Origin of the sequence: Streptomyces cupreus (assembly GCF_014257025.1) — a bacterium.
In the GTDB taxonomy this organism is placed as follows: domain Bacteria; phylum Actinomycetota; class Actinomycetes; order Streptomycetales; family Streptomycetaceae; genus Streptomyces; species Streptomyces cupreus.
On sequence record NZ_JACMSF010000057.1, the window covers coordinates 1 to 53174 of the forward strand.

Here is a 53174-nt window from a genome sequence, read left to right on the forward strand (position 1 = left end):
ACCCCACATCACCGAGCTGACCGCCAACATCTTCGACTCCGGCATGAGCCTGTGGGACCGCGAGGTCGCCCTGCTCCTGCGCGACCACACCATGGTCCGCGACATGACCGAACGGATCCTCGGCAACGCCGTCATGTACGTGATGGGCTCCATCGAGAACCCCGACCAGCACCTCGGCGTGGGCAAGCTCGTCGACATCGGCGTCCACCAGCTCATCCTCGACACACCCGTCTGGTGGGGCATCTGCCGCCTCTACAACGGCGGCCGGTTCAAGCACCACGCCCCGTTCATCGACCGCCGCCGCGACGGCCTGTGCCTGCGCACCGGCGACTTCCTCCGCACCCAGGGCTGGGCGATCGACGAGGAACTGTGGGCCATCGACGGCGCGGACTGCTCCCCGTGCGACGACAAGGTCCCCGACAGCCACTGACCCCGCTACAGTCGCCCCCGCCCTCACGGCTCCCCGAGGGCGGGGGCTCCCGCATCCCGACGACCAGAGGAACACGCTGTGCCCGTACCGCACGACATCGCCGCCGAGACCGAACTGTGGGACGCATTCGCCGAGTCGGCGTTCAAGGAGGACGCAGAGCCGTCGTTCTGCTGGACCCAGTACGCCGGCCACGGCCCCGGACCCGAACTCCTCGACAGCCCGGAAACCGTCCTTGAGGTCGGATGCGGCACCGGGCGGGCCCTCGCCCATCTGGCGCAGCAAGGTGTCAAGGCCACCGGCGTCGACCTCTCGCCGCGCATGGTGCAGCGGGCAGGCGAGAAGTGGGCGCCCCTCGGTGTACGGATCGAGCAGGGCGAGATCCTCGACTGGCTCGCCGCCGATGAAGGCCGATATGACGCCGTCTATTCCATCTTCGGCGCGGCCTGGTTCACCGACCCGTCCCGCCTCTTCCCCCTCGTCCGCGAGCACCTGGCCCCGGGCGGGGTCTTCGTGTTCTCCCAGCCGCCCGCCATCCCCGGCGCCTATGGGCCGCAGGGCATGTACAAGGGCGGATTCGCGGGGAGGGCGATGTTCACCTACCGCTACAGCTACAAGCCCGCGGTGTGGGAGCGGCATCTGCTGCGAGCGGGGTTCGCCACGGCCAAGGCAGAGGTCCTGGAGGCGCCCAAGCCTGACCACATCGGCACGCTCATCGTGACCGCGCACGCCTGATAAGACCGCGGCCCCAGCTGAGACCCCCGACTCGGCTGGGGCCGCTTCATGTCTTGATCGTCTGCAATTCGGTTGAGCATCGACTGAGCTAACAATCATCAGGGACGACGAAAGCCCCTCCGTGAGAGAAGCGGACACTGCGCCCCAGGTGAAAACGTTCCTGCTCCGAGGCGCCTTGGTGGGGCGGGTGGGACTCGATCCCACGGCCGACGGATGATGAGACGGCTGCTCCCAGGCTTCCAGGCGGGCCTCTCCGAATCTAGGCCCCCTCCCACCCCACCGGCCGCAAAATCGCCAACAGTTGCCGCACCAGCTCCTCCACCACCTCGTCCAGCGTCGCGTCCACCCAGCCCGCGTTCCAGTCGTGGAGGAGGCCGTTGACGCTGCCGATGAAGGCCGTCGCGGCGAGGCGGTAGTCGCGGGGGGCCGCCTCTCCGCGGGCGGCGGCTGCCTGCGCCTCGGCGCAGATGAGGTCGACCCAGCGGGAGCGGCGGGACAGGCGTTGTTCTTCCAGGCGGGGGCTGACGCCGATGATCTCGACGAAGGTGATGCGGACCCGGCGTGGGTCGGCGGTGACGTTGGCCGCGTATGCGCGGAAGATCGCGGCTGCGCGTTCGGCGATCGGGGCGTCTCCCACGGCCTCGGCGCCCGCCAGGACGGCCTGTTCGGCCCAGTCGTTGACCTGGAGGTGGAGGGCCGCGAGGACGTCCTCCAGGGTGCGGAACTCCTCGTAGAACTGGCGGGTCGACAGGCCCGCCGCCTCGCTCAGCGCCACGACCGTGGTGCCGCGGTAGCCGGGGGTGTCGCCGAAGAGTTGGAGCGCGGCGTCCAGGAAGCGGCGGCGGCGCTCGGCCTTGCGTTCCTCCGCCGACCTCCCGCCGTAACGGCCCGTCGGCGCCCTGAGCCTGCCCGCCAATGCGCTTCCTCTCCTCAGCCGTTCGCCATTTTGTCGTGTACGCAGTCTTGTGGAGAAGGCCCCCCGCTCCTTACTTTCCAGTAAGTCAAACTCTGAACGATCCCGTATTCAGATTTCCCCTTGGCATGCGCACGCCACCCGCCGTCTCCAGAGGAGAGCACTCATGCCTGCCATCAGAACCAGACACCTTCGCGCCGTCGCCGCCGCCCTCGTCCTGTCCGTCACCGCCCCCGCGACCGCCGCCTCGGCGGCCCCGGACGCCGCCGCCCTGCGCGAGGTGCTGTTCGTCGGCAACAACTGGGACGGCACCGCCGATGTGATCAAGTCCTCCGGTGACTTCGGGAAGATCGGGCGTATCAACGTCATCCCCGACAAGGACCAGCGGATGGCGGAGATCAACGCCGATCCCATCAAGTGGATCTACTTCATGGCGATCCGCAACAGCGTCGGCGAGGGCCACGACCAGTTCGTCGACGACATGTACTCCACGCCGGACGGGAGTTCGGTGGTCGTCTCCCGGCCCAGCTTCGCCGACGTCGTCTCCATCGACCTGGCCACCGGTGACATCAACTGGCGCTTCCCCGTGTCGGGTTACCGCTCCGACCACATGGCCGTCTCCCCCGACGGAACCCGGGTCGCGGTGTCGGCCTCGACCTCCAACACCGTGCACGTGCTCGACGTCAACTCCGGTAAGGAACTGGGCAAGTTCGGCACCGGCGACAAGCCGCACGAGAACATCTTCACGCAGGACGGCAAGTACATCTACAACATGGCGATCGGCGATGTGAACACGCAGACCGACGCGCCCTGGCTGGACTGGACGAAGGGCAACCGGTACATCACGGTCGTCGACGCGAGCACGTACCAGCGGGTCAAGGTCATCGACATGCGGCAGCGGCTCGACGCGATCGGGCTGACCGACTACTCGGATGCGGTCCGGCCCGCCGTGTTCTCGCCGGACAAGTCGAAGCTGTACTTCCAGGTGTCGTTCTTCAACGGCTTCTTCGAGTACGACCTCGCGACCGACAAGATCACCCGCACCAAGACCCTGCCCAAGAACCCGGCGACCAGCGACGACCGGACCACGTTCGTCAACGACTCGCGCCACCACGGCATTTCGATGAGCCCCGACGGCCGCAAGCTGTGCGTCGCGGGCACGATGGACGACTACGCGACCGTCGTCGACCGCACCACCCTCCAGGAGGGCCCGCTGGTCACCGCGTCCAAGCCGTACTGGGCGACGGTCAGCGGCGACGGCAAGTCCTGCGTCGTCTCCGAGAGCGGCACCGACCAGGTCACGGCCATCGACTTCGCCACCGGCCAGAAGCAGGTGTCGGTCCCGGTCGGCGACCACCCCCAGCGCGTCCGGCTCGGCCATGTCCAGTCCGACTGGACCTCCCGGGCGGCCGGTTGATCAGCACAGGGCCTTCACGGCCGCGCCCACGCCGTCCTCGGTCGCCATGTGCCGCGCGGCGACCGAGGCGGCTCCGGCGTACGTCTGCCGGCGCACGACTTCACGCAACGCCTCCACCAGCCGTTCCTCGGTGAGCGACGCGAAGGGGATCGGCGCGGTGGCGGCACCGAGCGCGGCAAGACGGGCGGCCCAGAAGGGCTGGTCCACCGGCACCGGGACCGTGGGCACTCCGGCGCGCAGAGCGGCGGCCGCGGTGCGCAGCCCGGCCCGCCGCCTCAGCGCCCCCGCCGCGGGTCACTGTGCGGCGACCCACGCCGACAGCTCGGACCGGGCCGCGGCGAGCAGATCCGCGGAGGGTGCCGACGCGCCGTTGGTCACCAGCGCGTAGTGCAGGACGCCGGAGTCCGTGTCGGTCAGGAGCAGGCGGCGGCTGCCGGTGCCGCCGGGTTCCGGGGCCACGGCGACGGGGGTCGTCGAGGTGTACGACGGCGGGGCGTACGCCGTGCCGAGGTCGGAGACGACCGTGGTGGAGGCGGTCGGGAAGGATGCGGGCAGGTGCAGTTCCGTCGGTGCCGAGCCGCTGTTGGAGCGCCACAGCAGCAGGCCGTACTGGCCCGTGCCGACCAGCCGGGAGACGTTGGGCAGGGTGCTGGGCACCGGGTTCCAGGTCAGGGTCGTGGAGCCGTCGCGGGAGCGGTCCTCGTAGGTGAAGGCGATGGTCGTGCCCGAGGTGGCGCTCGGGTAGACGCGGTCCAGGAGGCGGGCGTCCTGGCGCAGGACGGGAGTGCCGGAGTCGTCGAGGCGTACGGCGGAGAGGTCCTCGTCGTTCCAGGCGTCTCCGGTGGTGAGCACCTTGTCGGGGTTGCCGTTCATCGGCTCGTGATGGCGGCCGTTGTAGATGTCCCACTGCCACTGGCTGCCGGACAGGACCGGGCCGGAGGCGGTCGGGTTCGACCACCAACTCGCGCCCCTCACCCGGGAGTCGAGGGCCTGGTACATGGCCTTCAGCACGGTCGGGGCCTTGTCGGAGACCGAGCCGGCCAGTGGATGCCCGAACTCGCTGACGATCGCGGGCGTCCCGGTCGCCGCGGCCAGGTCACGGACCGTGCCGAAGTCGCCCGTGTACTGGCCGTCCTGGGCCTTGCCCCACATGAAGATCCCGGAGATGGCCTTCTGGTCGTAGAAGTGGGTGTTGAAGACGTAGCGTGGTCCGAGCCGGCCGGCGTCCAGCAGGCCGCCCTCCTGCTTCTGGAAGTCGAGGTTGGCGTTCCAGAAGAGGTTCGGTTCCACGAAGGCGGGCTTGTCCTGCCAGCCGGCCGCGTCCATGCGCGCCCGGAACCGCTCGTAGAACGGCCACAGCACGTCCCGTTCCCAAGTGCGGCTGGTCTGGCCGGAGTCGTAGACCCCCGCGTGCGGTTCGTTGTAGGGGTCGAAGCCGACGATGCCGGTGAACTGCGCGGCGCTGACGTTCTGCCGGATGTACGTCATCGTCGCCTGCGCCGTGGTGAGGAAGGCGTCCTGGAGACCGTACGCGTTGTGCCAGAAGTCGTACGACGCCTGCTTGACGGCCTCGTTCTGAGTGATGTTCTGGCCCCAGAACAGGCAGATGCCGCAGGACTCGTCCGGGTAATTCCCGGCGTCCACCGCCCACTTGGGGGCGCCGTCGCCGGTGTACCAGCTGTCCGCCTCGAAGAGGTGGCGGGAGTAGAGGTCCTGGTGGAAGTCGGGGTAGACGCGGATGCCGGCGTCGAGGAAGGCGCGGATCTGGGCGGTGGCGGCGGACAGGTAGGCGGTGTCCACCTGGCCGCGCACCGGTTCGGCGTAGGCCCAGGAGAGCAGGAAGCGGACCGTGTTGCCGCCGCCGAGGGCGCGCAGCGCGGTCGCGGACTTCCTCGCGTCGGCGACCGAGGCGAAGGGCAGGCCGCCGTTCTCGGCGAGCTTGGTCTCGCCGGAGACGTTGTAGCCGCGCAGCACGACCTCGCGGCCGTGGCCGTCGGTGAAGCGGCCGTTCTGCACCGTCAGAGGCGTTTCGTCGAACCAGAGGGAGCCGGGAAGAGTTGCGGCGGTGGCGGTCGGAGTTCCCGCCACCGTCAGGGATCCGAAGAGGACAACCAGAACAGCGAGCAGACGCGCCCGAGTATTCGGCATGTCCACCACAGTCCGGCGATTTCAGGACACCGTCAACACTCCTGACTCTCAAGTAAGTTCATCGTCGGCCACCACGCCGGTCTCACTCCTCCCACGGCTTCGTCCCGCCGGTCCTGCTCGGCGGCGAGATGGGCGAGCCCGAGTTCCGCCTCGACCTCGCGAGCCGTCCGGTCGGCGGTCAACTCCCCACCCTGCGCGTCACGTTCAGCAGGTACTCCTTCCGGTTCAGCGGGTTGTGATCGGTGCGCGCCCGCTCGGGGAGCGTGCCCCGGGTCACCGGCGCATAGTGGTCGAAGGCGCTCTCCAACTCGCCCTCGCCCCGGGTGAGTCCGGGCAGCCGCTGCTCCAGCTCGTGCACCCGCGCCGCCGGCACCGCGCCGTCCAGGACACAGACGGACCCGCGCGTCTCGGTGGACCCCGGTACCGCCCCGAGCCCGGCCAGCACCGGCAGCAGGGCGCCGAGGGTGTCCGCCGGGGCCTCGATGGAGAAGCGGTGCATCGGCTCGTGCACCTGGGTGCCCGCCCGCCGCAGCGCCTCCATCAGGACCAGCGGGGTCAGGCCGCGGAAGTCGTAGCCGGTGCTGGACATGCTCTTGTCGAAGCCCTGGTGGGCGTGGCTCTGCCGGGGGCAGTAGCCGGAGTGGGTCATGGTGACCGTGCAGTCGGGGACCCGCCAGCCGTGCAGGCCCTGGCCGAGGGTCTCGCGGACGGTGTCCTCGACGGCCTTGAAGAACGCGTACGGCATGGCGCCCAGCTCCACCTCAAGACGGAAGTCCACACCCGCGCCGGCCGGCGCCGGTTCGACGCGCAGGCCGACCGTGGCGAGGAAGGGGTGGCCCTTCTTGATGAACTCGGCCGCGACGCCCGTCCCGGCCGGCCGCTCGATGCACAGCGGGGTCGTCTCACGGAAGGTGACGTCCAGACCGTACTCGTCGGCGAGCGTGGCCTGGACGACCTCCTTCTGCACCTCGCCGTAGAGCGAGACGGAGGTCTCCCCGCGCACCTCGTCGTGGCGCAGGCCGATCAGCGGGTCCTGTTCGGCGAGCTGGGTGAGCGCGACATGCAGCGCCCGGGGCTCCGTGCCCGGCGCGGGGACGACGACCGTCTCCAGGGTGGGCGGGGCGAAGCAGTGGCTCTCCGCCTTGCGGGGCCGGCCGAGCGCGTCGCCGATCCTGATGTCGGCGAGGCCCCACAGCTTGGCGATCCGGCCCGCCGGGACCTCGTCGCACCGGACGTCGGTGCCGTGCTCGAAGACGCTGACGGCCGTGACCTTGCCCTCCTGGCGGGCGTCGCCGAACACGACGGGGACGCGGACGCCGAGGGTGCCGGAGAACATCCGCGCGTAGGCGATCTTCTCCCCCGCCGGGCCCCGCTCGACCTTGAAGACGGTGCCCGAGACCGGGCCCCCGGGGTTCCCGTCGGCGGTGGGCAGCAGCTCCTTGATGCCGCTGACCAGCGCATCCATGCCTGCGCCGGTCACGGCCGAGCCGAAGTACACCGGATGGACGAGGCTCTGCCGGGTCTGGTCGACGAGGGCGGTGCGCAGTCGGTCGTAGGAGACGGTGTTCTCGACGTACGCGGTGAGCAGGTGGTCGTCGTGGTCGGCGAGCACGTCGAGCGCGGACGGGCCGAGCCCCGGGGTGAACGCGGCCTCGCGGGTGCCGAGCCCGGCGGTGCGGCCCATGGGCACGACGGCGACGTTCAGGCGCCGGGTGAGCGCCCGCAGGAGATCCTGCTCCCGTGCCCCGCGCCGGTCGATCTTGTTGACGAAGATCAGGGTGGGGATGCGCAGCCTGCGCAGGGTCCGCATCAGGACCCGGGTCTGCGCCTGCACCCCCTCGACGGCGGAGACCACGAGGACGGCCCCGTCGAGGACGCCGAGCACCCGCTCCACCTCGGCGATGAAGTCCGGGTGACCGGGGGTGTCGATGAGGTTGACCGTCACGTCGTCGACCGGGAAGGAGACGACGGCAGACTTGATGGTGATCCCGCGCCGGCGCTCCAGCGCGAGGGTGTCGGTCCGGGTGGTCCCGGCGTCGACGCTGCCGATCTCGTCGATCACCCCGACCGAGTGCAGCAGCCGCTCGGTCAGGCTGGTCTTACCGGCGTCGACATGGGCGAGAATTCCGAGGTTGAGCAACGGCACGAAGCGTCATGTCCTTCGATGAGGGGGGTCATTCCTTCCTGGCGGGACATGGACGCAGTGCGCATCGAAACTCCTCTTTGCGTGACGACTTTGCCTGACGACTTTGCGTGACAACGGCTCCCGAGCAGTGCAGCAGCATCGCCCCCGCACCGGCAATGGATTAACGCTCAACGAACCCGTGCCGTAGCACTCGCCGCCTCCCCGGCCCCGCCCTAGAGTGACGTACATCACGATCCGACAGGGTTTTGACGTTTCCCCTCTCCTCCGCCCAAAACGGCCTCTGGAGGGCCCATGACCCACATCACGGTGAAGGTGGACGGCACGACGTACGAGGACGAGGTGGAACCCCGTCTCCTTCTGATCCACTACCTGCGCGACCGGCTCGGTCTGACCGGCACCCCGATCGGCTGCGACACCTCGAACTGCGGGGCCTGCACGGTCGAACTCGACGGCGAGAGCGTCAAGAGCTGCTCGGTGCTCGCCGTCCAGGCGGACGGCGGCGAGGTCACCACGGTGCAGGGGCTCGCCCGTGACGGGGAGTGGACCGGGCTCCAGCGCGCCTTCCACGAGCGGCACGCCCTGCAGTGCGGCTACTGCACCCCGGGCATGATCATGGCGGCGCGCGATCTGCTGCGCGAGAACCCGCATCCCACCGCCGACGAGGTACGGCAGGGCCTGGAAGGCAACCTGTGCCGCTGCACCGGCTACCAGAACATCGTGCGGGCCGTCCTGGCCGCCTCCGAAGAGGGGGTAACGGCATGACCGAGACGGTGGAACGCGAGGTCGGCCGCGCCCGGCCGCGCAAGGAGGACGCCCACCTGATCACCGGGCAGACCACCTGGACCGACAACATCTCCGTGAACGGACTGCTGCACTTCGCACTTCTGCGCAGCCCGATGGCCCACGCCCGCATCGAGCGCGTCGACGTCTCGGCCGCCCTCGAACGTCCCGGCATCGTCGCCGCGTTCAGCGGACGGGACCTCGCCGAGGGCCTTGCCTCCATGCCCTGTGTCTGGCCGGTGACCGAGGACATCGTGATGCCCGACCACCCGCCGATCGCCGTCGACGAGGTACGCCACGCGGGCGACCCGGTCGCCGTCGTCGTGGCCCGCGACCGCTACACGGCCGCCGACGCCCTGGAGGCCATCGAGGTCGACTACGACCCCCTGCCCCCAGTCCTCGACCTGGAGGCCGCCCTCGCCGAGGGCGCCCCGCTGGTCCACGCCGACAAGGGCACCAACCGCTGCTACACCTGGCCGCTGAAGACGGGCGAGGACTTCGACGCCGTACGACAGCGCGCCGAGGTGACCCTCAAGCGCCGCTACCACCAGCAGCGGCTGATCCCCAACGCCATGGAGCCGCGCGCGGTCGTGGTCACCCCGATCGCCGCCTCCGGCGAGTACACGCTGTACTCCTCGACCCAGATCCCGCACATCCTGCGCGTCCTGATGGCCATGGTCACCGGCATCCCCGAGAACAAGCTCCGGGTGATCGCCCCGGACGTCGGCGGCGGCTTCGGCTCCAAGCTCCAGGTCTACGGCGAGGAGGCCATCGCCCTCGCCGTCGCGCGCCGCCTCGGCCGGCCGGTGAAGTGGACCGAGTCCCGCTCCGAGGGCTATCTGGCCACCCACCACGGCCGCGGCATGATCCAGGACATCGAGATCGCCGCGAACCGCGACGGCACGCTCCTCGGTCTGAAGGTCGACCTGCTGGTCGACATGGGCGCCTACCTGATGCTGATCACTCCGGGCACCCCGCTCCTCGGCGCGTTCATGTACCCGGGGATCTACAAGATGGACGCCTACGACTTCACCTGCACCGGCGTCTTCACCACCCGGACCCCCACCGACGCCTACCGCGGCGCCGGACGCCCCGAGGCGACCTTCGCCATCGAACGGACCATGGACGAACTCGCCGCCGAACTCGGCCTGGACCCGGTGGAGTTGCGCCGCCGGAACTGGATCCGGCACGAGGAGTTCCCGTACACCGCCATCGCGGGCCTGACCTACGACAGCGGCAACTACGAGGCGGCGACGGCGAAGGCGCTCGAGCTGTTCGACTACGACAAACTCCGCGCCGAGCAGTCAGACCGCAACGAACGCGCGGACACCGTACGCCTCGGCATCGGTGTGTCGACGTTCACCGAGATGTGCGGCCTCGCCCCGAGCCGGATCCTGAGGGATCTGCGCTATGTGGCCGGCGGCTGGGAGGCGGCGAGCGTCCGTATGCTGCCCACCGGCAAGGTCGAGGTGGTCACCGGCACCAGCCCGCACGGCCAGGGACACGCGACCTGCTGGAGCCAGATCGCCGCCGATGTGCTGGGCGTGCCCTTCGAGGACGTCGAAGTGGTGCACGGCGACACCAAGGCGGCCCCGCAGGGCATGGACACCTACGGATCGCGCTCGCTGGTGGTCGGCGGCATGGCCGTGCACCACGCGGCCCGGAAGGTCGTGGACAAGGCCCGCAAGGTGGCCGCACATCTGCTCGAAGCGAGCGAGAACGACCTGGAGTTCACCAGTGGCGTGTTCTCCGTGAAGGGCTCCCCCGAAGCGCGCAGGACGATCCAGGAGGTCGCCTTCGAGACCTTCTCCTCGCACGACCTGCCCGACGGCATGGAACCCACCATCAACGCCGAGCACCTGCTCGACCCGGACACCTTCTCCTACCCGCACGGCACCCACCTGTGCGCGGTCGAGGTCGACACCGAGACCGGACAGACCCGGATCCGCTCGTACGTCTGCGTCGACGACATCGGCAAGGTGATCAACCCGATGATCGTCGAGGGCCAGGTGCACGGCGGACTCGCCCAGGGCATCGCGCAGGCGCTGTACGAGGAGGCCGTGTACGACGAGGACGGCAACCTGATCTCCGGCACGATGGCCGACTACCTCGTCCCGTCGGCGGCGGACCTCCCCGACTTCGTCACCGACCGCACGGAGACACCGGCGACCTCGAACGCCCTGGGCGTCAAGGGAGTCGGCGAGGCCGGGACGATCGCCTCGACCCCGGCCGTGGTGAACGCGATCGTGGACGCGCTGCGACCGCTCGGCGTCCGCGACATCCGTATGCCCTGTACCCCCGAGCGGGTGTGGCAGGCGATCGAGGAGGCCCGGTCGTGATTCCTCCGGCATTCGACTACACCCGTCCGACGACCGTCGACGAGGCGGTGCGCGCGCTCGCCGACGGCGGCGAGGACGCCAAGGTGCTGGCCGGCGGGCAGAGCCTGCTGCCCCTGCTGCGGATGCGCCTCGCCTTCCCCGAACTGGTCGTGGACGTCGGCCGCGTCCCCGGCCTGAGCGGGGTCCGCGAGGACGGCGACGCCCTGGTCATCGGCGCCATGACCACCCATCACGACGTGATCGGGGCCCCGCTGGTCCGCCGCCACGCCGGTCTGCTCGCCGCCGCCACGGCAACCGTCGCCGATCCCGCCGTACGCCATCGCGGCACCCTCGGCGGCTCCCTCGCGCACGCCGATCCGGCCGGGGACCTGCCCGCCGTAGTCCTCGCGATGGACGCCGAGTTGGTGGCCCGGGGTCCCGGCGGCACGCGCACGATCCCGGCGCGGGAGTTCTTCGTCGACTACCTTCAATCCGCGCTGGCACCCGACGAACTGCTCACCGAGGTGCGGGTGCCGAAGGCGGACGGCTGGGGCTTCCACTACGAGAAGTTCCACCGGGTCGCGCAATCCTGGGCGATCGTCGGCGTGGCCGCGCTGGTGCGGCGGGACGACGGGCGCATCGCCGAGGCGCGGGTCGGGCTGACCAACATGGGCGGCACGCCACTGCGCGCCTACGCGTGCGAGGAGGCCCTGTCCGGAGCCGGGGACGCCCAGGCGGTGGCGCGGGCGGCCCAGGAGGCGGCCGACGGCACACGGCCCGCCCAGGACACCTCCGCCTCACCGAAGTACCGGGCGCATCTGGCCCGGGTGCTCACCAGGCGGGCGGTGCTGACCGCCGCCGGAATGGGGTGAGGGGCGATCACGGACATCGACGGCCCGGAGCAGGTGCGGGCCCGCCTGGAGGCGACGGGCTACCTCCTCGACGAAGGTCTTGCCGTCGCCTGCTTCCTGGCCCTGAGGCTGCACCGGCCGCTGTTCTGCGAGGGCGACGCCGGCGTCGGCAAGACGGCGCTCGCGTCCGCCTTCGCCGAGGCCCTCGACGCCCCGCTGATCCGGCTCCAGTGCCATGAGGGCATCGATGCCTCGCAGGCCCTGTACGACTGGGACTTCCCGCGCCAGCTGCTGCATCTGCGGGCCGCCGAGGCGGCCGGGGTCACCGACGCGGCCCGTCTTGAGGGCGAGTTGTACGACCGGCGCTTCCTCGTCGCCCGGCCGCTGCTCAGGGCGCTGGAGACCCAGCCGTCGGTGCTGCTGGTCGACGAGATCGACCGGGCGGACGACGAGTTCGAGGCGTTCCTGCTGGAGCTGCTGTCGGAGTTCTCGGTGACGATCCCGGAGCTCGGCACCCTGCGTGCCGAGGTGCCGCCGGTGGTGGTGCTGACCTCCAACCGCACCCGTGAGGTGCACGACGCGCTCAAGCGGCGCTGCCTGTACCACTGGTTCGACCACCCGGACTTCGCACGCGAACTGGCCATCGTGCGCAGGAGGTTGCCCGGGGTGTCGGCGCGCCTCGCGGAACAGGTGACCGCGCTGGTGCAGGCGCTGCGCACGCATGACCTGCTCAAGCCGCCCGGCGTGGCCGAGACGATCGACTGGGCCGAGGCCCTGCACGCGCTCGGCGCGGACGAGGTGGACGCCGAACTGGCGGTGACGACGCTGGGGTCGGTGCTGAAGTACCGGGAGGACGCGGAGCGGGCGCGGGGGCTGGACTTCGCGGCGGTCCTCGCGACGCGAGGGGCGTGACATGACCGGCGCCGACGCCGCCCTCCTCGGCTTCGCCCGCGCCCTGCGCGCGGCGGGCGTCGACGCGAGCACCGAGCGGGTGCACGCCTTCCTGGCCGCGGTCGACGTCCTGCGGCCGGAGCTGCGGGCCGACGTGTACTGGGCGGGCCGGCTGACGCTGTGCGGGCAACGGGACGATCTCGACCGCTACGACCGGGTGTTCGCGGCCTTCTTCCACGGCACCGGCGAAACCCCTCGGCGCCCGGTGACGGTCCCCCGCACGCCCCGGCCGCGTCTCGTCGCACGGGACGCGGAAGGGCAGGCGCGTGCCCGGGATGTGCAGGACGCGCCGCCTGTTCCGTCCCTCGCGAGCTCCTCCGAGGTGCTGCGCCACCGGGACATCGCCGAGCTGAGCGGGCCCGAGCGGGCGGAGGTGCGCCGGCTGCTGGCCGCGCTGGCGCTGCGGGGCCAGGTACGGCGGTCCGCGCGGCGGCGTCCTGCCCGGCGCGGGGAGGTCGATCCGCATCGCACGGTCCGGGAGCTGTTGCGGCGCGGCGGGGAGCCCGCACGCCTGCTCCGGTACGCCCGGACGGAGCATCCACGCCGGGTGGTGCTGCTCGTGGACGTCAGCGGCTCCATGGCGCCGTACGCGGACGCGCTGCTGCGCTTCGCGCACGCGGCCGTGCGCGGGGCCCGTACGGAGGTGTTCACGATCGGGACGCGGCTGACCCGGGTCACCCGGGAGCTGTCGCACCGGGACCCCGACCTCGCGATGGCCGCGGTCGCCTCGGCGGTACCCGACTGGCGCGGGGGTACCCGGCTGGGTGAGCTGCTGGGCGCGTTCCTGGACCGCTGGGGGCAGCGCGGCATGGCGCGCGGTGCGATCGTGGTGGTGCTGTCCGACGGCTGGGAGCGCGGCGATCCGGAGCTGCTCGCGGAACAGATGCGCCGGCTGCACCGGCTGGCGCACCGGGTGATCTGGGCCAATCCGCTCAAGGCCCGGCCCGGTTACGCGCCCCTGGCGGCCGGGATGGCGGCGGCGCTGCCGAGCGTGGACGCGTTCGTCGAGGGCCACAGCCTCTCGGCGCTGGAACGCCTGGCGGCGGCGGTGAGAGGAGCCGACGATGCGTGACCTACTCCCGATGCTGAGCGCCTGGTACACGGCCGGATCACCCTTCGGCCTCGCCACAGTCGTCGCAACGAGCCGCAGCGCGCCGCGCGAACCAGGGGCCACGATGGCCGTGGAGCCGGACAAGACGGTCCTGGGCGTCGCGAGAGGAGCCAACCGTGCGTGACCTACTCCCCGTACTCGGCGCCTGGTACACGGCCGGATCACCCTTCGGCCTCGCCACAGTCGTCGCAACGAGCCGCAGCGCGCCGCGCGATCCGGGGGCCGCGATGGCGGTGGGTCCGGGCGACGAGGTCGTGGGCAGTGTGTCGGGTGGCTGTGTCGAGGGGGCGGTGTTCGAGCTGGCGCAGGAGGTGGTGGCGAACGGCGAGGCGCGCCTGGAGACCTTCGGGTACAGCGACGAGGACGCGTTCGCGGTGGGGCTGACCTGCGGCGGCGAGATCACCCTCCTGGTCCGTCCGGTGACGGCCGCCGCCGATCCTTCCTTCGGCGCGGTCGCTCGGTCCGTCGCCGCCGGCGAGCCGGTCACCGTGGCCTCGGTGACCGACGGGCCCGCGCCGCGCGGGGCGACCCTCGCGGTCTGGCCCGACCGGGTCCTCGGCACACTGGGCACGGAGGGCCTGGACGCGGCGGTCACCGCCGACGCGCGCGGCGAACTCGCCCTCGGCGCCACGGGCCTGCGCCACTACGGGCCGCACGGCGAGCGCCGTGAGGACGCCGTCGCCGTCTTCCTGCACTCCTTCGCCCCACCCCCGCGCATGCTGGTCTTCGGCGCGATCGACTACGCGGCCGCCGTCGCCCGGATCGGCGACTTCCTCGGCTACCGGGTCACCGTCTGCGACGCCCGCCCGGTCTTCGCGACCCCGAAGCGCTTCCCGGAGGGCGTCGAGGTGGTCGTCGACTGGCCGCACCGCTATCTGAACGGCACCGAAACCGACGGGCGCACGGTGATCTGCGTCCTCACCCATGACCCCAAGTTCGACGTGCCGCTGCTGGAGGAAGCGTTGCGCAGGCCGGCCGCGTACATCGGGGCGATGGGCAGCCGCCGTACCCACGACGACCGGATGCGGCGGCTGGCCGCGGCCGGGCTCACCGGGGCCGAACTGTCCCGGCTGCGCTCACCCGTGGGCCTCGACCTCGGGGCCCGTACGCCCGAGGAGGTCGCCGTGTCGGTCGCCGCCGAGATCGTCGCCCTGCGCTGGGGCGGCACCGGCGCCCCACTGACCGCGACGGAGGGGGCGATCCACCCCTTGCCCTGACGCCCCCTGAGGAGGAAAAGATGGAACTGCGCCACGAGTTCACCGTGCCCGTGCCCGTCGACGACGCCTGGCAGGCGCTCCTCGACATCGAACGGGTCGCGCCCTGTCTGCCCGGGGCGAGCGTGGAGGACTACGACGGCAAGACCGTCACCGGCTCGGTCCGCGTCAAAGTGGGCCCGGTGACCCTGACGTACAAGGGCACCGCGGTCTTCGACGAGCGGGACGAGCAGGAGCACCGGATGGTGCTGAGCGCGAGCGGCCGGGAGACCCGCGGCCAGGGCACGGCGCGAGCCACTGTCACCGGCACGCTCACCGAACGCGACGACGGTACGGCGGTCACGGTGCTCACGGACCTGTCGGTGACCGGACGTCCGGCGCAGTTCGGGCGCGGGCTGCTGTCGGAGGTGGGCGACCGCCTGGTGTCCCGGTTCGCCGAGTGCCTGGCGGAAAAGCTCACGAAGCCGGAGGAGCCGGCACCCGCCGCTGCGGTGGCCGAGGAGACGGCTCCCCTCGATCTCACCCGAACGGCCGCACTTCCCGTCGCCCGACGCGTGGGGCCACCCCTGGCGGCCGCCCTGCTGGTGCTGGTCGCCTGGCGGTGGCGGCGCAGGAGGCGCTGAGCAGGTCGGGCGAAGTCCACTACGGTGCGGCAGCGCCCTGAAGGGGCGCGGGGAGGCGGTGCAGTTCGACGTCCGTGAGACTGCCGTCGGCGACCGAGGCGGTGAGGTAGGTGCAGTGCGGCTGGCGGCGCCGGTCGGTCGGGGAGCCCGGGTTGAGCAGGCGCAGCCCGGAGGGCGCGGTGGTGTCCCAGGGGATGTGACTGTGCCCGAACACCAGCACGTCCAGCTCGGGAAAACGGGCCGCGCAACGCGCCTCGCGGCCCTGGGCGGGGCCGGTCTCGTGCACGACGCCGAAACGCAGGCCGCCGAGATCGGCGTACGCCACTTCGGGGAGGCGGGCGCGCAGGTCGGGGCCGTCGTTGTTGCCGTACACCCCGATCAGCCGACGGCTGCGGCGCTCCAGCAGGTCGAGGGTGGCCGTGTCGACCCAGTCACCCGCGTGGATCACCACGTCCGCGTCCGGGAGTTCGGCGAGGAGCGGGGCGGGAAGTGCGCGGGCGCGCTTGGGGAGGTGGGTGTCGGACATCAGCAGCAGACGCACTCCGCCAGGCTACGGCCATCGGCCTGGCCGGAGGTGGCAAGCGAGTGGGCGCGGGTTAGCATCGGGCGAGGCGTACCGTGCCGCACCCAGCAAGGCAGGCGACGACCCGAGGGGACTTGGAGCGCGATGCCGGTCAAGGTCAGCGTCATCGTTCCCGTGTACAACCCGGGGGCGTACATCGAGGACTGCATCTCCTCGCTGCTGCGGCAGTCCCTGCCCCCGGACGAGTACGAAGTGATCTTCGTCGACGACGGCTCCACCGACGACACGCCAGGCCGGCTCGACGAGCTCGCCGCTGAGGATTCCCGGGTGACGGTCGTGCACCAGGAGAACTCCGGCTGGGCGGGCAAGCCCCGCAATGTCGGCGTCGCCGCCTCCCGCGGCGAGTACGTGATGTTCGTGGACAACGACGACCACCTCGGCGACGAGGCCCTTGAGCGGATGTACGACTACGGCGTGGCGAACGACGCCGATGTCGTCGTAGGGAAAATGGCCGGTCAGGGCCGCGGGGTGCCGGTGGAGCTGTTCCGTCGCAACCATCCCCGGGCCACCGTGGAGAGCGCGCCGCTGATCGACAGCCTCACCCCGCACAAGATGTTCCGCCGCGCGTTCCTGGACCGCATCGGCCTGCGCTTCCCCGAGGGCAAACGCCGCCTGGAGGACCACGTCTTCGTCACCGAGGCGTTCCTGCGGGCGGACAACGTCTCGGTGCTCAGCGACTACGTCTGCTACTACCACGTGCGCCGGGACGACGCCGCCAACGCGGGCTTCCAGCGCTTCGACCCGGTCGGCTACTTCAAGAACCTGCGCGAGGCTCTGGACGTCGTCGAGCGGTACACCGAGCCGGGACCGGTGCGCGACCGGCTCTTCCGCCGCTGGCTGCGCGTGGAGATGGTCGAACGGATGCGCGGCAAGCGGCTGCTGGCCGCGCCCGCCGACTATCGCAAGGAGCTGTTCCGGGAGATCCACTCCGTCGTCGTGGAGCGGTTCGGGCCCGGTGTGGCGGCCGGTCTTCAGCCCACGCAGCAGGTCGTGGCCGCGCTGATCGCCGCCGACCGGTACGGCGATGTGGAGGCGTTCGCCGAGTGGGAGGCGGGCGTCGTCCTCAAGGCGATGCCGGAGGGCCTGGAGTGGGCGGACGGCGCGCTGCGGGTCTCCTTCGCCGCGGAGTACCACTCCGGTGGCGCGCCCCTGACGTTCAGCGCCGCGGGCGGCGGCGATCCGCTCAAGGCCCCGCCGAAGGACGTCACCGAGGCCATCGCCTGGGTGGGCGCCGACACCGTCTCCCGGTTCGGCTCCGCGACCGCGGACCTGCTGCTGCGTCAACGCTCCAGCGCCGCACAGTACTTCCAGCCGGTGCAGTTCACCCGGGAGACCGTGCCCACCGAGGACCGGGGCCGCTTCCGGCTGGTGCTGCGGGCGACCGCCACCGTCGACCCGGCACGGGCGGCCGGGGGCTCGCCGCTGGCCGGCGGGCTGTGGGACGTCGTGGTCCGGGTGAAGCTGGGCGGCTGGACCAAGGAGTGCCGGCCCGCCCCGGCCCCCCGCACCGAGCGGCCCACGGCGTACGCCGGAGTCGTCGCCGGGCGGGTGGTGCTGCCGTACTGGACCGCCCGGCAGAGCTCGCTCGCCCTGGACGTCGACCGTGCGACCCGGAGCCTCGGGCTCGGCCGGGTCGCGCCCGAGTCGGTCGGCGTCACGGACGGCCGACTGAGCGCCCCGGTGCCGCTGTACGTGCCCGGCGACACTGAGGTGCTGCTGCGGCTGACCGCGAAGGGCAAGTCCCTCGACGCCCGTGGCTCCCTCTCCCCCGCGCCCGACGCGCCCGGGGCGCTGCTCAGCGCCGCGCTGCCCGTCTCCGCGATGGGCGGGGCGACCTGGCGGACGGCGCTGGGCCCGGGCACGGGCACGGCCGAACGGCGGCTGCTGGCGCTGCCGTTCGCGCTGCGCGCCGGGGCGCACGGGGTGCAGGTGCGGCGCACGCCCCGGCCGGGGGTGCTGCGCCGACTGGTACGCAAGGCGAAGGCCCTGCTCAGGGCCCCACGGAGGTGACGCGGTGCGCTCGCTGGGGATCGACGGTGCCTGGGTGCTGGAGCCCAAGGTCTTCCCGGACGACCGGGGCAGCTTTCACGAGTGGTACCGGGGCGAGGAGTTCCGCGAGGCCACCGGCTACGACCTGACGCTCGCGCAGGCCAACTGCTCCGTCTCCCGGCGGGGCGTGGTGCGCGGCGTGCACTTCTCCGACGTGCCGCCCGGTCAGGCCAAGTACGTGACCTGTGTGCGCGGCGCCGTGCTGGACGTGGTGGTCGATCTGCGCACCGGTTCCCCGGCGTTCGGGCAGTGGGAGGCGGTCCGCCTCGACGACGACACCCGGCACGCGGTGTTCCTCGCCGAGGGCCTCGGGCACGCCTTCATGGCCATCACCGACGACGCCACCGTCAACTACCTGTGCTCCACCGGCTATGCCCCGGGCCGCGAGCACGGAGTGAACCCCCTCGACCCCGACCTGGGCCTGCCCTGGCCGGACGGCGTGGAGCCGGTGCTGTCCCCCAAGGACGCCGAGGCACCGTCCCTGGCCCAGGCACTGCGCACCGGCCTCCTGCCGTCGTACGAGGACTGCGCCGCCCGCTACCGGGAGTTGCGGGGCGGCGGCTAGGACTGTCCGGCCGGTCAAGTCCTAGAGCTGCTCCAGCGCGTGCCGCAGTGGGTCCCAGCCTCGGGAGCGGCGTACGCCGAGGTTCCTGGCCCGGGCCAGCGGGCGCCAGAAGCCGGCCTCCAGCAGCGCCTCTGGGCGTACCGCTCCGGTCCGTTCCAGGATCGTCTCGGGCACCTTCTGCGGGTCGGGCAGGTCGTACTCGGCGACGATCTCGTCGTACTTGTCGCGCAGCACGGTGCTGTGCGGGTCGGCGCCGAACACGACGAGTTGTCCGGTGGGCTGGGTGTCGACGAGGACGGTGACCAGGTCGGGGCGGTGGCGGGCGAGGATCTCGACGAGCTTGTAGACGTCGCCGGTCCAGGCTCCGGTGTGGCGGTCGCGGGCCGCCTCGTCGATGTTGCGCGGCAGCATGTCGTCGAAGACGATCACGCTGGTCCAGTCGGAGTGCCGCTCGACGTTGATGAAGTCCCGCAGCGCGTACTCGAACAGGTGCATGCCGTCGATGAACGACAGGTCGAGGGTGGTGCGCCGCCAGTGGCCGATCGGGCTGCGGCCCCGGCGCAGGTTGCGGACCGGGTGGCGGCCGCCCTTGAGGTGGGCGAGGGGGTTGTCGCGGGCGAAGAAGTCGTCGCTCGTGGCCTTCACCAGGTGGACGTCGCAGCGGATCTCCGTGACCACCTTGAAGGCGGGGTCGATCGCGATGCTGGGCACCCTCGACAGTCTGAGGCTGCGACCGTCGTTGACACCGATCTCCAGGTAGTTGCGGTTGGCGCTGACCTTGTGCAGTTCCTTCAGGAACTCATGGCGTTTCACGAAGGGGACTCCTTGCGGATGCGGGGAAGTGCCTCGTGCAGGGCGGTGCGCCAGTCGCGCGGCGGCGGCAGTCCGATCGTCCGCCAGCGGCCGTGCGCGAGGGCGCTGTACTCGGGTCGGGGTGCGGGCCGGGGCCAGGGCGTGGTGTCGGTGGGGCGGACCCGGTCGGGGTCGGCGCCGAGCAGCCGGAACACCTCCCGGGCCAGCTCGTACCAGGTGGCGTCGCCGGAACTGGTGGCGTGGAAGACGCCGTTCACGTCCGGGCCGATGCGGGGGCCGAGGTCGGCGATGCGGGCGGCGACGTCGGCGCTCCAGGTGGGCTGCCCGCGCTGGTTGTCGACGACGTCGACGGTGGGGCGGCTCGCCTCGATGCCGATCATGGTGCGGACGAAGTTCTTGCCGTGCACGCCGTAGAGCCAGGCGGTGCGCACCACCGCGCTCGCGCCCGGGAGTTCATCGAGTACGGCCCGCTCGCCCGCGAGTTTGGTGCGGCCGTAGGCGGTGCGCGGGGCGGGCGGGTGGTCCTCGGGGTAGGGGGTGGTGCGGCCCTTGCCGGAGAAGACGTAGTCGGTGGAGACGTGGATCAGGCGGGCGCCGTGCGCGGCGCAGGCACGGGCGAGCAGGCGGGGGCCGTCGCCGTTGACGCGCAGGGCCGTGGCCTCGTCCGACTCCGCGTCGTCCACGGCCGCGTAGGCTGCGCAGTTGACGACGATCTCCGGCCGGTGCGCGGTGAACGCCCGCTCGACGGAACCGGGTTCGGTGATGTCCAGGGCGGAGTGGTCGAGGCCGGTGACATCGGCGCCGCGCCCGCGCAGTTCGCCGACGACGTCATGGCCGAGCATCCCGCCCGCCCCGGTGACCAGCCACCTCATCCGTGCTCCTCGTTCACGCGTCGCTTCAGCGGCTCCCACCACGCACGGTGGTCCCGGTACCAGTCGACGGTCTCGGCGAGACCGGTGCGGAAGTCGCGCCGAGGTCGGTAGCCGAGTTCGGTGCGGGCCTTGCTCCAGTCGACGGAGTAGCGCAGATCGTGTCCCTTGCGGTCCTCGACCTTCGTCACCCGGTCCCAGTCCGCCCCGCATGCCTCCAGGAGCAGTCCGGTGAGCTCCCTGTTGCTCAGCTCGGTGCCGCCGCCGATGTTGTAGACCTCGCCGGGACGGCCCTTGGTGCGCACGAGTTCGACGCCGGCGCAGTGGTCGTCGACGTGCAGCCAGTCGCGGACGTTGAGGCCCTCGCCGTACAGCGGGACCTGGTGGCCGTCGAGGAGGTTGGTGACGAAGAGCGGGATGACCTTCTCGGGGAACTGGTGCGGGCCGTAGTTGTTGGAGCAGCGGGTGACCCGCACGTCCAGGCCGTGGGTGCGGTGGTAGGCCAGGGCGAGCAGGTCGGAGGAGGCCTTGGAGGCGGAGTACGGCGAACTGGGCCGCAGCAGGTACTCCTCCGTGGAGGAGCCGGTCTCGACGGAGCCGTAGACCTCGTCGGTGGAGATGTGCACGAAGGTCGACACGCCGCCGCGCAGGGCGCCCTCCAGGAGGGTCTGGGTGCCCACGACATTGGTCAGGACGAAGTCGGAGGCCCCGCTGATCGAACGGTCGACATGGGACTCTGCGGCGAAGTGCACCACCTGGTCGGCCTGGGAGGTGAGTTTGGCGACGAGTTCGGCGTCGCGGATGTCGCCCTGCACGAATTCGAGGCGGGGATGGTCGAGGGGGAGGTTGTCGAGGCTGCCGGCGTAGGTCAGCTTGTCCAGCACGGTGATCCCCGGCGCGTCGGGCGCGTCGGAGCCGAGCAGCGTACGGACGTAGGCCGAGCCGATGAACCCGGCGGCGCCGGTGACGAGGAGGTTCATGTATGGATCTGCACCTTGCTGTGGTCGCCGAGGACGAAACGGTGGGCACTGGGGACGTGATGCGCCGGCGTCACCTCGGCGTGTCGGCCGATCAGGGAGGACTCGATGCGGCCCACGCCGGCGATCGAGGAGTCCCGCAGCACGATGGAGAACTCCAGCTCGCTGTCGGTGATGTGACAGTTCTCGGCGATGGAGGTGAAGGGGCCGATGTAGGAGTTGTCGACGACGGATCCGGCGCCGATGACGGCGGGCCCGACGATACGGGAGTTGACGATCCGGGCGCCCTCCTCGACGACCACGCGGCCGACCGTCTCGGACAGTTCGTCGACCTCGCCGTCGATCCGCCGGTCGAGGCCTTCCAGGACCGTCCGGTTGACCTCCAGCATGTCGTCGACGTTCCCGGTGTCCTTCCAGTAGCCGTGGATGACGGTGCACCGGATGTCGGCGCCGGCGTCGATGAGGTGCTGGATGGCGTGGGTGATCTCCAGCTCGCCTCGCCAGGACGGCTCGATGGCGCGCACCGCCTCATGAATCGCGGGGGTGAAGAGATAGACGCCGACCAGGGCGAGGTCGCTCTTGGGGTGCTTGGGTTTCTCCTCCAGGCCCACGACCTGCCCCGAGCCGTCGAGTTCGGCGACGCCGAAGGCGCGGGGGTCGGGCACATGGGTGAGGAGGATCTGGGCGTCGGGGCGATGGCGGCGGAACTCCTCGACGAGGGCGCTGATGCCGCCGACGATGAAGTTGTCGCCGAGGTACATCACGAAGTCGTCGTCGCCGAGATAGTCCCGGGCGATCTGCACCGCGTGGGCCAGGCCCAGTGGGCGTTCCTGGGGGATGTAGGTGATCTGGAGACCGAACTTCGAGCCGTCGCCCACCGCGTCCTGGATCTCCGCGGCGGTGTCGCCGACGATGACGCCGACTTCGGTGATGCCGGCTTCGGCGATGGATTCCAGCCCGTAGAACAGCACAGCCTTGTTCGCAACCGGTACCAGCTGTTTGGCCGATGTGTGTGTGATCGGCCTCAGCCGCGTGCCGGCTCCGCCGGACAGCACGAGAGCCTTCATCTGGTTCACCATAGCGTCGATCCCGCGTAACCGACTGGTCAGATGTTGGGCCATACGGCGCTGATGGCGCCGAACGCCGTGTCCGGATCGCACTCCATGGGGGTGGTCCATGGACGTCGGGTACCCGGGAGTCAGCGGTTCAGCTGGATCTCGCTCCAGACCTGTTTGCCGCCGCTGACCGGGAGGGTGCCCCAGGTCGCCGACACGGCCTCGACCAGGAGGATGCCGCGGCCTCCTGTGGCCTCCCAGCCGATGCTGGTGGGTTTGACGGGGCTGCGGGGCGAGGTGTCGGCGACGGCGACCCGCAGCCTGCTGTTGATCAGGGTGAGGTCGAGGCGGACCTGTCCTTCGGTGTGCACGAGGGCGTTGGTGACGAGTTCGGAGACGACGAGGAGGATGGCGTCCGTCTCGGCGACCAGGCCCCAGGAGCGCAGGGTGCGCCGGGTGAAGCGGCGGGCGTGGCCCACCGCCTCGGGCACCCGCCACACCGTCCAGCTCTCGCGCAGCGGGCGCAGCTCCATGCCGTCGTAGCGCAACAGCAGCAGGGCGACGTCGTCGCTGCGGCGGGCGTTGCCGAGCAGGGCGTCGGCGACCAGGCCGAGGTGGGCCGGGTCGGAGCGGGCCAGTTCGCGGGCGAAGCGGTCCATGCCCGCGTCGATGTCGGCCTCGACGGACTCCACCAGGCCGTCGGTGGTCAGCGCGATCAGGGTGCCGGGCTGGAGCCTGAGCGGGCTCATCGGGAACTCGGCCTGCGTCATCACGCCGAGCGGCGGGCCGCCCTCGGCCTCGGCGATGTCCGTTGCGCCGTCCGGGTGACGCAGCACCGGCGGGAGGTGTCCGGCGCGTACGCACCAGGCTGTGCCCTCCTCCAGGTCGACGTCGACATAGGCGCAGGTGGCGAAGAGGTCGGTCTCCAGCTCCCCCAGCAGCCGGTTGGCGTGCGAGACCACCACGTCGGGCGGGTGCCCCTCGGCGGCGTACGCGCGCAGCGCGGTGCGCATCTGGCCCATCAGGGTGGCGGCGGCCGCGCTGTGGCCCTGGACGTCGCCGATGACGAGGGCGACGTGGTTGTCGGGCATCGGGATCACGTCGTACCAGTCGCCGCCGAGCTCCAGCCCTGCCGTGCTGGGCAGATAGCGGGCGACGGCCTCCGCGCCGGGCAGTTGGGGCAGTCTGCGGGGCAGCAGTTGGCGCTGGAGCATGCCGACGAGTTCGTGTTCGGCATCGAAGGCGTGGGCGCGCATCAGGGCTTGCCCCGCGAGTCCGGCGGAGGCGGTGAGCAGGGCGCGTTCGTCGGGTCCGAAGTGGTGCGGGGCGTCCCAGCCGATCAGGCAGGCGCCGGCCATCCGGCCGGCGGCGGGCAGCGGCAGGACGGCGAGGCCGCCGGGGCCGACATCGGCGAGGGCGGGTTCCAGCGGGGTGCCCGCGGGCCAGATCTGGGCGCGGCCCTCGCGCAGCGCCGCGGCGAGGGTGGGCATCGCGCGCACCGGCGCGTCGGGCCACTCGGTGCGCCATTCGGTGCGCCACAGCTCGGGCCAGGACTCCGGCTCGGGCGGGTCGAGGACGGTGACGACGAGCCGGTCGTTCTCCAGTTCCGCCAGCGCGATCCGGTCGGCGCGCAGGGGGGTGCGCAGGGCGGCGACCACGGCCTGGCTGACGTCGCGGACGGTGCCGGCGGTGGCGAGGGAGGCGGCGAGGCGCTGGACGCGGGCCACGTCGGTGAAGTCGGAGCGCAGCTTGGAGGCGTCGGCGACGGTGCCCGAGAGCCGCGTCGGCTGCCCCTCGCCGCCGGGCAGCAGCCGTCCGCGCAGCCTGAGCCATTTCGGCGGGCCTTTCGGCTGGAGCACCCGGAACTCCAGCTCGCGGTCGCCGATGGACATGTGGTCGGCCTCGACGACGGACATCAGGGAGGGCAGGTCCTCGGGCACGGTCAGGCCGAGCAGGGTCTCCACCTTGCCGTCGAACTCGTCGGGGGCGATCTGGAACAGGTCCAGGATGTCGTCGCCGACCTCGACGCGGCCGGTGTCCATGGCGAGGCTGAAGGCGTTGGACGGCAGTTCACCGACCTCGGTCCGCTGGACGGGGGCGGGGTAGGCGAGGGCATGGGCGATCAGGTCCAGACAGTCGCGGTCCTCGGCGTTGAACCCGTCGGGATGCTCGCTCACGGCCACCAGACAGCCGCCGTCGTCCTGCCCGCGCGCGGGCAGGACCGCCAGATGGAAGTCGCCCGCCGACGCCCGCCGGGACTGGGCGCGCTCGGCGAGTTCCCGCGGCCCGAGATAGGCGGGCCGCCCGGTGTGGTGGGCGTCGGCCACCACGGAGCCGCCGGTGGCGGCGTAGCTGTCGCGCAGTCCGTACTGGGTGCGCGGGGCGCCGGCCCACTCGACCAGGCACAGCAGCTCGCCGTCGTCGGTCAGCGTGTACACGGCGGCGAGGGCCGCCCGGGCGAAGACGAGCGCCTGTTCGAGAATGCGGCGCAGCCGGTCGGGCGCGTCGGGGGCGTCGCCGACCGTGGTGAGGGCATCGTCGGCGCGCTGCCTTCTCGATCTGCGTCCCGCAGCGTCCTCACCGCCCACGTTGGCCATTACAGCGCTTATGAGACACCGGCGCAGCCCCTGTGACCATGCAACCGCGGACAGGGCCCGGGGCCTCACGCTCGAAGCCGCCCGAACATGACTTGCCGCATGCGTTCCGCACAGTGAGGTCGTGACAGACGTTACTGTCCGCGGCCATCGGCCCGCTGGGAGGCTCGGTGCCGGTCCACGGAGGGGGACGCATGGACAAGCGGTACGAGGTGTACGCGCTCACCGACGGACACTTCTACGACACGCCGGACCGGCTGTCCCTGGCAGGCCAGGAGGCGGTACCTCTGTTCGAGGCGGCGCGCCGCCCGGTGCCCGAGGGATGGGACGCGGCCCGGATCGGGGACTGGCTGACACTGACCCCGCTCGGCCCGGACGGCGCGCCGGCGCCCGGCCCGGCCCAGGGATGGAAGATCCACGCCTCGGCCACTCGGGCGAACGCGGACCGAATCGCGGAGATCGTGTGGGACTACTGCGTGCCCAGGCGCATCCCGTTCAAGTTCGTGCCGGGCCCGCATCTGCTGCATCTGCGCAACGCCAAGTACGCGGCCCGCGACAGCAGCGGCAAGTTCGTCACGCTCTACCCGGCCGACGAGGAGCGGCTGCACCTGGTGCTGCGCGAGCTGGGGGACCTGCTGAAGGGTTTCGAGGGGCCGTACATCCTCACCGATCTGCGCTGGCACGACGGTCCGCTCTACGTCCGCTACGGCGCCTTCGCGCGCACCTTCGTCGTTGACGAGCGCGGTTCGCTGGTGCCGGCGGTGCGCGACGGGGCGGGCCGGCTGGTGCCGGACCGGCGGGCGCCGTCCTTCCAGGTGCCCGAGTGGGTGACGCTGCCCGAGTTCCTCCAGCCGCATCTGGCGGCCCGGAACACCACGACGGTGGGCGATCTGCCGTACCGCATCGAGAAGGCGCTGCACTTCTCCAACGGCGGCGGGGTGTACGCGGGCACCGACACCCGGGACGGGCGCAAGGTGGTGCTGAAGGAGGGGCGGCCGCACGCGGGGCTGGCCTCCGACGGGGCCGATGCCGTCGCCCGCCTGGAGCGGGAGAAGTACGCGCTGGAGCGGACGGCCGGGACCGGTGTGGTGCCCGAGGTGCGGGACTGGTTCACGCTCGGCGACCACCGGTTCCTGGTCATGGACTTCCTGGAGGGGCGCCCGCTCAACTCGTTCTTCGCCGAGCGGCATCCGCTGCTCACTCCGGACCCCGACCCGCAGGCCGTGGCCGACTACACGGCGTGGGCGGTGCGCATCCACGGGGCAGTGGAGCGGGCGGTGGCGGCGGTGCACGCGCGCGGGATCGTCTTCAACGACCTCCATGTCTTCAACATCATGGTCGCGCCCGACGCGGAGTCGGTGTCCCTGCTCGACTTCGAGGCCGCGGCCCCCGTCTCCGAACAGGGCCGCCAAGTGGTCGCCCACCCCGGCTTCTTCGCCCCGCCGGACCGCACCGGCACCGATGTCGACCGCTATGCGCTGGCCTGTCTCCGGCTGGCCCTGTTCCTGCCCGTCACCACGCTGTTCGTGGTCGACCGGGGCAAGGCGGCGCACCTGGCGGAGGTGATCGCCCATCAGTTCCCCGATGTGCCACAGGAGTTTCTGGACGAGGCGGTCGCGGAGATCACTCGCGGCACGCCGGTGCCCGCACCGTCCTTCGTGGCGCCCGGGGACTGGCCCTTCAGCCGCGATTCCATGGTCAAGGCGATCCTCGCCTCGGCCACCCCGGACCGCGACGACCGGCTCTTCCCCGGCGACATCACCCAATTCTCCGACGGCGGCGGCCTCGGCCTCGCGCACGGGGCGGCCGGAGTGCTGTACGCGCTGGACGCGGTCGGCGCCGAGCGGTACGAGGAGGGCGAGCGCTGGCTGCTGGCGCACACGGCACCGCCGCCGATCGGCACACCGCTCGGCCTCTACGACGGTCTCACGGGCGTCGCCCACGTCCTGGACCGGCTCGGCCACCGGCAGCGGGCTCTCGACCTGGTCGAGACGATCCTGGCCGAGCGCTGGCAGAAACTGTCCTCCGACCTGCACGGCGGCCTCGCCGGACTCGGCCTGGCGCTGGGCGACCTGGCCGACCGGACCGGCGAGAAGGAGCTCACCGAGCGGGCCGCCGAGGCCGCGCGGATCCTCGTACGACGACTGGCGGAACCGCCTGCCGCCACGGCACGGCGGCAGGCAGGACTGCTGCGGGGTGCGAGCGGGCCCGCGCTGTTCCTGCTGCGGCAGTACGAACGCACCGGCGAGCACGAGCTGTTGGAGGCAGCCGGCACGGGGCTGCGCCGGGACCTGGAGTGCTGCGTGACCCATGAGCGCGGCTCGCTGGAAGTCGACGAGGGCTGGCGGACAATGCCGTACCTCGGCGAGGGCAGCGTCGGCCTCGGGATGGTCCTGGACGACCGCCTCGCCCACGCCACCGACGACACCGGGCAGTTCGAGCGGGCCCGCGTCGGCGTCCTGACCGCCGCCACCTCCCGCTTCTACGCGCAGCCCGGCCTCTTCCAGGGCCGTGCCGGGATGATCCTGCACCTGGCCCGCACCACCACACCCGGCGCCGGCGACGAACGGCTCGCCGAGCAGATCGCCGGGCTCGGCTGGTTCGCGATGTCCTACCAGGGCCAACTGGCCTTCCCTGGGCACCAGATGATGCGTCTTTCGATGGACCTGGGCACCGGAACGGCAGGGTGCCTGCTCGCCCTCGGCGCGGCCCTCGGCGACCGGGAGAACGCACACCTGCCGTTCCTGCCACCGCTTCGGCGGCCCACAGAACGCGGCTCCGCGACCTGACGGAGCCGTGACCCAACCCCGTCCCGACGGGTGGACGACACCGAAGGAAGGAACACGAGATGGCACTTCTCGACCTGCAGACGATGGAGTCCGACGAGTACACCGGCGGCAACAGCACCCTCAGCCTGCTGTCCTGCGTCAGCGCGGCGAGCATCACGCTCTGTCTCTGACGAGCACCGTGCATCCTCAGCCCCGGGCGGTCCGCTCCCATCAGGGAGGGGCCGCCCGGGGTCCTGCCCACCGCCCCGGATGTGATGCCGCATGACCACCCGCGCCGAGAAGGCACTGGCGGCATCGGCCGCCCGGCACAGCGGCACCCGGTGCGTGGCCCTGTGCCTGGTGAGCACGGCCGCGACCGGGGCCGGTCTGCTGCTGCCGGCCGTGCTGGGCCGGGCCCTGGACCTGCTGCTGGCCGAGGCCCCGGCGACCCGCTGGGTGCTGTACTGCGCCGGTCTCGTCCTGCTGCTCGCCGTGCTCGACGCCTGCCAGACCGTCCTGACCGGCACAGTGGACGCCCGCACCGCGGCGTGGCTGCGCGGGCGGCTGACCGAGCACGTCCTGGAGGTCGGCCCACGGGCCGCCGCCCGTTTCGGGCCCGGCGACCTCGTCGCCCGGCTCGTCGGCAACGCCGCGCAGGCCGGTACGGCACCGGCCGCCCGCGCCGCGCTGGTCGCCGCGCTCGCCGGGCCGCTGGGCGGCGTCGTGGCGCTCGCCCTGATCGACCTCTGGCTCGCGCTGGTGTTCCTCGCCGGAGCCCCGGTGCTGACGCTGCTGCTGCGGACCCTGGCCCGGGACACCTCGACGTGTGTGGCCCGGTACCAGGAGGTGCAGGGGCACATCGCGGCCGCGCTCGCGGAGGCCGTCGGCGGGCATCGGACCATCGCGGCGGCCCGTGCGGCGGACCGGGAGACCGCGCGGATCCTCGGGCCGCTGCCCGAACTGTCCCGGGCGGGCCACCGCATGTGGCAGGTGCAGGGGCGCGCGGCCGGCCAGGCCGTCGCCGTGGCGCCCCTGCTCCAGTTCGCGGTCGTGGCCGTGGCGGGGGTGCTGCTCGCCCGGCACCGGCTGTCGGTGGGCGAGGTGCTCGCCGCCTGGCGGTACGCGGTGCTCGCGGTCGGCGTCGGCGTGCTGGTCGGACAGCTTGCCGGGCTCGCCCAGGCCCGGGCGGCGGCCGACCGGCTCGGCGAGGTGCTGGCGGAGCCCGCCCCCGCCTACGGCCCGCGCGAGTTGCCGCCCGGTCCGGGCCGCCTTGAGCTGCGCGGCATCACCGCCCGGCGCGGGGGGCGGACCGTGCTCGACGGGGTCGACCTCGTCGTACCGGGCGGAACGACGCTTGCCGTGGTCGGCCGGTCCGGTGCGGGCAAGTCACTGCTCGCCGCGGTCGCCGGGCGGCTGGCCGACCCGGACGACGGAGAGGTCCTGCTCGACGGAGTGCCGCTGCGCGAACTCACCCACGACGCGCTGCGCCGCGCCGTCGGCCACGCCTTCGAACGCCCCGCCCTGATCGGCGCCACCATCGAGGCCGCCATCGGCCTCGGACCGGCCGCCCCCTGCCCCGCCCGCATCCGGCAGGCCGCCCGGACAGCCCGCGCTGACGACTTCGTACGCCTGCTGCCCGACGGCTACGCCACCGCCGTCGCCGACGCACCGCGCTCCGGCGGAGAGTCCCAACGACTCGGCCTGGCCCGGGCGTTCGCCCACGGCGGCCGACTGCTGATCCTTGACGACGCCCTCTCCAGCCTCGACACCGTCACCGAGGCGCACATCACCGGGGCGCTGCTGGGTGGCGGCCCCGGAACCACCCGGCTCCTGATGGCCCACCGCGCGATGACGGCGGCCCGCGCGGACGCCGTGGCCTGGCTGGACGAGGGGCGCATCCGGGCGGTCGGGACGCACGAGGAGCTGTGGCGGGACGCCGGCTACCGGGCGGTCTTCGGGGAGCCGGGCGCGAAGGAGACGCCGTGACAGAGGTGGGGATCCAGCGGCTCGGTCTGCGCTTCCTGCGAGCCCGGTGGCGGGTGCTGGTGCGACTCGCCTGCTGGTCGGTGCTGGAGACGGGGCAGACCTTCCTCACCGGGTACGCGCCCGCCCGCGCCCTGGACGAGGGGTTCCTGGCCGGACGGCCGGCCACCGGGCTCTGCTGGCTCGGGATCGCCGGGCTCGGGGTGGTCGTCGGCGCCTACGGCACCGCCCGGGTGTACGCGGCGGTGGCCGCGCTGGTGGAACCGCTGCGGGACCGGCTCGTCGCCCGGGTCGTGGCGCGCGGGGTGCGGGAGGGCGACGGCGGGGCGCTGTCCGGGCTCACCCAGCAGGTGGAGATCGCCCGGGACACGTTCGCCGGTCTGGTGATGATGTCGCGGTCCTTCCTGTTCACCTCCGTCGGCGCGCTCGTCGGACTGCTCTCGCTCGACCCGCTGCTCCTGCTGGTCGTGGCGCCTCCCCTGATCGCAGGGCTGGGCCTGTTCGCGGCGAGCCTGCGGCTCCTGGCCCGCCGCCAGGAGGCGTTCCTCCGCGCCGACGAGGCACTGGCCGCCGATCTCGGCACCGTCTGTCCGGGGCTGCGGGACATCACCGCGACCGGCGCGGAACAGCAGATCGCCGCCGCGACCGGGGCCCGGATCGACGCCGAACTGCGGGCCGCGCGTTCCCTGGCCCGCTGGGGCGTCCTGCGGGTCGCCGCCCTCGCGATCGGCGGCCAGCTGCCGATCGTGCTGCTGCTCGCCACCGCGCCCTGGCTCCTCGCCCACGGCGTCACCACCGGTGCCCTGGTCGGCGCGCTCGCCTACGTCACCCAGTCCCTGCTCCCCGCCCTGCGCAACCTGGTCCACGGCCTCGGCACCGGCGGCTCACGCCTGGCGGTGGTGCTACGGCGACTACTGCGGGACGGCTCAGGGCAACAGGACCATGGCACAGACGAACGGGACCGCCCTCCCTCCCCCGCACCAGCCCCGGCGCTCTCCCTCTCCCGTGTCACCTTCGCCTACGGCCCGCACAGCGCCCCCGTCATCGAGGATCTCGACCTCAGCCTCCAGACCGGCGCCCATCTGGCCGTCGTAGGACCGAGCGGCATCGGGAAGTCCACGCTCACCGCCCTGGTCGCCGGACTGCTGGAGCCGCGCCACGGGACGATCAGGGTGTACGGGCGGCCCGCGAACGGGCCGGACCGCGCCGGGCTGCGCGTGCTCATCCCCCAGGAGGCGTACGTCGTCACCGGCACCCTCGCCGAGAACCTCGGTCTGCTCCGGCCGGACCCGGTGCCCGAGGCGGAGCTGCTCGCCGCGGCGGAGGCGGTGGGGCTGACCCCGCTGCTGGAAGCGCTCGGCGGACCCTCGGCGCGGGTGGATCCGACAGCCTTGTCGGCGGGCGAACGGCAACTGGTCGCGCTGACCCGGGCGTTTCTGTCCTCGGCGCCCCTCGCGCTGCTCGACGAGGCGACCTGTCATCTGGATGCGACGGCGGAGGCACGGGCCGAGCGGGCCTTCGCGGCCCGTCCTGGCGGCACGCTGGTGGTCGTCGCGCACCGCATCAGCTCGGCTCGCCGGGCCGACCGGGTCCTTGTCCTGGACTGCCGGCACACGGCGTACGGAACCCACGAGGAGCTGCTCGACCGCTCGGCGCCCTACCGGGACCTCGTCGGCGACTGGACCCCCGTACCCGGCGGGCGGTCAGAGCCAGCCCTCGCCCTGCGAGATACGGATGGCCTCGATGCGGTTGCGGGCCCCGGTCTTACGGGTGATGGCCGCCATGTAGTTGCGCACGGTCCCGCTGGACAGGTGCAGGCTCCCGGCGATCTCCGCGATCGAGGCGCCCTCGGCGGCGAGGGATAACACGCTCAGCTCTCTCCTGGTCAGCGGCATCTGCGCGGCCTTGAGGAAACCAAAGCCCAGCGAGTCATTGACGAAACGTTCCCCCTGGGCGACCCGCCGAATGCCGTCAACCAGGTTCTCTGGCGAGCCCTCCTTGTCGACATAGCCGAGCGCCCCGACCTCGACCGCCCGTTTCAGCAGTCCGGGCCGGTTCGCGGTGGCCAGCACCAGCAGCCGCGGCGGTGCCGTCTCCGGGGCACTTGGACACAGCTCGCCGAGCGGCGGGGTGCCGTACGCGTCCGCGCACTCCAGGTCGGCCGCGCAGACGTCCGGACGGACGGATCTCACGCGCGCGGGCGCGCTGCCCCACGGGCTGTCGAAGACACTGAGGTCGGGTTCCCGGCACAGCCACTCCGCCAGGACCGACCGCACCAGACACGCGTCGTGCACCAGAAGCACCCGGATCACTGCCGCCCCTTCAGCCCGCGTTCGCCGGTTCTCGGTGTTCTGTGCGTGTCCCATTCTTAGCGGCCCTGACAGCTCCTGGGCGCGAGGAACCGGCCATCAGGGAGCGCGGGGGCGCACGCACGGCTCCCGCGCACCTCCGCGCGCATCGACTGTGGGGGCATGGGTCCGGGGCAACGGGGTACACGCGCGCCCCACCATGGCTGGGGCACCGGTGCCCGTGCCGAGCCGTCGCCGCCGGGCGCTCTCGCCGTGCGCGATGGGCCCCGAAGGGGCAGATTTGTCCTCTGGGGACCGTCGCCCGGCCGTGCGAGGAGGTGGTCGGCGTGTCCGACGGGGAACCGTCCGCCCAGGCACCGGCCACCGCCAGGACGCGGGTCGGCCGGCCGCTGCTGTCCCTCGCGCTGGCCTCGATGATGGACGAGGTCCACGCGCACTCCGGCGCGGTCTATCTGCTGGCGAGCCAGGAGCCGGTCCTGGAGATGGCGGTGATGGTGGGACTCCCCCGGGCGTTCGCGGCGCCCTGGGAGCGGGTGGGGCTCAGCGCGCCCGTCCCGGTGGCCGACGCGGTGCGCGAAAGGCGGCTGGTGTGGGTCGGCGGCGAGGAGGAGATGGCCCGCCTGTATCCGCGGATCTCCGTCGTCCTGCCCTACCCCTTCGCGCTCGCGGCGCTGCCGGTGGCCACCGAGTCCACCGCCTACGGCGCGGTCTTCGTGACCTGGCCGGGGTCGCACCCGCCCGATCTTTCCGACCGGGAGCGCACCCATCTGACCGCCGCCTGCGGCCGGCTGGCCGCCCGGCTGGCCCGCGCCCTGGAGGACAGCGTCCCGCTGCTGCCCGAGCCCGACCTGCTCGCCGGCCCCGCCCTGGCCGGCGCCGCCGGCACACTCGGCACGGTCGAGTCGGCGCGGATGGTGGCACGGCTGCCGTACGGGCTGTGCTCGCTCGATCTGCACGGGCGGATCTCGTTCGCCAACGCGGCGGCGGCCGAGCTGATCGGCGTGCCGGTGAGTGAGTTGCTCGGCACCCAGCTGTGGGCGTCGGTGCCCTGGCTCAACGACCCGGTCTACGAGGACCGTTACCGGGCCGCGCTGCTCAGCCAGCAGAGCACCTCCTTCGTGGCGCTGCGTCCGCCGGGCGACTGGCTGTCGTTCCGGCTGTACCCGAGCACCACGGGGCTCAGCTTGCGTATCGCCCGGGCGCGGGCCGTGGCCGAGATGAACCGGGCGCACCGCCGGGCCGACGACACCCCGTCACGTCTGGTCACCATCTCCCAGGTGCTGGGCCTGGCCGGTGCGCTCACCGAGGCGGTGAGCGTGCAGGACGTCGTCCAGCTGGTCGCGGACGAGATCGCCCCGGCCGTGGGCAGCCGGGCCCTGGTGGTGCTCGGCTCCCGGGCGGGCCGGCTGCATGTGCTGGGCCACCACGGCTATCCGGACCCGCATCTCGTGGAGCGGTTCGACGGGCTGCCGCTGATCGAACGGACCCCGGGCACCCATGCCCTGACCACCGGGGTGCCCGCGTTCTACGAGGACCGGCAAGAGTTGGAGCGGCTGTATCCGGCCGAGGAGGCCACGCCCGACGGGTTCGCCGCCTGGGCCTATCTGCCGCTGATCGCCTCCGGCCGCCAGGTGGGCACCCTGGTGCTCGCCTACGCCGAGCGGCACCCCTTCCCCGCCGACGAGCGGGCGGTGCTGACGAGTCTGGGCGGGCTGATCGCGCAGGCCCTGGAGCGTGCGGTGCTCTACGACGCCAAGCACCAGCTGGCCCACGGCCTCCAGGCGGCCCTGCTGCCGCACTCGCTGCCGCCGCTGCCCGGCATCGACGCCGCCGCCCGTTATCTGCCGGCCACTCAGGGCATGGACATCGGCGGCGACTTCTACGACCTGGTGCCCGCGCAGGGGCAGGCGGCGGCGGTGATCGGGGACGTGCAGGGACACAATGTGACGGCGGCCGGTCTGATGGGGCAGATCCGTACGGCCGTACGGGCATACACGACCGTCGGGCAGCCGCCCGCGGAGGTCATGACCAGCACCAACCGGCTGCTGATCGACCTGGGCGCCGATCTGTTCGCGAGCTGTCTGTATCTGCGTCTTGACCCTGAGCACGGGCGGGCCGTGATGGCCCGGGCGGGTCATCCGCCGCCGCTGCTGAGACGGCCGGACGGGCGGGTTCGGGTGCTCGATCTGGCCGGGGGTCCGCTGCTGGGGATCGACGGCTCGGCCGTGTATCAGACGACGGAGGTGGATCTCGCGCCCGGAAGCGTGCTCGTCCTCTACACCGACGGGCTGATCGAGTCGCCGGGCACCGACATCGAGGACGCGCTGGCCGATCTCGGGCAGGTGCTCGCGGCAATCGGGGACCTGCCGCTGGACGAGCTGGCCGACCGGCTCGTGGAGTCGCGTGCGATGCCGCGGGGGCGGATCGACGACGTGGCGGTGCTGTTGCTGCGGGCCCGGGGCTGACACGGGGGTGGCCGGCCCTCCCGCCGAAGGGCCGGCCACCCGGACCGGTGCGGTGCCTCGGGGTCAGTGCGTGTCGGTCAGGCCGGACTCGTCGGCGGCGCCTGCCTCCTCGCCGGGAGCGGCCTCCTCGCCGGCACCGGCCTCTTCACCGGCGCCCGCCTCCTCGCCGGCACCGGCTTCCTCGCCTGCGCCCGCCTCCTCGCCGGGAGCGGCCTCTTCACCGGCGCCCGCTTCCTCGCCCGCACCGGCATCGCCGCCCGCCGCGTCACCCGCGCCGAGGGTCGCGCCGACCGCTTCAAGCGCGGTCGTGACCGGCTGGAAGAAGGTCTCGCCGCCGACCGTGCAGTCCCCGCTGCCGCCCGAGGTCAGGCCGATCGCGAGACCGTCCTGGGTGAAGAGCGAGCCGCCGCTGTCGCCGGGTTCGGCGCAGACGTCGGTCTGGATGAGCCCGGTGACGGTCCCCTCGGGGTAGTTGACGGTGGCGTCGAGGCCGAGGACCTGGCCGTCGCTCAGCCCGGTGGTGCTGCCCATCCGGAAGACCTGCAGGCCGACCTCGGCCTCCGCGGCCTGGCTGATCTGGACGGTCTGGCCGCCGCCGACGTTGACCTCGCTCGGCGCCTCGGTCGCCGGGTCGTCGTACTTGACCAGCGCGAAGTCGCCCTCGCCGGGGAAGGTGGCGGTGGCCGCGTCGACGGTGGCGATCGGCGCGCCCCCCTCGGTGTCCGACCACTCGGCGGCGGCGACCCCGCAGTGACCCGCCGTCAGGAAGGCCGGGGTGCCGTCGCCCGCGGTGACGTTGAAGCCGGCGGAGCAGCGGGCACCGCCCGCGAAGATCGCGTCGCCGCCGGAGAGGAAGGTCTTGAAGGTGCCCTGGGACTTCTTGATGGTCGCCATGCCGGAGCCGAGGCTCTCCACGGTCGACTCCAACTGGTCCCACTTGGCGCCGGTGACGGTGCTGTCGGCGGTGACCAGGATCTTGTTCGTCCGGGGGTCCACGGCCCAGGAGGTGCCGGGAATCGTCGCCTCCGCCTTCAACGTCCGGGCGCCCGCGTCGAGTTCGGCGAGGCTGTTGTCGACCTCGCGGACGGTCGCGCCCGCCTTCTTCGCCTGGACGATGACGTTGTTGTTGTCGCCGGGGATGACGTTGACGACCAGTTGCTGGTTGTCGGCGTCGTAGTACGAGCCGGCGAAGGCGTCGCCGAGCAGTCCGGCGAGCTGTGAGGCGAGGTCCGAGGCGTCCGCCGCCTTCAGGGTCCTGGGCGCCGCGGCGTCGTCCGAGGCGCCGTCCTGGGACGCGTTGGCGTTGGGCAGCAGGATCGCGGCCGCTCCGAGCGCCGCCACACCGCCCGCCGCTATCGCGGCCTTGCGCTTCGGCATTCGCTTGTGACTCAACCTTCTCGACCTCCTGGGGGGACGGGGTCCGTGCCGCCTTGTGTGCGACGGCTGTTCGGGGCGCCTGGATGGCCAGTGGTACGCACGGGTCACTCGGGGCGTTCAATGCCGTTCGCGCGCGCCCCGCTGGAAACACTGATTCGGCCAAGGGCCGGGTCCCGGCGGCCGGGGCCGGGAACAATCCCCCATATGACGATGACCACCGCCGAAGCCGACAAGATCCTCGCCGACAACTTCGCCCCTTGGGTCCTCGAACTGGGGCTCACCGTGGAGGGGTTGGACGACCATCGCGCGATCCTGCGTCTGCCCTGGTCGGACCGGCTGGCCCGGGAGGGCGGAGCGCTGTCGGGGCAGGCCCTGATGGCGGCGGGCGACACCGCGACGGTGATCGCCGTGTCGGCGGCGCGCGGGGCGTACGGGCCGATGACGACGGTGCAGCAGTCCACCTCGTTCCAGCGGGCGGTGTCCGGATCGGATGTCCTGATCGAGGTGGTGGTCACCAAGCTGGGCCGCCGGATGGCGTTCGCCGACATCACGATGACCGACGGCGGCTCGGGCGAGATCGCGGCGACAGCGAGCACGGTCTACGCGGTCCTGGGCTGAAGCCGGGCCGATTCCAGACGGATTCCGGGCGGATTCCGGGTGGATTCCGGGCTGACACGTACCGCGTCCGGTCGGCGACGGTCCGTTGCGGCCATGGAGCGGAATCCCGGCTTCAGCGAATCTGCACATCGAATGCCCAACCAAGTCACCGGGAACCGGACTCCCACACAACCCGCTACCGCCGGTTACACCATTGGGGCGGGAGTGTCGCATTCGCTTCCCGCCCCGCAAGAGCGCTCACGAACCGATGCCGTGACGCATGTGAAGAAGTCGCCGACAAGCCGTGTGCGCGCCCTCACGGTTGACCGTCCCTGAGGTTCAAGTGCCCAGGTGAGGCTGTTGGTTGATTGGAAGCGCGCACCCGCAGCGTGCTTTGATCCATCGCACCGCGGGGGCCGCGACGGCACCCGGAAACGGGCGCCGGGCGCCCGCGGTCGCGGTCGCCCATCTGTCCCCAGAGGGGGCCGCTCCCCCCTTGTGAAATAGCCATACGAAGGGAAGTTCCATCATGAACTCCACCCCCCAGGTTGAGACCGTCGAGATCTCCGACGCCGAGCTGGACAACGTCTCCGGCGGCCTTTCCGTGAACGCCCTCGGCACCGCCACCGGCCTGGTGGACGGCATCGCCCCGGTTTCCGGCCTGGTCAACACGGCCGTCGGCACCGTCGAGGGTGTCACCGGCCTGAGCACCGCCCCGGTCACGAGCCTGGTCGCCGGTCTCTGATCGCGCCTTTTGTGACGTCGAGTCCCGGAGCCGCCCCCCGGCTCCGGGACTCTTCGGACTCCGTAAGAGATGCCGTAGAAGCTCTCCCGCACAGGTGAGGGAAGTTCCTTGCAGTTCCGCCAACAGGCCCTCGCCAAGCTCCAGTCGCCGGAGGAGCTCGATCTTCCGGTGCGGTTCGCCCGTCCCCAGGGCTGGCTCACGCTGTCCGTGACGGTCGTCGTCATGGCGGCGGCCTCCGTGTGGGCGGTGACCGGTTCGGTGGCCTCCACGGTCGGCGCGCCGGCGATCCTCACGCACGGGCAGGGCAGTTACATCCTGCAGAGCCCGGTCGCGGGCCAGGTCACCGCGGTACTCGCCGAGCAGGGCGAGCGGCTGCCCGCCGACTCCCCTGTCCTGAAGGTCCGTACGGCCGAGGGCGACACCGTCGTGCGCACGGTCGCCGCGGGCCGAGTCACGGCACTCGCCGCCACCATCGGGCAGATCATCTCCACCGGCGCGAACGTCGCCGCCGTGGAGAAAGTGACCGACGCCGAGGACCCGCTGTACGCGACGGTGTACGTGCCCGCCGAGAACGCGGCCTCCATCCCCGACGACGCCGCCGTGGACCTCACCGTCCAGTCGGTGCCCACCGAGGAGTACGGCGTGCTGCGCGGGCATGTGAAGTCGGTGGACCGCAGCGCCCAGTCCGCGCAGTCCATCACCTCCTTCCTCGGCGACAGCCAGCTCGGTGAGCAGTTCACGAAGGACGGCAGGCCGGTGGCCGTCCTGGTGAAGCTCGACAAGTCCTCGGGGACGAAGAGCGGTTACCGGTGGTCCTCCGCCGACGGGCCGCCGTTCTCCCTCACCTCGATGACCCTGGCCGACGCCTCGGTCCGGCTCGCCGACCAGCGTCCCGTCGACTGGCTGCTGCCGTGAGTGCCGCCCAGGACACGCGGGGCCGCCGCCGCGCCGCCCCGCCGAAGAGACCCGTGCCCAAGGGCAGGGCCAAGACGGTCCGTACGCCCACCGTGCTCCAGATGGAGGCCGTGGAGTGCGGCGCCGCCTCCCTCGCCATGGTGCTCGGCCACTACGGCAAGCACGTCCCGCTGGAGGAACTGCGCATCGCCTGCGGAGTCTCCCGCGACGGCTCGCGCGCCAGCAACCTCCTCAAGGCCGCGCGCAGTTACGGCCTCACGGCCAAGGGCATGCAGATGGACACGGCCGCCCTCGCCGAGGTGAAGACCCCGGCCGTGCTGTTCTGGGAGTTCAACCACTACGTCGTCTACGACGGCATGGGGCGCCGCTTCGGCCGCCGCGGGGTGTACATCAACGACCCCGGCAAGGGCCGCCGTTTCGTGCCCATGGAGGACTTCGACGGCAGCTTCACCGGTGTCGTGCTGGTCATGGAGCCCGGCAAGGGCTTCAGCAAGGGCGGCCGCAAGCCGGGCATCCTCGGCGCGATGCCCGCCCGGCTGCGCGGCACCGCGGGCACGATGCCCGCGGCGGTCCTGGCGAGCCTGCTGCTCGTCGTGGTCGGCGCGGCGGTGCCCGCGCTCAGCCGCACCTACATCGACATGTTCCTGATCGGGGGTCAGACCTCCCTGCTCGGCGTGCTGTTCGCGTCGATGGGGGCGTCCGTCCTGCTCACGGTGGTCCTGACCTGGCTGCAACAGGCGAACCTGCTGCACGGCCGGATCATCTCCTCCACCCTCTCCAGCGCCCGCTTCCTGCGCCATCTGCTGCGGCTGCCGGTGACCTTCTTCTCCCAGCGCAGCCCCGCCGACCTGGTGCAGCGTCTGCAGTCCAACGACGCGGTGGCCGAGACCCTGGCCCGCGACCTCGCGGCGGCGGGCGTGGACGCGGTGGTCGTCATCCTCTACGCCCTCCTGCTGTACACCTACGACCCGCAGCTGACCTTCGTCGGCATCGGCGTCGCCCTGCTGAACATCGTGGCGATGCGGGTGGTGATCCGGCTGCGCGCCACCCGTACGGCGAAGCTGCGCGCGGACAGCGCCCGGCTCACCAACACCGCCTACACCGGCCTTCAGTTGATCGAGACGATGAAGGCGACCGGCGGCGAGGACGGCTACTTCCGCAAGTGGGCCGGACAGCACGCCACCACCCTGGAGGAGCAGCAGCGCCTCGGGGTGCCGAGCGCCTGGCTGGGTGTGGTCGCGCCGACGCTGGCGACGCTGAACAGCGCGCTGATCCTGTGGATCGGCGGCATGCGCGCGGTCGAGGGCCACATATCCGTCGGCCTGCTGGTCGCCTTCCAGGCTCTGGTCACCCGCTTCACCGCCCCGCTGACCCGCCTCAACGGAGTCGCGGGCCGCATCCAGGACTTCGCCGCCGACGTGGCCCGCCTCAAGGACGTGGAGAACTTCCAGGCGGACCCGCTCTACAGCCGCCCCGGCGGCGCCGACTCCACGCGCCGACTGCACGGGCACGTGGAACTCCAGAACATCACCTTCGGCTACAACCCGCTGGACAAGCCCCTGTTGACCGGCTTCGACCTCACCGTCGGCCCGGGCCAGCAGGTCGCCCTGGTCGGCGGCTCGGGCAGCGGCAAGTCCACCGTGTCCCGGATGATCTCGGGCCTGTACGCGCCCTGGGAGGGCGTGATCCGCATCGACGGACAGCGTCTGGACGACATCCCGCGCGGCGCCCTCGCGGCCTCCGTCTCCTTCGTCGACCAGGAGGTGTTCCTCTTCGAGGGCACCGTCCGCGACAACGTGGCGCTGTGGGACCCGTCCATCCCGGACGACGCGGTGATCGAGGCCCTGCGGGACGCGGCCCTGTACGACATGGTCATGCGCCGCCCCGGCGGCATCCACAGCAAGGTCGAGCAGGACGGCCGTAACTTCTCCGGCGGGCAGCGCCAACGTCTGGAGATCGCCCGGGCGTTGGTGCGCCGGCCCAGCATTCTCGTCCTCGACGAGGTGACGAGTGCGCTGGACGCCGAGACCGAACTGGTCGTGATGGACAACCTGCGCAAGCGCGGCTGCGCCTGCGTGGTCATCGCGCACCGGCTGAGCACCGTGCGCGACAGCGACGAGATCGTCGTCCTGGAGCACGGCACGATCGTGGAGCGCGGCCGGCACGAGGAGCTCGTCGCGCGCGGCGGCGCCTACGCGACGCTGGTCAGGGAGCGGTGAGATGACCTCCGTGCACGAGGGGGACCTGGTCCTCCATGCCCTGGGCCAGTCCGGCACGCGCATCGACTGCGCCGGGTTCAACCGCCTGGACCTGGAAGGCCCGCAGGTGCTGTGGCTGGTCGCGTCCGGCGCCGTGGACCTGTTCGCGGTCGACGCCGAACAGCAGGGCCACTGGCACCACTTGGGCCGACTGGAGGCGGGCTCACTGCTGCTCGGCCCGGTCGCCGGCCCCCAACACACGCTGGTCGCACGCCCGCTGCGCGACTGCGTGGTGCACCGCATCGGGCTGCGCGAGCTGTACCAGCCCGCCCACACCCAGACCTGGTCCTACGACGAGTACGGCAACCCGCAGTACGTCCCGCCGACGACGAGCCCGCTGGAGTACGCCCTCGCCCTCGGCGTCGGCCGCAGCCTGTCCATCCTCTTCCAGGCGCCGATGGCCACGGAAAGGGCCGCCGAGCTCACCGATGACGACGTCTTCTGGATGCAGGTCCCGCCCGGCAGCGTCCAGTACGGCTCCCTGTACGGCCAGGAGGCCGCCGCCGACCTGCTGATGGACCCGGCGGTCTGGCAGTCCATGGTCGACCAGCAGTACCGCCTGCTCACCACCCTCGACCGCTGGATCGAACAGCTGGAGCGCACCCACGAGACGCGCACCGCTGAGGGCATCAGGGCCGGTGAGGCGGTGCGCGCCCAGGCCGACCGGACGCTGCTGGCGTCCATCGGCAAGCGCGGCGACAAGCGGACGACGGCCGCCGACGCGGACGCCAGTTACGCGGCCTGCAAACTGGTCGCCGAGGCGGCCGGGATCGCGCTGGCCGAGCCCGCGCAGAGCGGCACGGAGAGCGACCGTCTCGACCCGGTCGAGCGGGTGGCCATCGCCTCCCGAGTCCGCACCCGGGCCGTCCGCCTCGACGGCCGCTGGTGGCGGGACAACGTCGGCCCGCTGGTGGGCCACCGGGCGCTCTCCGGCGCGCCGGTGGCACTGCTGTGGCGGCGCGGTGGGTATGTCGCCGTACACCCGGCGACCGGCCGCGAGACGCCGGTCGAGAAGGCAAACGCGGAGGAGTTCGAGCCGCGCGCGGTGATGTTCTACCGACCGCTGCCCGACCGTGCGCTCAGCCCGCTGAGGCTGCTCAGGTTCAGCATGCGCGGCACCGGCGGGGATCTCACGAACCTGCTGCTCAGCGGTCTGGTGACGGTCGCGATCGGTGCGCTGGTGCCGGTCGCGACGGGCAAGGTGCTCGGCCAGTTCGTGCCGAAGGCCCAGACCGGGCTGATCGTCCAGGTGTGCCTCGCGGTGATGGTCAGCAGCGTGGTGGCCGCCGCCTTCATGCTGCTGCAGAACCTGACCATCCTGCGCATGGAGGGCCGTATCGAGGCGACCCTCCAACCGGCCGTCTGGGACCGGCTGCTCAGGCTGCCGACGAAGTTCTTCACCGAGCGCTCGACGGGCGAGCTGGCGAGCGCGGCGATGGGCATCAGCGCGATTCGCCGTCTCCTGGCCGGAGTTGGCCCCACGGTCGCCCAGTCGGTCACGGTCGGTGCGATGAACCTGGGCCTGCTGCTGTGGTACAGCGTCCCGATGGCGCTCGCTGCGATCGGCATGCTGGTGGTCATCGCCGCCGTGTTCCTGGGGCTCGGGCTGTGGCAGGTGCGCTGGCAGCGGCGTCTTGTGGTGCTCGGCAACAAGCTGAACAACCAGGCCTTCCAGACCCTGCGCGGACTGCCCAAGCTGCGGGTGGCGGCGGCAGAGAACTACGCGTACGCCGCATGGGCCGCGCAGTTCGCGCGCAGCCGTGAGCTCCAGCAGAAGGTCGGCCGGATCAAGAACCTCACCACGGTGCTGGGCGCGGTCTATCTGCCGCTGTGCACCCTGCTGATGTTCATGCTGCTGGCGGGCCCGGCGCGCGGCTCGATGTCGGCGGCGGCGTTCCTCACCTTCAACACCTCGGTGACGATGCTGCTGACCTCGGTCACCCAGATCACCGGCGCGTTCGTCTCGGCGGTGGCCGCGCTGCCGCTGTTCGAGGAGATCAAGCCGGTGCTGGACGCGACCCCGGAGGTCCGCACGGCGAGCACCCGTCCGGGCCCGCTGACCGGCGCGCTGGAGGCCCGCCGCCTGTCCTTCCGCTACTCCGACGACGGCCCCCTGGTCCTGGACGACGTCTCCTTCTCCGTCCGCCAGGGCGAGTTCGTGGCGATCGTCGGCCCGAGCGGCTGCGGCAAGTCGACGCTGCTGCGCCTGCTGATCGGCTTCGACAAGCCGGTCTCGGGCAGTGTGCTGTACGACGGCCAGGATCTGGCGGCGCTGGACCAGTCGGCGGTACGCCGCCAGTGCGGTGTGGTGCTCCAGCACGCGCAGCCGTTCACCGGCTCCATCCTGGACGTCATCTGCGGCACCGAGCCGTACACGCCGGAGGAGGCGATGGCGGCAGCCGAGATGGCGGGCCTGGCCGAGGACATCAAGCGGATGCCGATGGGCCTGCACACCATCGTCTCGGGCAGCGGCGCGATCTCCGGTGGCCAGCGCCAGCGCCTGATGATCGCGCAGGCGTTGATCAGGCGGCCACGGATCCTGTTCTTCGACGAGGCGACGAGCGCGCTGGACAACGAGACGCAGCGGACGGTGATCGAGAGCACGAGGGCGCTGAACGCCACACGGATCGTGATCGCGCATCGGCTGTCGACGGTGCTGGACGCGGACCGGGTGATCGTGATGGAGGACGGGAAGGTGGCGCAGGAGGGGGCGCCCGCGGAGTTGCTGGCGGACACAGGTGGGCGGTTGCATGAGCTGGTGCGGCGTCAGTTGGCGTAGAGATCGGTCGGGTTCTCGGCTACGGCGCCGATGACCACGGGGGTGCCCGCGTACGAGGGGGTGCCGTCGCTGCACGGCTGGATGTCGGCGACGATGCACGAGACGTTTCCTGGGCCGCCGGCGCGCAGGGCGAGGGAGATGAGATCCTCCATCATCTCCTGAGGAGTCAGGCGGACCGCCATGTGGGAGGCCGGTGCACAGCAAGTACCGGTCACCTGCCCGGACTTCGCAATGGTGCAGATACGGGTCGGCAGGCCCTTTCGTGCTCAGGGGCCGACCGTGGTCACTAGTGATCCGTGTGAGCCTCTTGTCCCGGAAGAGGTAGGCACGCGAGTCCAGGACGGCGGCGGATCTGTCGGGCGCGGCGACGGTGTCCATGCGCCCGCTACCGTTCGAGTTCCGCCAGCAGCCGGGCCGCGGTCTCGGGATCCTGGCCGGAGAGCGTGACCTTGACGCCGTCGCGCTCGAAGGTGATCTCCGGCCGGGCCGGACGGGTGGCGCGCCAGGCGGCCCGGGCCACGGCGAGGTTGGCGAGCTGGAAACCGCTGTCGAGCACGAGCTGGACGCAGTCGAGCGCCGAGCCCATACGGCCGGGTTCGGGCTGCTCGGCCCGCACCTCCACGCGGGCGCCGCCGCGCACCCGCGGATCGTCCCGCAGCCATAGGTAGAGCGAGCGCAGGGCCTGGCGGCAGCAGTTCCGCGTGCCCCGCCCCACACCCCTAGCGAAACGTTGCCGTTTCGCTGGAACTGCTCTAGCCTCAATGTGTACGAAACCGTTTCGTTTAGGCGCCGGTGTCGTCCTGACGACTTTCCCTGGAGTGGTTTCCCCATGTCCCAGAAGACTCTGTCCGACAGCGCCGAGGTGCGCGTGGCCGAGGAGCCACGCGACGCCTCGGCCAAGCAGTGGTGGATCCTCGCGATCATCGCCGTGGCACAGCTCATGGTGGTGCTGGACGCCACCATCGTGAACATCGCCCTGCCGTCGGCCCAGGCCGACCTCGGCTTCTCCGACGGCAACCGGCAGTGGATCGTCACGGCGTACGCGCTGGCCTTCGCCTCGCTGTTGCTGCTCGGCGGCCGGACAGCGGATCTGTTCGGCCGTAAGCCCGCCTTCCTGATCGGGGTCATCGGCTTCGCCGGTGCCTCCGCGCTCGGCGGCGCCGCCACCAGCTTCGAGATGCTGGTCACCGCGCGCGCCCTCCAGGGTGTCTTCGGCGCGCTGCTCGCCCCGGCCGCGCTCTCCCTGCTCAACACCACGTTCACCGACGCCCGCGAGCGCGCCAGGGCCTTCAGCGTGTACGGCGCCATCGCCGGGGCCGGCGGCGCGGTGGGCCTGCTGCTCGGCGGTGTGCTGACCGACGCCCTGGACTGGCGCTGGACGCTGTACGTCAATGTGCCGATCGCCCTGGTCGCCCTGGTCGGCGGCTGGCTGCTGCTGTCCAACCACCGCGACGCGGCGAACTCCAAGCTCGACGTGCCCGGCACGATCCTCGTCGCCGCCGGTCTGTTCGCCCTGGTCTACGGCTTCTCCAACGCCGAGACCCATGACTGGGGCTCCCCGCTGACCTGGGGCTTCCTGCTCGCGGGCGGAGTGCTGCTGGCCGCCTTCGCCTGGTGGCAGACCCGGGCCGCGCACCCGCTGCTGCCGCTGCGGATCCTGCTCGACCGCAACCGAGCGGCCTCCTTCCTCGCGGTGCTCATCTCCGGCGCGGGTATGTTCGGCGTGTTCCTCTTCCTCACCTACTACCTCCAGCTCAACCTCGGCTTCAGCCCGACGAAGACGGGTGTCGCCTTCCTGCCGATGGTCGGCGGGCTCATGGTCGCGGCGCAGGTCGGCACCACGGTCCTGGTGCCCCGGATCGGGCCGAAGGCCGTGCTGCCGCTGGGCTTCGCGATCGCCACCGCGGGCATGGCCTGGCTGACCGGGATCGACGTCGGCTCGGACTACCTCACGGCCGTGCTGGCCCCGCTGATCATCATCGGCCTCGGCCTGGGCCTCGTGATGCCGCCCGCCATGCAGCTGGCCACCGGCGGGGTGGCGGCCGAGGACGCCGGTGTCGCCTCCGCGACGGTCAACGCCATGCAGCAGGTGGGCGGTTCGATCGGTACGGCACTGCTCAGCACGCTCGCCGCGAGCGCCGCGACGGACTACCTCGCCGGACGGGACGCCACCAGCCAGGTGGTGCAGGCCCAGGCGACGATCGAGAGCTACACCACCGCCTTCTGGTGGTCGGCGGTCCTGTTCGCCGCCGGCGCGGTGATCTCGTTCTTCCTCTTCCGGCGCGGAGTGCCGGAGCAGGACTCCTCCGCCGCACCCGTCGTCCACATGTGATCGTTCGGTCACCTGGCCGAAGAAGGACCGCCGTCCGCAGGGAGACGGCGGTCCTTCGTTCGTTCCCGGTGAAAACGGGGTACTCACGGCGCCATGCGAATCAGCGTGGTGGATGTGGGCTCGAACACGGTCCGGCTGGTGGTGGCGGACGCCCAGGACGGCGTGCCGCTGCCGGTGCACACCGCCAAGTGGCGACTGCGGCTGTCCGAGCACGTCAAACCGGGGGACGCGATTCCGGAGGAGGCCGTCGAACGGCTCGTGGGCGCGGTCGCAGAGGCGAGCAGGACCGCGACGCGGTGGCGGGCGGCCGATCCCGTGGCCTTCGCCACGGCCGTGGTGCGGGCCGCCCCGAACCGGCGAGAGGTGCTGTGTGCGATCCGGGCGCGGACCGGGGTGGATCTGTGCACCCTGCCGGGTGAACTGGAGGCCGAGCTGACGTTTCTCGGGGCGCGGCGGTGGATGGGCTGGCGGTCGGGGCCGCTCGCGCTGCTGGACATCGGCGGCGGCTCGCTGGAGGTGGCGTTCGGCCGGGGCCGGCTGCCGGACTTCGCGGCCTCGTTACCGCTCGGCGCGGGACGGCTGACCCATGAGTTCTTCGACGGCGACGATCCGCCCTCGCCCGAACGGGTACGGGCGCTGCGCCGCAAGGTGCGCCATCAGCTGCGGGACGTCGCGGCCCGGATCCGCTGGGAGGGACCGCGCACGGCGGTGGCGACCTCACGGACGTTCCAGCAGCTGGGCCGGTTGTGCGGGGCGGCGCCCGGGCGCGACGGCCCGTTCGTGGAGCGGCTGTTGCACCGCCGCGACCTGCGCGCGGCGGTGGACCGGCTGGCCGAACTGCCCGCCGCCGAGCGCTCCCGGCTGCCCGGCATCTCCGCGCCGCGCGCCGCGCAGAGCCTGGCCGGGGCGGTCGTCGGGCACACGGCGATGAAGCTGACCGGCCTGCGGACGGTCACCGTCTGCCCCTGGGCGATCCGCGAGGGAGTCCTGCTGCGCCACATCGAGGACGGCGCGTCCTGGTGGGCGCGGGTCGCCCACGGCGGCGAGGAGCCCGCACCGCTCGATCCGGTGCCCCTGCGCGTCGCGGGAGCGAACGGCAGAGCGGGCGGGACGAGCTGAGAACCGGGACCGGAGGCCGGCGCGGTCGGTGCTGTGAGGGAATTGACGGCCGCGCGGGCGATGAGTTCCGGGGGCGCGAGGGGTCCAACCCTTCGAGAGGCACTCACGTCAGCCTGCCCGTCCGTCCGTCGTGCGCGGCGGAGGGGCCGGTGCCAGGCTGACTTGGCACGGACCTGCGAAGGGAAAGCTCATGATCACCACCGACCCCGTCCCCGGCGTCCCCTGTTGGCTCGACCTCGGCGCCCCCGACGTCCCGGCCGCCGCGGCGTTCTACAGCGCCGTGCTCGGCTGGCAGTACGAGTCCATGGAGGGTGGCGGCGAGGACATGGAAGGCGGCATGTTCCGCAAGGACGGCAAGATCGTCGCCGGGCTCGGCAAGCTCACCGAGGAGGGTGCGCGCTCGGCCTGGATGATCTACTACAGCGTCGCCGACGCGGACGCCACCACCCAGGCGGTCGAAAAGGCGGGCGGCACCGTGCGGGTCGCCCCGATGGACCTCGACGAGTGGGGCCGTATGGCGCAGTTCAGTGATCCCCTGGGCGGCCAGTTCGCCGTCTGGCAGCCCGGCACGAACTCGGGCGTGGAGCTGGTGGACGCGCCCGGATCGCTGTCCTGGACCGAGCTGTACACGACCGACACCGAGGGCGCGAAGAAGTTCTACGGTGATGTCTTCGGCTGGCGGTACAGCGACATGGAACTCCCGGGCGGCGGGGGCACGTACTCCCTGATCACCCCGGAGGGCCTGCCCGAGGAGCGGATGCAGGGCGGCATCATGGGGCTGCCTGCGGAGCACCTCTCCCTGACCGGCGGGAAGCCGTACTGGCACCCGGTCTTCGACGTCGAGGACTGCGACGCCGCGCTCGCGCGGCTCACCGAGAACGGAGGCAGTGTGCAGATGGGCCCGGAGGACGCGGAGGGCATCGGCCGGCTCGCGGTGTGCGTGGACCCGTCGGGCGCGGACTTCGTGGTGCTCAAGCCGGCGCCCAAGGCCTGAGAGCCTGAGAGCCGGTGTGACACCGGCTCTGGTCCGAGGTGCCGGCCGGGCGGCCCCACTCCGCCCGGCCGGCCCCCGATACGAGATCACAGGCCCCGCGACAGGACACGCACTCCCCAGCTGCGGGCCGCTGCACTTGTTCACGGAGGCCATGCGATCCCGGTCCCTCAGAACGCGAAGACGCTCGCTCCGAGGGAGCTCTTCACGCACTCGTTGGAGAAGGTCCGCTCATAGGAGACGCGCTCCCCTCGCCAGACGCCGTCGACCGTGACGACGACGGGGTCGTACTCCCTGGTGCACAGCATGTCGTCGTCGCTCGCGAGTGCGTCGAAGTCCCCTTGGGCGGCGCGCAGTTCGGCGCAGGCCGGGCCGGCCGCCGGGTGCGTGCCGGAGGGCGCGGGGGCGCAGACGAGGGTGACGGCGCGCTCCGGGGCGGCGAGCGCCGCGCTCTCACCGTGCGCCACGGTGAGCACGAGCGCGGAGGGGGCGTAGAGCGAGGCGGGCGCGTTGCCGGGGGCCGCGGGGGCGGCTCCGGCGAGGGGGCCGCAGACGGCCGCTGCCGTCAGGCCGAGGGCCGCTGCCCAGCGCGCGGTGTTCCGCATTGTGTGCATCCTTCCGCTCGAATCGGGGGTGTGCCGGAGCCCGCCCGATCGGGCCGGAACCGGCGAGCGCGAGTCTGCCGAGTCCGGCGCCGGAACACACATCGACCCCACGCGTTTCAGTAACCTTGCGTATTGAATCAGTGGCGTGAAGTAACGGAATTCGAACGTTCCAACCCCTTGGTCGGGCGATTCTTGATCGCCCGAAGCAGCCAAGTGGCCGAATTCCATGCGCTCCTTAATAGGCCTGAAACATTCCGATTCCGCTCTCGGCCGATCTCGGCGCGACCCCTTGTGTTCATGTTCGAGCGGAGTAATCGTCATTACATGATTACGAAGGACCAGCGAGAGAAACTGCGCGGCTGGTTCGCCGGCCGCCTGCCCGACGATCTCTTCGAGCGGCTGACCGAGGTCACGGTCGACCGCGAGGAGATCACGGTGATCGGCCGCATCCCCGAACCCCGGCTCGCCGAGGACGCCTCGGCCGCCGAGCGGGACGCGGCCGTACAGGGCCGTGTACAGGAGTTCCGGGAGCGCACCCGTCAGGCCCGGATGGCGGTGGCCCGCGAGGCCGAGCACAAGTTCGGCCGGAAGGTCTCCTGGGGCGTGGAGTGCGGTACCGAGCGCGCCCTGTTCACGCATGTCGCCGCGCCCGTGATGACCCGGCTGCGCCAGCCCGAGCGCCAGGTGCTCGACACACTGATCGCCGGCGGGGTGGCCCGCAGCCGGAGCGAGGCCCTGGCCTGGTGCGTACGGCTCGTCCAGCGCCACACCGACGACTGGCTCACCGACCTGCGCGAGTCCCTGGAGAACGTCCAGCGGGTACGGGCGCAGGGCCCCGACGCCGAACCCGGGACTCCGGTGGAGGACTCATCCACGGACAAACCGAAAGATGGATGAACCGTCATCCCTGGGGGTCTCCGCGCTGCTCGGCGTGCTCAGGGTGCGCGGTTGGCCCGGTGATCGGCGTCCCGGTGCCGCCGATCACCGGGCCCGGCGCCGAGGGTCAATGTCAGACCCGTCGGTTACGTTGCGGGCATGACTCACTTCGTGCTGGTGGCAGGTGCGTGGCTCGGGGCGTGGGCGTGGGACGAGGTGGCGGCTCAGCTGCGCGCCGCCGGGCACGACGTCCATCCGCTGACGCTGTCGGGCCTCGCCGAGAAACGGGGCGTGCCCGCCGGGCAGCAGGCCCATGTCCAGGACATCGTCGACGAGGTCGAGCGGCTGGATCTGCGGGATGTCGTCCTCGTCGGGCACAGCTACTCGGGTGTGCCGGTGGGACAGGCGGCGGAGCGGATCGGTGAGCGGCTGGGGCGGGTGGTGCTCATCGACGCCAACGTCCCGGTCGACGGCGAGTCGTTCCTCTCCGGCTGGCCGAGCGGCCCCGTGCGGGAGGCCATCGCCGCGCACGACGGCTTCTGGCCGTGCCCGGATCCGGCCGAGTTCGCCGGCCAGGGGCTGACGGACGAACAGGTGGCGAGGTTCGTCGCCGGAGCCACGCCGCACCCGGGTGCGGCGCTCACCGAACCGGCAGTCCTGTCCCGCCCGTTCGGCGAGCTGCCCGGCACCTACGTCAAGTGCCTCCTGGACGGCGAGGAGCCGTGGGGCGCGGCGGCCGAGCTGCTCAGGAGCGAGCGCTGGAATCTGGTCGACCTCGACACCGGGCACTGGCCGATGTTCTCGCGGCCGCGCGAACTCGCCGGGATCCTGGAGGCGTCCGCGACCTGACCGACCGCTCGTCCCTACTGATCGGTATGGTCTGCGTGCTGCGCGTTCTCAGCGACGAGAGGCGGGATGTACGACATGGCCGAGCACTGGGCGGACTTCCAGTACGAGATCTACCTCAACGGCATGACGGGTGCCGTACCCCGGCTGCCCACCGATCTGACCCGGCTGGAGGAGCTGACCGAGCAGCGCCTCGGCCCCGGTCCGGTCGGCTACGTCGCCGGGAGCGCCGGGGACGGCAGTACCGCCCGTGCCAACCGGGCCGCCCTGAAGCGGCGCCGTATCGTGCCGCGCATGCTGCGGGACGTCCACGAACGGGATCTGTCCGTCGAGGTGTTGGGCCGCGCCCTGCCGGCGCCGCTGGCGCTGGCCCCGGTCGGCGTGCTGTCGATCATGCATCCGGACGCCGAGTCGGCCGCCGCCCGTGCCGCCGCCGCGCAGGGCGTGCCGTACATCCTGTCCTCGGCCTCCAGCACTCCCCTGGAGCAGGTCGCCGAGGCGATGGGGGACGCCGAGCGCTGGTTCCAGCTGTACTGGCCCAAGGACCCCGAGGTGGCCCGGAGTTTCCTGACCCGGGCGAAGGCGGCCGGGTACACCGCGCTGGTGGTCACCCTGGACACGCCGTTGCTGGCGTGGCGGCCACGCGACTTGGACCAGGCGTATCTGCCGTTCCTGCACGGGGTGGGCACCGCCAACTACTTCACCGACCCGGCCTTCCGGGCGGGCCTCGCCAAGCCGGTGCACGAGGACCCGAACGCCGCGGTGATGCACTTCGTCGGCCTGTTCGCCGACCCCGGCAAGACCTGGCCGGACCTGGCGTTCCTGCGGGAGAACTGGGACGGCCCGATCGTCCTGAAGGGCATTGTGCACCCCGACGACGCGCGTGCGGCGGCCGACGCCGGGATGGACGGGGTCGTCGTCTCCAACCACGGCGGCCGGCAGGTGGCCGGCTCGATCGCGGCGGCCGACGCGCTGCCCCGGGTCGTGGAGGCGGTCGGCGACCGGCTGACGGTCCTCTTCGACAGCGGGATCCGCACCGGCGACGACATCTTCAAGGCGCTCGCCCTCGGCGCACGGGCGGTGCTCGTCGGACGGCCTTACGTCTACGGGCTCGGGCTCGACGGACAGGCCGGCGTCGAGCACGTCATCCGCTGTCTGCTCGCCGAACTCGACCTCACCCTCGCCCTGTCCGGGCACGCGGGCCCCGCCGGCCTGAGCCCCGCCGACCTCGTCGAGGAGTCCCTCTGACCGCCCCGCACAACGACCTCGCCGTCATCGCCCCGCACGTCGGCGGCCGGAACGTGGGAGCCGGACTCGCCACGCTCTGCCCCGCCGAAGCGAACGTCACCGTCGTGGAAACGGCAGACGAGGACCCGGCCGCGCTGCGCGCCACGCACGTGATCATCACCGGGCCCTGATCGACCAGGACGCCCTGGAGAAGGGCGCCCTGGCCGGGTCGGGCATCGATGTGACCGGGTTCCTGTCCGGCAACGCCCCCCGGGACGTGGTCAGTCAGCGCGGGCCGATGGCGCGGCGACCGACAGCGAGCCCGGGTTCGCCGACTCCCCCGGATCGGCCAGCCAGCGCTGGGCGTCGGAGCCGTCACGGACCTTGACTACGATGTCAGAGCCCGCTTCGCCGTTGGTCGAGGCGAGGGCGAGCTGTTCGTCCCAGCGGGGCAGCAACTCGCCCTGCACGGTGAGGTCGTAGCGCACATCGTCCGCACGCTCGTCGTCCCCGTCGGCGCACCGGCCGAGCACCACGACCCCGGCGTCCACATGCGAGTCCAGGCACAGCCCGGGCTCCGCGGCGCTGCGCAACAGCCCGTCCTTCTCGTACGACCACTGCTGGCTGTCCGCCGCCGAGCAGGTCGCGAGCTCGGCCCCGGCGCCGACCTTCGGCTCGTCGCGGATGTCCAGGCACAGGTCGGCCTCGGCGTTGCGCAGCCGGGTCTGCCGTGGCGGGACGGGGAGTTGGGCGGTGCCCGGGGGTGCGGTGGACACCGTGGGCGGGGCCTCGGCGCCGGTGCCGTTGGTCGCCGAGGCGGCCGGACCGGTGCCGTCGTCGTCGGACCAGACACTGGCGGCGAGGACCGACGCGAGCAGCCCGGCGGAGGCGATGCCGACACCGGTGAGCAGCACCCGGGACGGACGCGGCCCCTCCGTCGTCCTGCGCACCTGCGCGGGGATGCGGGGCAGCAGCCGTCGGCGGCCGCCGCCGTGCCGGGCCGAGCCAGGGGGGCGGGGGCTCGGCCTGGTGCGGCCGGGGCGTGATTCCAGATAGCGGCGGGCGCCCCAGCCGAGCACGGATTCGGCGAGCAGCGTGCCCAAAGCGCCCTCGAAATGGCTCAGTTGTTCGGCGGTCGAACGGCAGTAACGGCACTGGGAGAGATGCTCCTGGACGTCCGGCAGCAGGGCTCCGCCGCGACGAATGGGGACGTCGAGGAGGCGGTTGTAGAAGCGGCAATCCTTCGTCGGCGCGAGTTCCCGATGCGCGAGGACACAGCCTTCACGGAATTTTTCACGCGCTTGTTCGAGTGCGACCGACGCGGTGTCGGTATCCATGCCCAGCAGTCCGGCGGGCACGGTTATCGCTTCCGCCTCCACCTCGATGTGCCACAGCAGACACCGGGCCAGTCCCGGAAGCGCGTGGAATGAACGCCCGGCCAACTTGCGATTTTCCGGTGTCATGGACTTCGCGGCCCGCATACCGCGACCGCCGGCCGGTTTCCCGAGATCCGGCAGGACGGCCGATATCCGCTCCTCGGCCGCCCACACCCGGACCGTGTCCCGCACGGCGACCAGCAGCCGGGGCCGCAGCGCCGTACCGGGTTCGCCGAGCGCCAGCCGGTCGAGGACCTGATGGAAAGCGGCGGAGGTGACCATGGAGGCGACCTGTGCCCGCGAGGCCAAGCAGATCGCCGCGTATTCCTGAGCGGGCTGCCAGTGTCGCGCCATCAACAGGGCGACCGTATGGGCCGTCTCGCCGTCCGGTCTGCCTCTGAGGCGGGCGGCGAGGCCGTCGTCCGATTCCTCGGGGGCGCCGGCCGGCGGGGGGTAAGGGGGGCGAG

44 protein-coding genes and 1 pseudogene are annotated in these 53174 nt (G+C 71.9%); 29 read left to right on the plus strand and 16 right to left on the minus strand.

The window, feature by feature from the left end; translation table 11 throughout:
• Together H4N64_RS35255 and H4N64_RS35260 are read left to right on the plus strand one after the other, a co-directional pair.
• The coding region (locus tag H4N64_RS35255; protein ID WP_260860166.1) for a glycine-rich domain-containing protein at positions 1-430 on the plus strand (430 nt) is incomplete at its 5' end.
• Positions 431-508: 78 nt separating this feature from the next.
• The gene (locus H4N64_RS35260; protein WP_186286612.1) at positions 509-1162 is read left to right on the plus strand and encodes a methyltransferase domain-containing protein; all 654 of its coding nucleotides are present in this window, start codon (positions 509-511) and stop codon (positions 1160-1162) included.
• A gap of 259 nt (positions 1163-1421) precedes the next feature.
• Here the strand turns inward: H4N64_RS35260 and H4N64_RS35265 are convergent, their stop codons facing one another.
• Positions 1422-2078, minus strand: coding sequence for a TetR/AcrR family transcriptional regulator (locus tag H4N64_RS35265; RefSeq protein WP_186286613.1), 657 nt, complete (start codon positions 2076-2078; stop codon positions 1422-1424).
• A 163-nt stretch (positions 2079-2241) separates the two neighbouring features.
• Here H4N64_RS35265 and H4N64_RS35270 point away from each other — a divergent pair, with 163 nt between their 5' ends.
• Positions 2242-3492, plus strand: a complete 1251-nt coding sequence (locus H4N64_RS35270; protein WP_186286614.1) for a YncE family protein — start codon at positions 2242-2244, stop codon at positions 3490-3492.
• Here H4N64_RS35270 and H4N64_RS35275 read toward each other — a convergent pair whose 3' ends face one another.
• The 3 genes from H4N64_RS35275 to H4N64_RS35285 form a co-directional block, all read right to left on the minus strand.
• Positions 3493-3699, minus strand: a complete 207-nt coding sequence (locus H4N64_RS35275) for a hypothetical protein (protein WP_418896319.1) — start codon at positions 3697-3699, stop codon at positions 3493-3495.
• 87 nt (positions 3700-3786) lie between these two features.
• Positions 3787-5640, minus strand: a complete 1854-nt coding sequence (locus H4N64_RS35280) for a cellulase family glycosylhydrolase (protein ID WP_186286615.1) — start codon at positions 5638-5640, stop codon at positions 3787-3789.
• Positions 5641-5818: 178 nt separating this feature from the next.
• Entirely contained in the window at positions 5819-7786 is a 1968-nt protein-coding gene (locus tag H4N64_RS35285; protein ID WP_186286616.1) for a GTP-binding protein, read from the minus strand.
• A 291-nt stretch (positions 7787-8077) separates the two neighbouring features.
• On the opposite strand from H4N64_RS35285, the gene H4N64_RS35290 reads away from it, so the two are divergent.
• From H4N64_RS35290 to H4N64_RS35325, 8 genes are read left to right on the plus strand one after another with little or no spacing between them, the layout of a single operon-like run.
• Complete coding sequence (locus H4N64_RS35290; RefSeq protein ID WP_186286617.1) at positions 8078-8548, plus strand: (2Fe-2S)-binding protein; 471 nt, start codon at positions 8078-8080, stop codon at positions 8546-8548.
• Positions 8545-10905 carry a xanthine dehydrogenase family protein molybdopterin-binding subunit gene (locus H4N64_RS35295; protein ID WP_186286618.1) on the plus strand — a complete coding sequence of 787 codons (2361 nt, stop codon included), beginning with the start codon at positions 8545-8547 and terminating at the stop codon, positions 10903-10905. The genes H4N64_RS35290 and H4N64_RS35295 overlap by 4 nt, the downstream gene beginning before the upstream one ends.
• Positions 10902-11756, plus strand: a complete 855-nt coding sequence (locus H4N64_RS35300) for an FAD binding domain-containing protein (protein WP_186286619.1) — start codon at positions 10902-10904, stop codon at positions 11754-11756. The genes H4N64_RS35295 and H4N64_RS35300 overlap by 4 nt, the downstream gene beginning before the upstream one ends.
• A 6-nt stretch (positions 11757-11762) precedes the next feature.
• Complete coding sequence (locus tag H4N64_RS35305) at positions 11763-12647, plus strand: AAA family ATPase (protein WP_336246889.1); 885 nt, start codon at positions 11763-11765, stop codon at positions 12645-12647.
• Position 12648: 1 nt separating this feature from the next.
• Positions 12649-13758, plus strand: a complete 1110-nt coding sequence (locus tag H4N64_RS35310) for a vWA domain-containing protein (protein ID WP_186286621.1) — start codon at positions 12649-12651, stop codon at positions 13756-13758.
• The gene (locus H4N64_RS35315; RefSeq protein ID WP_186286622.1) at positions 13751-13921 is read left to right on the plus strand and encodes an XdhC family protein; all 171 of its coding nucleotides are present in this window, start codon (positions 13751-13753) and stop codon (positions 13919-13921) included. Before H4N64_RS35310 ends, H4N64_RS35315 begins: the two co-directional genes overlap by 8 nt.
• Positions 13914-15014: an XdhC family protein gene (locus H4N64_RS35320; RefSeq protein ID WP_186286623.1), complete on the plus strand. Its 1101-nt coding sequence runs from the start codon at positions 13914-13916 to the stop codon at positions 15012-15014. The genes H4N64_RS35315 and H4N64_RS35320 overlap by 8 nt, the downstream gene beginning before the upstream one ends.
• 20 nt (positions 15015-15034) lie before the next feature.
• Positions 15035-15634 carry an SRPBCC family protein gene (locus H4N64_RS35325; protein ID WP_186286624.1) on the plus strand — a complete coding sequence of 200 codons (600 nt, stop codon included), beginning with the start codon at positions 15035-15037 and terminating at the stop codon, positions 15632-15634.
• A 19-nt stretch (positions 15635-15653) separates the two neighbouring features.
• Here the strand turns inward: H4N64_RS35325 and H4N64_RS35330 are convergent, their stop codons facing one another.
• Positions 15654-16175, minus strand: coding sequence for a YfcE family phosphodiesterase (locus H4N64_RS35330; protein WP_186286625.1), 522 nt, complete (start codon positions 16173-16175; stop codon positions 15654-15656).
• Positions 16176-16301: 126 nt separating this feature from the next.
• Here H4N64_RS35330 and H4N64_RS35335 point away from each other — a divergent pair, with 126 nt between their 5' ends.
• Positions 16302-18227, plus strand: a complete 1926-nt coding sequence (locus H4N64_RS35335) for a glycosyltransferase family A protein (RefSeq protein ID WP_186286626.1) — start codon at positions 16302-16304, stop codon at positions 18225-18227.
• Between the two features lie 4 nt (positions 18228-18231).
• Complete coding sequence (gene rfbC, locus H4N64_RS35340; protein ID WP_186286627.1) at positions 18232-18831, plus strand: dTDP-4-dehydrorhamnose 3,5-epimerase; 600 nt, start codon at positions 18232-18234, stop codon at positions 18829-18831.
• Between the two features lie 21 nt (positions 18832-18852).
• Here the strand turns inward: rfbC and H4N64_RS35345 are convergent, their stop codons facing one another.
• The 5 genes from H4N64_RS35345 to H4N64_RS35365 all read right to left on the minus strand — a co-directional run bounded on the left by H4N64_RS35345 (position 18853) and on the right by H4N64_RS35365 (position 25142).
• Positions 18853-19644, minus strand: a complete 792-nt coding sequence (locus tag H4N64_RS35345; protein ID WP_186286628.1) for a class I SAM-dependent methyltransferase — start codon at positions 19642-19644, stop codon at positions 18853-18855.
• The gene (rfbD, locus tag H4N64_RS35350; protein ID WP_186286629.1) at positions 19641-20516 is read right to left on the minus strand and encodes a dTDP-4-dehydrorhamnose reductase; all 876 of its coding nucleotides are present in this window, start codon (positions 20514-20516) and stop codon (positions 19641-19643) included. Before rfbD ends, H4N64_RS35345 begins: the two co-directional genes overlap by 4 nt.
• Positions 20513-21493, minus strand: coding sequence for a dTDP-glucose 4,6-dehydratase (rfbB, locus tag H4N64_RS35355; RefSeq protein ID WP_186286630.1), 981 nt, complete (start codon positions 21491-21493; stop codon positions 20513-20515). Before rfbB ends, rfbD begins: the two co-directional genes overlap by 4 nt.
• Positions 21490-22557, minus strand: coding sequence for a glucose-1-phosphate thymidylyltransferase (locus H4N64_RS35360; protein WP_186286631.1), 1068 nt, complete (start codon positions 22555-22557; stop codon positions 21490-21492). Before H4N64_RS35360 ends, rfbB begins: the two co-directional genes overlap by 4 nt.
• Positions 22558-22688: 131 nt before the next feature.
• A complete protein-coding gene (locus H4N64_RS35365; protein WP_186286632.1) occupies positions 22689-25142 on the minus strand; it encodes a SpoIIE family protein phosphatase in 2454 nt (817 codons plus the stop codon).
• Positions 25143-25333: 191 nt separating this feature from the next.
• Between H4N64_RS35365 and lanKC the strand changes: the two genes are divergently transcribed.
• The 4 genes from lanKC to H4N64_RS46525 all read left to right on the plus strand — a co-directional run bounded on the left by lanKC (position 25334) and on the right by H4N64_RS46525 (position 31755).
• Positions 25334-27928 carry a class III lanthionine synthetase LanKC gene (gene lanKC, locus H4N64_RS35370; protein WP_186286633.1) on the plus strand — a complete coding sequence of 865 codons (2595 nt, stop codon included), beginning with the start codon at positions 25334-25336 and terminating at the stop codon, positions 27926-27928.
• Positions 27929-27987: 59 nt separating this feature from the next.
• Positions 27988-28098 carry a SapB/AmfS family lanthipeptide gene (locus tag H4N64_RS35375; protein ID WP_186286634.1) on the plus strand — a complete coding sequence of 37 codons (111 nt, stop codon included), beginning with the start codon at positions 27988-27990 and terminating at the stop codon, positions 28096-28098.
• A gap of 91 nt (positions 28099-28189) precedes the next feature.
• On the plus strand, positions 28190-29893 hold the full coding sequence (locus tag H4N64_RS35380) for an ABC transporter ATP-binding protein (RefSeq protein ID WP_186286635.1): 1704 nt from the start codon (positions 28190-28192) through the stop codon (positions 29891-29893).
• Positions 29890-31755: an ABC transporter ATP-binding protein gene (locus H4N64_RS46525; RefSeq protein ID WP_336246888.1), complete on the plus strand. Its 1866-nt coding sequence runs from the start codon at positions 29890-29892 to the stop codon at positions 31753-31755. Before H4N64_RS35380 ends, H4N64_RS46525 begins: the two co-directional genes overlap by 4 nt.
• On the opposite strand, the pseudogene H4N64_RS45835 reads toward H4N64_RS46525, so the two are convergent.
• Positions 31678-32256, minus strand: a pseudogene (locus H4N64_RS45835) (LuxR C-terminal-related transcriptional regulator); the annotation flags it as partial. The gene H4N64_RS46525 and the pseudogene H4N64_RS45835 overlap by 78 nt on opposite strands.
• A gap of 260 nt (positions 32257-32516) precedes the next feature.
• Here H4N64_RS45835 and H4N64_RS35390 point away from each other — a divergent pair.
• Entirely contained in the window at positions 32517-34664 is a 2148-nt protein-coding gene (locus H4N64_RS35390; RefSeq protein WP_186286636.1) for a SpoIIE family protein phosphatase, read from the plus strand.
• Positions 34665-34727: 63 nt separating this feature from the next.
• Here the strand turns inward: H4N64_RS35390 and H4N64_RS35395 are convergent, their stop codons facing one another.
• Positions 34728-36056 carry a S1 family peptidase gene (locus H4N64_RS35395; RefSeq protein WP_186286637.1) on the minus strand — a complete coding sequence of 443 codons (1329 nt, stop codon included), beginning with the start codon at positions 36054-36056 and terminating at the stop codon, positions 34728-34730.
• A 189-nt stretch (positions 36057-36245) separates the two neighbouring features.
• Here H4N64_RS35395 and H4N64_RS35400 point away from each other — a divergent pair, with 189 nt between their 5' ends.
• From H4N64_RS35400 to H4N64_RS35420, 5 genes are all read left to right on the plus strand, one after another.
• Complete coding sequence (locus tag H4N64_RS35400) at positions 36246-36659, plus strand: PaaI family thioesterase (RefSeq protein WP_186286638.1); 414 nt, start codon at positions 36246-36248, stop codon at positions 36657-36659.
• Between the two features lie 508 nt (positions 36660-37167).
• Positions 37168-37383: a type A2 lantipeptide gene (locus H4N64_RS35405; protein WP_186286639.1), complete on the plus strand. Its 216-nt coding sequence runs from the start codon at positions 37168-37170 to the stop codon at positions 37381-37383.
• A 108-nt stretch (positions 37384-37491) separates the two neighbouring features.
• On the plus strand, positions 37492-38298 hold the full coding sequence (locus tag H4N64_RS35410) for an HlyD family efflux transporter periplasmic adaptor subunit (RefSeq protein ID WP_186286640.1): 807 nt from the start codon (positions 37492-37494) through the stop codon (positions 38296-38298).
• Positions 38295-40517 (plus strand): NHLP family bacteriocin export ABC transporter peptidase/permease/ATPase subunit, encoded by a 2223-nt coding sequence (locus H4N64_RS35415; protein ID WP_186286641.1) that lies wholly within the window; start codon positions 38295-38297, stop codon positions 40515-40517. Before H4N64_RS35410 ends, H4N64_RS35415 begins: the two co-directional genes overlap by 4 nt.
• A 1-nt stretch (position 40518) precedes the next feature.
• Positions 40519-43335 carry an NHLP bacteriocin export ABC transporter permease/ATPase subunit gene (locus tag H4N64_RS35420; protein WP_186286642.1) on the plus strand — a complete coding sequence of 939 codons (2817 nt, stop codon included), beginning with the start codon at positions 40519-40521 and terminating at the stop codon, positions 43333-43335.
• Here H4N64_RS35420 and H4N64_RS35425 read toward each other — a convergent pair.
• Both H4N64_RS35425 and H4N64_RS46530 read right to left on the minus strand, forming a co-directional pair.
• Positions 43323-43517 (minus strand): hypothetical protein, encoded by a 195-nt coding sequence (locus H4N64_RS35425; protein WP_186286643.1) that lies wholly within the window; start codon positions 43515-43517, stop codon positions 43323-43325. The genes H4N64_RS35420 and H4N64_RS35425 overlap by 13 nt on opposite strands.
• Positions 43518-43720: 203 nt before the next feature.
• Positions 43721-44050 (minus strand): effector-associated constant component EACC1, encoded by a 330-nt coding sequence (locus H4N64_RS46530; protein ID WP_186286644.1) that lies wholly within the window; start codon positions 44048-44050, stop codon positions 43721-43723.
• A 114-nt stretch (positions 44051-44164) separates the two neighbouring features.
• Between H4N64_RS46530 and H4N64_RS35435 the strand changes: the two genes are divergently transcribed.
• The 3 genes from H4N64_RS35435 (at position 44165) to H4N64_RS35445 (ending at position 47780) form a co-directional block, all read left to right on the plus strand.
• Complete coding sequence (locus tag H4N64_RS35435) at positions 44165-45667, plus strand: MFS transporter (RefSeq protein WP_186286645.1); 1503 nt, start codon at positions 44165-44167, stop codon at positions 45665-45667.
• Positions 45668-45760: 93 nt separating this feature from the next.
• Positions 45761-46786, plus strand: coding sequence for a Ppx/GppA family phosphatase (locus H4N64_RS35440; protein ID WP_186286646.1), 1026 nt, complete (start codon positions 45761-45763; stop codon positions 46784-46786).
• A gap of 190 nt (positions 46787-46976) precedes the next feature.
• Complete coding sequence (locus tag H4N64_RS35445) at positions 46977-47780, plus strand: VOC family protein (RefSeq protein WP_186286647.1); 804 nt, start codon at positions 46977-46979, stop codon at positions 47778-47780.
• A 167-nt stretch (positions 47781-47947) separates the two neighbouring features.
• On the opposite strand, the gene H4N64_RS35450 is transcribed toward H4N64_RS35445, so the two are convergent.
• Positions 47948-48382: a protease inhibitor gene (locus H4N64_RS35450; RefSeq protein WP_186286648.1), complete on the minus strand. Its 435-nt coding sequence runs from the start codon at positions 48380-48382 to the stop codon at positions 47948-47950.
• 324 nt (positions 48383-48706) lie between these two features.
• Between H4N64_RS35450 and H4N64_RS35455 the strand changes: the two genes are divergently transcribed.
• The 3 genes from H4N64_RS35455 (at position 48707) to H4N64_RS35465 (ending at position 51352) form a co-directional block, all read left to right on the plus strand.
• Positions 48707-49279, plus strand: coding sequence for a hypothetical protein (locus H4N64_RS35455; protein WP_186286649.1), 573 nt, complete (start codon positions 48707-48709; stop codon positions 49277-49279).
• Positions 49280-49417: 138 nt separating this feature from the next.
• Positions 49418-50107 (plus strand): alpha/beta fold hydrolase, encoded by a 690-nt coding sequence (locus tag H4N64_RS35460; protein ID WP_186286650.1) that lies wholly within the window; start codon positions 49418-49420, stop codon positions 50105-50107.
• 75 nt (positions 50108-50182) lie between these two features.
• Positions 50183-51352 (plus strand): lactate 2-monooxygenase, encoded by a 1170-nt coding sequence (locus H4N64_RS35465; protein ID WP_186286651.1) that lies wholly within the window; start codon positions 50183-50185, stop codon positions 51350-51352.
• Between the two features lie 260 nt (positions 51353-51612).
• On the opposite strand, the gene H4N64_RS35475 is transcribed toward H4N64_RS35465, so the two are convergent.
• A partial coding sequence (locus tag H4N64_RS35475) for an RICIN domain-containing protein (RefSeq protein ID WP_260860168.1) occupies positions 51613-53174 on the minus strand: 1562 nt, incomplete at its 5' end.

What these genes read in the sequence shown, in the direction of transcription:
- H4N64_RS35465 (WP_186286651.1), top strand. Translation starts at nt 50,183, where the DNA reads ATGGCCGAGCACTGGGCGGACTTCCAGTACGAGATCTACCTCAACGGC.
- H4N64_RS35420 (WP_186286642.1), top strand. Translation starts at nt 40,519, where the DNA reads ATGACCTCCGTGCACGAGGGGGACCTGGTCCTCCATGCCCTGGGCCAG.
- H4N64_RS35290 (WP_186286617.1), top strand. Translation starts at nt 8,078, where the DNA reads ATGACCCACATCACGGTGAAGGTGGACGGCACGACGTACGAGGACGAG.
- H4N64_RS35460 (WP_186286650.1), top strand. Translation starts at nt 49,418, where the DNA reads ATGACTCACTTCGTGCTGGTGGCAGGTGCGTGGCTCGGGGCGTGGGCG.
- H4N64_RS35280 (WP_186286615.1), bottom strand. Translation starts at nt 5,640, where the DNA reads ATGCCGAATACTCGGGCGCGTCTGCTCGCTGTTCTGGTTGTCCTCTTC.
- H4N64_RS35335 (WP_186286626.1), top strand. Translation starts at nt 16,302, where the DNA reads ATGCCGGTCAAGGTCAGCGTCATCGTTCCCGTGTACAACCCGGGGGCG.
- H4N64_RS35360 (WP_186286631.1), bottom strand. Translation starts at nt 22,557, where the DNA reads ATGAAGGCTCTCGTGCTGTCCGGCGGAGCCGGCACGCGGCTGAGGCCG.
- H4N64_RS35315 (WP_186286622.1), top strand. Translation starts at nt 13,751, where the DNA reads ATGCGTGACCTACTCCCGATGCTGAGCGCCTGGTACACGGCCGGATCA.
- H4N64_RS35435 (WP_186286645.1), top strand. Translation starts at nt 44,165, where the DNA reads ATGTCCCAGAAGACTCTGTCCGACAGCGCCGAGGTGCGCGTGGCCGAG.
- H4N64_RS35375 (WP_186286634.1), top strand. Translation starts at nt 27,988, where the DNA reads ATGGCACTTCTCGACCTGCAGACGATGGAGTCCGACGAGTACACCGGC.
- H4N64_RS35450 (WP_186286648.1), bottom strand. Translation starts at nt 48,382, where the DNA reads ATGCGGAACACCGCGCGCTGGGCAGCGGCCCTCGGCCTGACGGCAGCG.
- H4N64_RS35425 (WP_186286643.1), bottom strand. Translation starts at nt 43,517, where the DNA reads ATGGCGGTCCGCCTGACTCCTCAGGAGATGATGGAGGATCTCATCTCC.
- H4N64_RS35270 (WP_186286614.1), top strand. Translation starts at nt 2,242, where the DNA reads ATGCCTGCCATCAGAACCAGACACCTTCGCGCCGTCGCCGCCGCCCTC.
- H4N64_RS35380 (WP_186286635.1), top strand. Translation starts at nt 28,190, where the DNA reads ATGACCACCCGCGCCGAGAAGGCACTGGCGGCATCGGCCGCCCGGCAC.
- H4N64_RS35405 (WP_186286639.1), top strand. Translation starts at nt 37,168, where the DNA reads ATGAACTCCACCCCCCAGGTTGAGACCGTCGAGATCTCCGACGCCGAG.
- H4N64_RS35455 (WP_186286649.1), top strand. Translation starts at nt 48,707, where the DNA reads ATGATTACGAAGGACCAGCGAGAGAAACTGCGCGGCTGGTTCGCCGGC.
- H4N64_RS35365 (WP_186286632.1), bottom strand. Translation starts at nt 25,142, where the DNA reads ATGGCCAACGTGGGCGGTGAGGACGCTGCGGGACGCAGATCGAGAAGG.
- rfbD (WP_186286629.1), bottom strand. Translation starts at nt 20,516, where the DNA reads ATGAGGTGGCTGGTCACCGGGGCGGGCGGGATGCTCGGCCATGACGTC.
- H4N64_RS35440 (WP_186286646.1), top strand. Translation starts at nt 45,761, where the DNA reads ATGCGAATCAGCGTGGTGGATGTGGGCTCGAACACGGTCCGGCTGGTG.
- H4N64_RS35445 (WP_186286647.1), top strand. Translation starts at nt 46,977, where the DNA reads ATGATCACCACCGACCCCGTCCCCGGCGTCCCCTGTTGGCTCGACCTC.
- H4N64_RS35325 (WP_186286624.1), top strand. Translation starts at nt 15,035, where the DNA reads ATGGAACTGCGCCACGAGTTCACCGTGCCCGTGCCCGTCGACGACGCC.
- H4N64_RS35310 (WP_186286621.1), top strand. Translation starts at nt 12,649, where the DNA reads ATGACCGGCGCCGACGCCGCCCTCCTCGGCTTCGCCCGCGCCCTGCGC.
- H4N64_RS35295 (WP_186286618.1), top strand. Translation starts at nt 8,545, where the DNA reads ATGACCGAGACGGTGGAACGCGAGGTCGGCCGCGCCCGGCCGCGCAAG.
- rfbB (WP_186286630.1), bottom strand. Translation starts at nt 21,493, where the DNA reads ATGAACCTCCTCGTCACCGGCGCCGCCGGGTTCATCGGCTCGGCCTAC.
- lanKC (WP_186286633.1), top strand. Translation starts at nt 25,334, where the DNA reads ATGGACAAGCGGTACGAGGTGTACGCGCTCACCGACGGACACTTCTAC.
- H4N64_RS35400 (WP_186286638.1), top strand. Translation starts at nt 36,246, where the DNA reads ATGACGATGACCACCGCCGAAGCCGACAAGATCCTCGCCGACAACTTC.